Annotated in this window: 54 protein-coding genes, 5 tRNA genes and 1 other RNA gene (1 of these 60 cut by a window edge); 29 read left to right on the plus strand and 31 right to left on the minus strand. The window is 61.0% G+C overall.

What is annotated here, in order from left to right; translation table 11 throughout:
* Positions 1-47: 47 nt before the first annotated feature.
* Positions 48-1508, minus strand: coding sequence for a hypothetical protein (locus tag HMPREF3092_RS01840; RefSeq protein WP_070423652.1), 1461 nt, complete (start codon positions 1506-1508; stop codon positions 48-50).
* Between the two features lie 124 nt (positions 1509-1632).
* Between HMPREF3092_RS01840 and lipB the strand changes: the two genes are divergently transcribed.
* Genes lipB through HMPREF3092_RS01855 form a run of 3 tightly spaced genes read left to right on the plus strand, consistent with a single transcriptional unit; the run spans position 1633 to position 4118 of the window.
* Positions 1633-2268 carry a lipoyl(octanoyl) transferase LipB gene (gene lipB, locus HMPREF3092_RS01845; protein WP_070423653.1) on the plus strand — a complete coding sequence of 212 codons (636 nt, stop codon included), beginning with the start codon at positions 1633-1635 and terminating at the stop codon, positions 2266-2268.
* A 20-nt stretch (positions 2269-2288) separates the two neighbouring features.
* Entirely contained in the window at positions 2289-3332 is a 1044-nt protein-coding gene (gene lipA, locus HMPREF3092_RS01850) for a lipoyl synthase (RefSeq protein ID WP_019174948.1), read from the plus strand.
* A gap of 45 nt (positions 3333-3377) precedes the next feature.
* Positions 3378-4118 (plus strand): DUF4191 domain-containing protein, encoded by a 741-nt coding sequence (locus tag HMPREF3092_RS01855; protein ID WP_062021525.1) that lies wholly within the window; start codon positions 3378-3380, stop codon positions 4116-4118.
* A 170-nt stretch (positions 4119-4288) separates the two neighbouring features.
* On the opposite strand, the gene HMPREF3092_RS01860 is transcribed toward HMPREF3092_RS01855, so the two are convergent.
* Complete coding sequence (locus HMPREF3092_RS01860; protein ID WP_070423755.1) at positions 4289-4723, minus strand: RDD family protein; 435 nt, start codon at positions 4721-4723, stop codon at positions 4289-4291.
* 79 nt (positions 4724-4802) lie between these two features.
* On the opposite strand from HMPREF3092_RS01860, the gene glnA reads away from it, so the two are divergent.
* Complete coding sequence (gene glnA, locus HMPREF3092_RS01865) at positions 4803-6227, plus strand: type I glutamate--ammonia ligase (RefSeq protein WP_070423654.1); 1425 nt, start codon at positions 4803-4805, stop codon at positions 6225-6227.
* Positions 6228-6311: 84 nt separating this feature from the next.
* Here the strand turns inward: glnA and HMPREF3092_RS01870 are convergent, their stop codons facing one another.
* Genes HMPREF3092_RS01870 through HMPREF3092_RS01880 form a run of 3 tightly spaced genes read right to left on the minus strand, consistent with a single transcriptional unit; the run spans position 6312 to position 10845 of the window.
* Positions 6312-9326: a bifunctional [glutamine synthetase] adenylyltransferase/[glutamine synthetase]-adenylyl-L-tyrosine phosphorylase gene (locus tag HMPREF3092_RS01870; RefSeq protein ID WP_070423655.1), complete on the minus strand. Its 3015-nt coding sequence runs from the start codon at positions 9324-9326 to the stop codon at positions 6312-6314.
* Complete coding sequence (locus tag HMPREF3092_RS01875) at positions 9323-10657, minus strand: glutamine synthetase family protein (RefSeq protein WP_070423756.1); 1335 nt, start codon at positions 10655-10657, stop codon at positions 9323-9325. The genes HMPREF3092_RS01870 and HMPREF3092_RS01875 overlap by 4 nt, the downstream gene beginning before the upstream one ends.
* 5 nt (positions 10658-10662) lie before the next feature.
* Positions 10663-10845, minus strand: a complete 183-nt coding sequence (locus tag HMPREF3092_RS01880) for a hypothetical protein (protein ID WP_062021537.1) — start codon at positions 10843-10845, stop codon at positions 10663-10665.
* Between the two features lie 47 nt (positions 10846-10892).
* Between HMPREF3092_RS01880 and map the strand changes: the two genes are divergently transcribed.
* Together map and ppgK are read left to right on the plus strand one after the other, a co-directional pair.
* The gene (gene map, locus HMPREF3092_RS01885; protein ID WP_019174941.1) at positions 10893-11789 is read left to right on the plus strand and encodes a type I methionyl aminopeptidase; all 897 of its coding nucleotides are present in this window, start codon (positions 10893-10895) and stop codon (positions 11787-11789) included.
* The gene (gene ppgK, locus HMPREF3092_RS01890; RefSeq protein ID WP_256174356.1) at positions 11782-12636 is read left to right on the plus strand and encodes a polyphosphate--glucose phosphotransferase; all 855 of its coding nucleotides are present in this window, start codon (positions 11782-11784) and stop codon (positions 12634-12636) included. The genes map and ppgK overlap by 8 nt, the downstream gene beginning before the upstream one ends.
* Positions 12637-12671: 35 nt before the next feature.
* Here ppgK and rnpB read toward each other — a convergent pair.
* An RNA gene (rnpB, locus tag HMPREF3092_RS01895) (RNase P RNA component class A) lies at positions 12672-13031 on the minus strand.
* Positions 13032-13073: 42 nt separating this feature from the next.
* On the opposite strand from rnpB, the gene HMPREF3092_RS01900 reads away from it, so the two are divergent.
* The gene (locus tag HMPREF3092_RS01900; RefSeq protein WP_070423656.1) at positions 13074-13838 is read left to right on the plus strand and encodes a YaaA family protein; all 765 of its coding nucleotides are present in this window, start codon (positions 13074-13076) and stop codon (positions 13836-13838) included.
* Positions 13839-13885: 47 nt separating this feature from the next.
* Here the strand turns inward: HMPREF3092_RS01900 and HMPREF3092_RS01905 are convergent, their stop codons facing one another.
* Positions 13886-14593 carry a CT398-like coiled coil hairpin domain-containing protein gene (locus HMPREF3092_RS01905; protein WP_070423657.1) on the minus strand — a complete coding sequence of 236 codons (708 nt, stop codon included), beginning with the start codon at positions 14591-14593 and terminating at the stop codon, positions 13886-13888.
* Positions 14584-15441, minus strand: a complete 858-nt coding sequence (locus HMPREF3092_RS01910; RefSeq protein WP_070423658.1) for a Nif3-like dinuclear metal center hexameric protein — start codon at positions 15439-15441, stop codon at positions 14584-14586. The genes HMPREF3092_RS01905 and HMPREF3092_RS01910 overlap by 10 nt, the downstream gene beginning before the upstream one ends.
* 83 nt (positions 15442-15524) lie before the next feature.
* Between HMPREF3092_RS01910 and HMPREF3092_RS01915 the strand changes: the two genes are divergently transcribed.
* Positions 15525-17054 carry a fatty acyl-CoA synthetase gene (locus HMPREF3092_RS01915; RefSeq protein ID WP_070423659.1) on the plus strand — a complete coding sequence of 510 codons (1530 nt, stop codon included), beginning with the start codon at positions 15525-15527 and terminating at the stop codon, positions 17052-17054.
* A gap of 124 nt (positions 17055-17178) precedes the next feature.
* Here HMPREF3092_RS01915 and HMPREF3092_RS01920 read toward each other — a convergent pair whose 3' ends face one another.
* From HMPREF3092_RS01920 to HMPREF3092_RS01935, 4 genes are all read right to left on the minus strand, one after another.
* Positions 17179-17955, minus strand: coding sequence for an amino acid ABC transporter ATP-binding protein (locus tag HMPREF3092_RS01920; RefSeq protein WP_239232577.1), 777 nt, complete (start codon positions 17953-17955; stop codon positions 17179-17181).
* Complete coding sequence (locus tag HMPREF3092_RS01925; RefSeq protein ID WP_070423660.1) at positions 17945-18922, minus strand: amino acid ABC transporter permease; 978 nt, start codon at positions 18920-18922, stop codon at positions 17945-17947. The genes HMPREF3092_RS01920 and HMPREF3092_RS01925 overlap by 11 nt, the downstream gene beginning before the upstream one ends.
* Positions 18922-19875, minus strand: a complete 954-nt coding sequence (locus tag HMPREF3092_RS01930) for an ABC transporter substrate-binding protein (RefSeq protein WP_070423661.1) — start codon at positions 19873-19875, stop codon at positions 18922-18924. The genes HMPREF3092_RS01925 and HMPREF3092_RS01930 overlap by 1 nt, the downstream gene beginning before the upstream one ends.
* 51 nt (positions 19876-19926) lie before the next feature.
* A tRNA-Pro gene (locus HMPREF3092_RS01935) sits at positions 19927-20000 on the minus strand.
* Positions 20001-20078: 78 nt separating this feature from the next.
* Here HMPREF3092_RS01935 and HMPREF3092_RS01940 point away from each other — a divergent pair.
* From HMPREF3092_RS01940 to HMPREF3092_RS01950, 3 genes are all read left to right on the plus strand, one after another.
* Positions 20079-20579 (plus strand): TetR/AcrR family transcriptional regulator, encoded by a 501-nt coding sequence (locus HMPREF3092_RS01940; RefSeq protein ID WP_019175338.1) that lies wholly within the window; start codon positions 20079-20081, stop codon positions 20577-20579.
* A 20-nt stretch (positions 20580-20599) separates the two neighbouring features.
* A tRNA-Val gene (locus HMPREF3092_RS01945) sits at positions 20600-20673 on the plus strand.
* 254 nt (positions 20674-20927) lie between these two features.
* Positions 20928-22181, plus strand: coding sequence for an Nramp family divalent metal transporter (locus HMPREF3092_RS01950; protein ID WP_070423662.1), 1254 nt, complete (start codon positions 20928-20930; stop codon positions 22179-22181).
* 54 nt (positions 22182-22235) lie between these two features.
* On the opposite strand, the gene HMPREF3092_RS01955 is transcribed toward HMPREF3092_RS01950, so the two are convergent.
* The 4 genes from HMPREF3092_RS01955 to HMPREF3092_RS01970 all read right to left on the minus strand — a co-directional run bounded on the left by HMPREF3092_RS01955 (position 22236) and on the right by HMPREF3092_RS01970 (position 24531).
* Positions 22236-23147, minus strand: coding sequence for an Fpg/Nei family DNA glycosylase (locus HMPREF3092_RS01955; RefSeq protein ID WP_070423663.1), 912 nt, complete (start codon positions 23145-23147; stop codon positions 22236-22238).
* Positions 23140-23535, minus strand: a complete 396-nt coding sequence (locus HMPREF3092_RS01960) for an HIT family protein (protein WP_070423664.1) — start codon at positions 23533-23535, stop codon at positions 23140-23142. Before HMPREF3092_RS01960 ends, HMPREF3092_RS01955 begins: the two co-directional genes overlap by 8 nt.
* A gap of 67 nt (positions 23536-23602) precedes the next feature.
* Positions 23603-24091: a redoxin domain-containing protein gene (locus HMPREF3092_RS01965; protein WP_070423665.1), complete on the minus strand. Its 489-nt coding sequence runs from the start codon at positions 24089-24091 to the stop codon at positions 23603-23605.
* Positions 24091-24531, minus strand: a complete 441-nt coding sequence (locus HMPREF3092_RS01970; protein ID WP_061942710.1) for a DUF3052 domain-containing protein — start codon at positions 24529-24531, stop codon at positions 24091-24093. Before HMPREF3092_RS01970 ends, HMPREF3092_RS01965 begins: the two co-directional genes overlap by 1 nt.
* A gap of 197 nt (positions 24532-24728) precedes the next feature.
* Between HMPREF3092_RS01970 and aceE the strand changes: the two genes are divergently transcribed.
* From aceE to fabF, 6 genes are all read left to right on the plus strand, one after another.
* Positions 24729-27488, plus strand: a complete 2760-nt coding sequence (gene aceE, locus HMPREF3092_RS01975; protein ID WP_070423666.1) for a pyruvate dehydrogenase (acetyl-transferring), homodimeric type — start codon at positions 24729-24731, stop codon at positions 27486-27488.
* Positions 27489-27601: 113 nt separating this feature from the next.
* On the plus strand, positions 27602-28810 hold the full coding sequence (locus tag HMPREF3092_RS01980) for a PucR family transcriptional regulator (RefSeq protein ID WP_070423759.1): 1209 nt from the start codon (positions 27602-27604) through the stop codon (positions 28808-28810).
* Between the two features lie 53 nt (positions 28811-28863).
* Positions 28864-29775 (plus strand): ACP S-malonyltransferase, encoded by a 912-nt coding sequence (locus tag HMPREF3092_RS01985; RefSeq protein ID WP_070423667.1) that lies wholly within the window; start codon positions 28864-28866, stop codon positions 29773-29775.
* 13 nt (positions 29776-29788) lie between these two features.
* A complete protein-coding gene (locus HMPREF3092_RS01990; protein ID WP_070423668.1) occupies positions 29789-30790 on the plus strand; it encodes a beta-ketoacyl-ACP synthase III in 1002 nt (333 codons plus the stop codon).
* Between the two features lie 117 nt (positions 30791-30907).
* Positions 30908-31159 (plus strand): acyl carrier protein, encoded by a 252-nt coding sequence (locus tag HMPREF3092_RS01995; RefSeq protein WP_019175348.1) that lies wholly within the window; start codon positions 30908-30910, stop codon positions 31157-31159.
* A 67-nt stretch (positions 31160-31226) separates the two neighbouring features.
* Positions 31227-32480: a beta-ketoacyl-ACP synthase II gene (gene fabF, locus HMPREF3092_RS02000; RefSeq protein WP_070423669.1), complete on the plus strand. Its 1254-nt coding sequence runs from the start codon at positions 31227-31229 to the stop codon at positions 32478-32480.
* 116 nt (positions 32481-32596) lie between these two features.
* Here the strand turns inward: fabF and HMPREF3092_RS02005 are convergent.
* Positions 32597-32670: transfer RNA gene (locus HMPREF3092_RS02005), tRNA-Ile, on the minus strand.
* Between the two features lie 136 nt (positions 32671-32806).
* On the opposite strand from HMPREF3092_RS02005, the gene HMPREF3092_RS02010 reads away from it, so the two are divergent.
* Positions 32807-33304, plus strand: a complete 498-nt coding sequence (locus HMPREF3092_RS02010) for a DUF3145 domain-containing protein (RefSeq protein ID WP_019175350.1) — start codon at positions 32807-32809, stop codon at positions 33302-33304.
* A 99-nt stretch (positions 33305-33403) separates the two neighbouring features.
* Here HMPREF3092_RS02010 and HMPREF3092_RS02015 read toward each other — a convergent pair whose 3' ends face one another.
* The 5 genes from HMPREF3092_RS02015 to HMPREF3092_RS02035 all read right to left on the minus strand — a co-directional run bounded on the left by HMPREF3092_RS02015 (position 33404) and on the right by HMPREF3092_RS02035 (position 38566).
* Complete coding sequence (locus HMPREF3092_RS02015; RefSeq protein ID WP_070423670.1) at positions 33404-34648, minus strand: EAL domain-containing protein; 1245 nt, start codon at positions 34646-34648, stop codon at positions 33404-33406.
* Between the two features lie 100 nt (positions 34649-34748).
* Positions 34749-36227 (minus strand): MFS transporter, encoded by a 1479-nt coding sequence (locus HMPREF3092_RS02020; protein ID WP_070423671.1) that lies wholly within the window; start codon positions 36225-36227, stop codon positions 34749-34751.
* A 99-nt stretch (positions 36228-36326) separates the two neighbouring features.
* Entirely contained in the window at positions 36327-37496 is a 1170-nt protein-coding gene (locus HMPREF3092_RS02025) for a glycosyltransferase (RefSeq protein ID WP_070423672.1), read from the minus strand.
* Positions 37493-38392 (minus strand): DMT family protein, encoded by a 900-nt coding sequence (locus HMPREF3092_RS02030; RefSeq protein WP_141737930.1) that lies wholly within the window; start codon positions 38390-38392, stop codon positions 37493-37495. Before HMPREF3092_RS02030 ends, HMPREF3092_RS02025 begins: the two co-directional genes overlap by 4 nt.
* A gap of 101 nt (positions 38393-38493) precedes the next feature.
* Positions 38494-38566: transfer RNA gene (locus HMPREF3092_RS02035), tRNA-Asn, on the minus strand.
* A 345-nt stretch (positions 38567-38911) separates the two neighbouring features.
* On the opposite strand from HMPREF3092_RS02035, the gene HMPREF3092_RS02040 reads away from it, so the two are divergent.
* Entirely contained in the window at positions 38912-40021 is a 1110-nt protein-coding gene (locus tag HMPREF3092_RS02040) for an NlpC/P60 family protein (protein ID WP_083274203.1), read from the plus strand.
* Positions 40022-40139: 118 nt separating this feature from the next.
* Here HMPREF3092_RS02040 and HMPREF3092_RS02045 read toward each other — a convergent pair whose 3' ends face one another.
* Positions 40140-41882: an AMP-binding protein gene (locus tag HMPREF3092_RS02045; protein ID WP_070423673.1), complete on the minus strand. Its 1743-nt coding sequence runs from the start codon at positions 41880-41882 to the stop codon at positions 40140-40142.
* 74 nt (positions 41883-41956) lie between these two features.
* On the opposite strand from HMPREF3092_RS02045, the gene HMPREF3092_RS02050 reads away from it, so the two are divergent.
* From HMPREF3092_RS02050 to HMPREF3092_RS02085, 8 genes are all read left to right on the plus strand, one after another.
* Positions 41957-42775, plus strand: coding sequence for a ribokinase (locus tag HMPREF3092_RS02050; protein ID WP_019175357.1), 819 nt, complete (start codon positions 41957-41959; stop codon positions 42773-42775).
* A 143-nt stretch (positions 42776-42918) separates the two neighbouring features.
* Entirely contained in the window at positions 42919-44172 is a 1254-nt protein-coding gene (locus tag HMPREF3092_RS02055) for an inorganic phosphate transporter (protein WP_019175358.1), read from the plus strand.
* The gene (locus tag HMPREF3092_RS02060) at positions 44169-44501 is read left to right on the plus strand and encodes a peptidase (RefSeq protein ID WP_256174357.1); all 333 of its coding nucleotides are present in this window, start codon (positions 44169-44171) and stop codon (positions 44499-44501) included. The genes HMPREF3092_RS02055 and HMPREF3092_RS02060 overlap by 4 nt, the downstream gene beginning before the upstream one ends.
* A 51-nt stretch (positions 44502-44552) precedes the next feature.
* Positions 44553-45365 (plus strand): DsbA family protein, encoded by an 813-nt coding sequence (locus HMPREF3092_RS02065; protein ID WP_070423675.1) that lies wholly within the window; start codon positions 44553-44555, stop codon positions 45363-45365.
* Positions 45362-46174, plus strand: coding sequence for a cytochrome c biogenesis CcdA family protein (locus tag HMPREF3092_RS02070; protein ID WP_070423676.1), 813 nt, complete (start codon positions 45362-45364; stop codon positions 46172-46174). The genes HMPREF3092_RS02065 and HMPREF3092_RS02070 overlap by 4 nt, the downstream gene beginning before the upstream one ends.
* A 77-nt stretch (positions 46175-46251) precedes the next feature.
* Positions 46252-46324, plus strand: a tRNA-Ala gene (locus HMPREF3092_RS02075).
* 300 nt (positions 46325-46624) lie between these two features.
* Positions 46625-47644 (plus strand): alcohol dehydrogenase AdhP, encoded by a 1020-nt coding sequence (adhP, locus tag HMPREF3092_RS02080; protein WP_061942615.1) that lies wholly within the window; start codon positions 46625-46627, stop codon positions 47642-47644.
* Positions 47645-47896: 252 nt separating this feature from the next.
* Positions 47897-48115, plus strand: coding sequence for a hypothetical protein (locus HMPREF3092_RS02085; RefSeq protein ID WP_141737931.1), 219 nt, complete (start codon positions 47897-47899; stop codon positions 48113-48115).
* Between the two features lie 102 nt (positions 48116-48217).
* On the opposite strand, the gene HMPREF3092_RS02090 is transcribed toward HMPREF3092_RS02085, so the two are convergent.
* The 4 genes from HMPREF3092_RS02090 to HMPREF3092_RS02105 are packed head-to-tail and all read right to left on the minus strand — an operon-like array spanning position 48218 to position 51816.
* Positions 48218-49138: a metal ABC transporter permease gene (locus tag HMPREF3092_RS02090; RefSeq protein ID WP_070423678.1), complete on the minus strand. Its 921-nt coding sequence runs from the start codon at positions 49136-49138 to the stop codon at positions 48218-48220.
* A complete protein-coding gene (locus HMPREF3092_RS02095; RefSeq protein ID WP_070423679.1) occupies positions 49135-50091 on the minus strand; it encodes a metal ABC transporter permease in 957 nt (318 codons plus the stop codon). The genes HMPREF3092_RS02090 and HMPREF3092_RS02095 overlap by 4 nt, the downstream gene beginning before the upstream one ends.
* Positions 50078-50866, minus strand: a complete 789-nt coding sequence (locus HMPREF3092_RS02100; RefSeq protein WP_062021614.1) for a metal ABC transporter ATP-binding protein — start codon at positions 50864-50866, stop codon at positions 50078-50080. The genes HMPREF3092_RS02095 and HMPREF3092_RS02100 overlap by 14 nt, the downstream gene beginning before the upstream one ends.
* An 11-nt stretch (positions 50867-50877) precedes the next feature.
* The gene (locus HMPREF3092_RS02105) at positions 50878-51816 is read right to left on the minus strand and encodes a metal ABC transporter substrate-binding protein (protein ID WP_070423760.1); all 939 of its coding nucleotides are present in this window, start codon (positions 51814-51816) and stop codon (positions 50878-50880) included.
* 188 nt (positions 51817-52004) lie between these two features.
* On the opposite strand from HMPREF3092_RS02105, the gene HMPREF3092_RS02110 reads away from it, so the two are divergent.
* Positions 52005-52865: an alpha/beta fold hydrolase gene (locus tag HMPREF3092_RS02110; RefSeq protein ID WP_070423680.1), complete on the plus strand. Its 861-nt coding sequence runs from the start codon at positions 52005-52007 to the stop codon at positions 52863-52865.
* Positions 52866-52894: 29 nt separating this feature from the next.
* Entirely contained in the window at positions 52895-53179 is a 285-nt protein-coding gene (locus HMPREF3092_RS02115) for an antibiotic biosynthesis monooxygenase family protein (RefSeq protein ID WP_062021621.1), read from the plus strand.
* Positions 53180-53345: 166 nt separating this feature from the next.
* Here the strand turns inward: HMPREF3092_RS02115 and HMPREF3092_RS02120 are convergent, their stop codons facing one another.
* The 4 genes in view from HMPREF3092_RS02120 to HMPREF3092_RS02135 are tightly spaced (each overlapping or abutting the next) and all read right to left on the minus strand, a layout consistent with a single transcriptional unit that may run on beyond the window.
* Positions 53346-53738: a cation:proton antiporter gene (locus HMPREF3092_RS02120; protein WP_061942603.1), complete on the minus strand. Its 393-nt coding sequence runs from the start codon at positions 53736-53738 to the stop codon at positions 53346-53348.
* A complete protein-coding gene (locus HMPREF3092_RS02125; RefSeq protein WP_019175380.1) occupies positions 53738-53998 on the minus strand; it encodes a monovalent cation/H+ antiporter complex subunit F in 261 nt (86 codons plus the stop codon). Before HMPREF3092_RS02125 ends, HMPREF3092_RS02120 begins: the two co-directional genes overlap by 1 nt.
* Entirely contained in the window at positions 53995-54360 is a 366-nt protein-coding gene (locus tag HMPREF3092_RS02130; RefSeq protein ID WP_256174358.1) for a Na+/H+ antiporter subunit E, read from the minus strand. Before HMPREF3092_RS02130 ends, HMPREF3092_RS02125 begins: the two co-directional genes overlap by 4 nt.
* A protein-coding gene (locus HMPREF3092_RS02135; protein ID WP_019175382.1) for a proton-conducting transporter transmembrane domain-containing protein crosses the window boundary here: on the minus strand, positions 54357-55261 show its 3' portion. The gene runs 622 nt beyond the window's last position; the window shows 905 of its 1527 coding nt (coding positions 623-1527); the start codon falls outside the window, past its right edge; it ends in the stop codon at positions 54357-54359. Before HMPREF3092_RS02135 ends, HMPREF3092_RS02130 begins: the two co-directional genes overlap by 4 nt.

Genomic DNA, 55261 nt, shown 5'->3' on the forward strand with positions numbered 1-55261 from the left:
TCCGCGGGCGCTTCTGCTTGGCGGGCACCTGACTGGCGGCTTAAGACTCAGTTTTCGTGAAGTTCCTCCGTGCGGCTGACCTTCCATTTGCCTTCGTGCTTTTCCAAACTCACCCGGATCCGCGCTTCGGGAACAGGCACTCCGCCGATCTCGGCAGCGACGACAGCCCGGACAGTCGCGGTCTCTGTAGTGCTGTCCTCAACTTCGCACTCTGTGACGTCCATCGTGACGTTCATGGGCTGAGCGGGTTTGTCTTCTGATTCCGCATCGGCTTTCGCAGCGTTTGATCCTGGCACTGTAAGGCCTGCGAGGTCGGCTGGCTTGCCGCCGGCGAACGCAGCTGCCCGCGCCTGTGTCAGGTCTTTGAAGCCCTCACAGGGCCCACTGCTGTCTGGAGCAGCATCCGAGGTGTCTTCCGGCTCGCCGCTTTGCTCTGCCGGCACGGAGGGCTCATCCTCCGCTTTAGGGCTGCGCGGCTCTTCGCCATGCTTCCCCTGGTCAACCGCCGCTGTCGGCTCGGTCTGGTCCGGCTGCGCACCACCGATGATGAGCGCAATGCCGGCAGCCACTGTCGCCAGCGCTGCAGCACCGATAACACCGGCACGCACACCTCTGCGGATCTTTCCACCCGGTGCAGCCGCGGTGGGTTCTTTTCTTTTCGGCCCGGATCGCTTCGCTGTCTTCTCCGGTTTCCGGGCTCCACGACGAGGTGCCTGTGATCCTCGATTCTTGCGCGCGCGTTCTGTGTCCCCTCGGAGGGCTGCTATCGCGGTGTCGCCAATCCCCTGTTCAGCTTTCTCCTCAGCGCCTGTCTTCGGGCCCGTCTGCTCCGGGACGTTATTCACAGCCGCTGTGACCGGGCGCAGTCCAGCGGTCGGTGGATCATTGACTGGAACTCCAGGTTCGCCCGGATAAAAGGGCAGCCGCTCTGCCCCTCGGTATCTGCACACTGCCTCAAGAAGATCTCCTCTGGGAAGATCACCTGTTTCGCCGTCCAGCAACAGCGCATCAATGAGATCGACAAGTTCCGTGGGCAGGTTGTTGTCGCGATTCTTCAAAGGCACAGCAGTTTCAGTGAAAGTCACGCCCTGCGCGGCAGCGTACAGAAGTTCGCCCAGCTCCCGAGCTTCTGATTCCTCCCCTGGAACCTCGATGCCCGGCAATGCGCAGACGGAACCGTCATCGGCAAGCGCCAGGCTTGCCCGCGAAATCGGGATCGAGCCATCGGTCCCGCCTGTGGCCTCAATCGTGCCGCGCAGAAGACACACGAGCTCTTCCGCTCCCAGAGGTGCCAGACCGAGAAGCGCGTCCTCGAGCATGCCGCCTCGACATCTGGGAATGAGCAGCCCCGCAACCGGCTCCATGTCAGGGCCCAGAACCGAAACCGGCCTCCCGGCACCAGCGGCCGTGTCTGCTGCACACACGAACCATTTGACCTCGTGGGCGTTGAACACGCGCCACAGTCCGGGACGGACCTCGGCATCGTAGATCCATTCGCACACCTGCATATCAGCCTCCTTAGGCAGAAATTCGACCACGTCGGCAGACGGACCGAAACCCCCAAACCGCAATCTGTGGATAACTGTTGCGGTGCTTTTGCCGCTTGGGCCCTCGTCGGCATATGGTCATGGAATGGCTTGGGACATCAAACATCTGGGTTTTGCACCCGAATTCGTTGACTACAGAGAAGCGCTGGAAGTCCAAAGGCGGACGCACGCTGATGTTGTCGACGGCAAGAAGAACTCCACTTTCCTCGTGCTGGAACACTCCCCCGTCTACACAGCGGGCAAACGCACTGAAGACCACGAACGCCCCCGCGACGGCACGGAAGTCATCGACATCGACCGAGGCGGAAAGATCACCTGGCACGGTCCGGGGCAGCTGGTCATCTACCCCATCTACCGCCTGAATGACCAAAAAGAGGTCCGCCTTTTCGTCGACCAGATCGAAAAAGCGGGAATCGAACTGCTCGCCGAGTACGGAATCACCGCGCAGCAGGTTGAGGGCCGATCCGGTGTGTGGATCACCGAGGGCCCGGGACCGGACAGGAAGATCCTCGCGATCGGCATCCGCATTCACAACGGCGTGTCGATGCACGGCCTGGCTTTGAACTGCTCGAACGAGCTCGCCGGCTTTGAAAACATCGTCCCCTGCGGCATTCCTGACGCCGCGACCACTAGCATTTCCATCGAAACCGGCACCCAAACAACTCCGGAACAGGCTGCCCAGCGCCTGCTGGAGCTGCTGGACAAGCACATCACCGCCTGATCCCCACGAAAGGCCAGGACATGACAATCGCCCCGGAAGGACGCAAGCTGCTGCGAGTGGAAGCTCGCAATTCGCAGACTCCCATTGAAGACAAGCCGAAGTGGATCAAAGCGAAAGCTAAGATCGGCCCCGAGTTCTCGGAACTGAAATCGCTTGTCCGCACGGCCGGCCTCAACACCGTGTGTGAGGAAGCGGGTTGCCCCAACATCTTTGAATGCTGGGAGGACCGCGAGGCCACGTTCCTCATCGGCGGTGAGCAGTGCACCCGCCGCTGCGACTTCTGCCAGATCGACACCGGCAAACCCGCTGACTTCGACGCTGATGAACCCCGTCGCGTCGCTGAGTCCGTGAAGACCATGGGTCTGCGCTATTCGACCATCACGGGTGTTGCTCGCGATGACCTTGATGACGGCGGCGCGTGGCTGTACGCGGAAACGGTCCGCCTCATCCACGAAATCGACCACGGTGACGGTCACGGCACTGGTGTCGAGCTGCTCATCCCCGACTTCAACTCTGACGATGACCAGCTGGCCGAGGTCTTTTCGTCACGTCCCGAAGTGCTGGCACACAACATTGAGACGGTGCCGCGCATCTTCAAGCGCATCCGCCCCGGTTTCCGCTACGAGCGCTCGCTGTCGGTCATCACGAAGGCCCGCGAGGCCGGCCTGGTCACAAAGTCCAACCTCATCTTGGGCATGGGCGAAACGAACGACGAAGTGGTCGAAGCGATGAAGGATCTCCACGAAGCCGGCTGCGACCTGCTGACGATCACGCAGTACCTGCGCCCCAGCGCCCTGCACCACCCCATCGACCGGTGGGTCAAACCGCAGGACTTCGTTGAGCTGCGCGACATCGGCGAAGAAATCGGCTTTGCCGGAGTCATGTCCGGTCCGCTGGTCCGTTCGTCCTACCGTGCCGGTCGTCTGTGGGCTCAGGCCATGCGCCGTCGCGGTCAGGAAATCCCCGCTCACCTGGCTCACCTTGACAACGAAGCTCCCGCCCGTCAGGAAGCTCAAGCGGTGGTGGATACTTTCGGCCCGGGCGACGAGGTAAAATTCTCCTGACCCATCATTGGTTGATCATTTTTCGCAAGCAAACAGAAAAGCAGAATGTCTCAGACTGAAGAACCACGCCGCCGCGGACTTTTCCGCCGGCGTCCCAAGGACCCTTCGAAGCCCGGTCGCATCGGCCAGATGCGTCAGGTCTTCAAACTTGCCCGCAAACACTTCCCCGCTGTTCCGTGGCTTATGCTCGCCGCGATCCTGGGCTTGGGCGGCATCGGCTTCCTCGTGGGCTTCTTCCTGCTGCCGCCGGTGTGGCTGTGGACCATCATCGGCCTGTTGGGCGGTCTGACGCTGGCGATCTTCATTCTCGGCCGCTACGCCGAGACCGCGGCTTTCGCCGAAATGAAGGACCAGCCCGGCGCTTACGGCGCGGTGCTCAACACGGTCCGCCGCAGCTGGCTTGCCGACGACCAGCCGGTCGCCGGTGACCCGCGCACCAAAGACCTGGTGTTCCGCGCCACCGGCCGAGGTGGAGTCGTGCTGGTTTCGGAAGGTCCGGCTGGCCGTGTGTCGAAGCTGCTGGCCAAGGAGCAGAAGCGCCACGAGCGCATTCTGCCTTCCGTTCCCGTGCACGTCATCCAGGGCGGTGAGGGCAAGAACCAGGTTCCCATGAACCGACTGGTCTCGACCGTGTACAAACTGCCGAAGAAGCTGACGAAGGCCGAAGTGCTTCAGGTGCGCAAGCGTTTGGCGGCTCTGGGCACTATGTCGACGAACCAGCCGATACCCAAGGGCATCGATCCCAACCGCGCACGTCCCAACCGCCGCGCACTGCGGGGACGCTGATCTCAAAAACAACAAGCGCCGACCACGTTGGTCGGCGCTTCTTGTGTGCTGAAGAAATCCACACCGGCTGCCGTCGGCTTCCCAGTGGTTGCACGTTCGGCTGAACGATCATCGCTCGGCAGGCAAGGCAGTTTGTGCGACATGCCCGAGCGAGTGGTCGGCTATGTCAGTCAGATCCGCACAACGGCGGTGTCGGCCGCGAGGTCGTGCAGGCCGCGGTTGTCGGGGTTGTACAGAAGACCGGGGATGATGAGCAGCTGCAGTGCGATTCGAACGAGCAGCCGCAGGGGGTTGGGGCGGCGTCCGTGGCGATTGATGATGCGCACTCCACAGATCCGCTGGCCGATGGTGTAGCCCAGCAGCGACTGCAGCAGCAGGGATTCGATGACGAAGATCAGGTGGGGCGCGAACATGAAATCAGGCGCCAGCCAGCGAGCAATCAGGGCGCACAGTGCCCAGTCGATGAAGAGGCTTCCGACCCTGCGGATCAAAGACGCTGTTGATCCCGGACCGGTTTCGGGAAGGCCTAGGCGCTGCCCCGCGTAGGTTCCCTCTTCGAGTTTCGGCCCCTGGAGCCACGAACCTAAACTGTCTCTGTCGAACACGGAAACGAGTGTAGCCGCTAAGATGAAAACACCGGCGGCCAGTACCGCACCGTCGCGACGACTCAATACAGGAGAAAAGTTGTTTTCCACCGCAAGCGAGCTCGTTTCGTATATTCGCGACAACGAGATCGATTTCGTCGACATCCGATTCTGCGATCTTCCCGGAGTAGTTCAGCACTTCAATCTTCCCGGCAAGGCCTACACGGAAGAAGTGATTGAAGAGGGCCTGCTCTTCGACGGTTCGTCCATCCGCGGCTTCCAGTCGATTCACGAATCCGACATGAAGCTCATCCCGGACGTGACGAGCGCTTACATCGATCCGTTCCGCAAGGCAAAAACCCTCGTGGTCATCCACTCGATTGTGGATCCGTTCACGAACGAACCGTACTCGCGTGACCCCCGCCAGGTAGCGGCAAAGGCCGAAGCGTACCTGAAGTCGACCGGCATCGCTGACACCGCCTTCATAGGCGCCGAAGCCGAGTTCTACCTCTTCGACTCAATCCGCTACGACAATTCAGCCCGCACCAGCTTCTACGAGATCGACTCCCTGGAAGCCGCGTGGAACACCGGTGCTGCTGAAGACGGCCACAACCTCGGCTACAAGACGCCCTACACCAGCGGCTACTTCCCCGTTCCCCCGCGCGATAAGTTCGCAGACATCCGCGACGAAATGTCGCTGACGCTGGAGCAGATCGGCTTCGAAATGGAGCGTGCTCACCACGAAACCGCGACGGCTGGCCAGCAGGAGATCAACTACAAGTTCGACACCCTGCAGAAGGCCGGCGACCAGCTGCTGGACTTCAAGTACGTCATCAAGAACGTTGCTGCGGCCAACAACAAGACCGCCACGTTCATGCCGCGCCCGCTTCTGGGCGATGCCGGTGCCGGTATGCACTGCCACCAGTCGCTGTGGAAGGACGGCAAGCCGCTGTTCTACGACGAAACCGGATACGCGGGCCTGTCGGACCTTGCGCGCTGGTACATCGGCGGCCTCATTGAACACGCCGGTTCTGTTCTTGCGTTCACCAACCCGACCATGAACTCCTACCGTCGTCTGGTTCGCGGTTTCGAGGCGCCGATCAACCTGGTCTACTCGGCTCGCAACCGTTCGGCTGCCATCCGCATTCCGATCACCGGTACGTCGCCGAAGGCCAAGCGCCTGGAGTTCCGCGCACCCGACCCATCGGGCAACCCGTACCTGTCCTTCTCCGCTCAGCTCATGGCCGGCCTCGACGGAATCAAGAACCGCATCGAACCGCCGGAGCCGATCGACAAGGACCTCTACGAGCTTCCGCCGGAAGAAACCGAGAACATCAAGATGGTTCCGAACTCGCTCGAAGGCGCCCTCGAAGCTCTCGCGGAAGACCACGAGTTCCTCATGGAAGGCGATGTCTTCACCCAGGACCTCATCGAAACCTGGATCAACTACAAGTACGAAAACGAAATCGACGTTGCACGTCTGCGTCCGACGCCGACGGACTTCGAACTGTACTTTGATCTCTGATCGTCGCCTGTGAAGTGAATGGCCCGGCATCTGCTGGGCCATTCGCGTTTTGTCAGTCGGAGCTGGTCCAGCTGAGCGTGTACCTTAGTCGGTGGGGTCGTCTCCGTAGAAGATGACTTCCATTGTCGAACGCGCCCAGCGGGTGACCCGCAGATAGTCATCGACCAGCAGCTGCGCGCTTCCCTGCGGATAGCCCATGAGCCTGGCCGCGGCTTCGAGTTCGCGGATATCGCTGGGCAGACTGTCGCTGGGCTTGCCCCTGTAGAGCGTGATGGCGTTGCGGACTTCGGTGGCCATGAGCCAGGCGGTGCGCAGCACCTCGTGATCGGACGCTGATACAAGCCCCTCATCACGTGCAGCGGCCAGGGCGGGCAGCGTCGAGGTTGTGCGCAGCCCGGGGTATTCGGCGGCGTGCTGCAGCTGCAGCAGCTGCACAGTCCACTCGACATCGCTCAGCCCGCCGGTTCCCAATTTCACGTGCTGACGGCGATCAGCACCGCGCGGGAGTCGTTCGTCTTCCATCCGCGCTTTGAGCCGACGCACCTGCATGATGGAGCGCACCGGAAGAATCTGCGGATAGCGCAGAGGGTTGATCATGTCGACGTAGTCGCTCATGAGGTCGTTGTCACCGGCTATCGGGCGGGCACGCAGGAGCGCTTGTGCTTCCCACGGTTCGCTCCACGCTTCGTAATAGCGCCGATAGGACTCAAGCGTTCGGACATAGGGTCCGCTGCGGCCTTCAGGACGCAGATCGGCATCGAGTTCAATGGCCGGGTCCTGCTGTGCGCTTTTCAGCGCCGAGGTCACTTCGAGAGCGACGCGACGGGCGTGTTTTGCCAAAGCTTCGCGGTCGTCATCGCCCATGGTGTGTGCGGGACGGTAGACAAAGCACACGTCGGCGTCAGAGAACACCCCGATCTCGCGGCCGCCCAGGCGTCCCATCGCGATGATCGCAAAATCGTAGTCATAGATTCTGTGCTCAGTGTCCAGGTCACGCCGCACTGACAGAAGTGCTGCGTCAATGGCTGTGCTCATCACGTCAGACAGGGCCTGTGGGACAGCGCTGCGGGGAATGACCTCGAGAATGTCGGCGAGGATGATCCTGAGCTTTTCGCGTCCGTAGACGGCGCGCACGCCTTCCACTCCCCTGCCTCGGCCGACCAGTTCAGACATTTCCTGGCGCAGCGAGTCCAGCGGGGTCGGATGCAGCATGTCCTGATCAGCAAGCCAGCGCACTGACCCGTGGTAGTGCATGATGTGCGATGCCGCGTACTGCGACAGTGACAGCACCCGGGCAAGCGCTTCTGCGCCCTGCCCGGAGTCACGCAGCAGCTTGAGGTACCACGTTGATGAGCTCAGCTTTTCCGACAACCTGCGGTAGGCAAGCAGACCGGCATCGGGATCAACACCCTCCGATAGCCAGCCGAGCATGGCCGGCAGCACTTGTCGATGCACGCGCGAAGCACGGCTGACGCCGGCTGAAAGGTCGTGGATATGCCGCATGGCTGAATGCGGGTCGACGAAGCCGAAGGCGCGCAGGCGGCTTTCCGCGGCTTTTGCCGGCAGCGAGGTCACTGCGCCGGTCCCGACGGCCGCGTCGAGGATCGGACGGTAGAAAACCTGTTCGTGAAGAGCGCGTACGCGCCGGGAATAGTCGTCGCGTTCGCGTTTGAGCCGCACTTCTGTCCGGTCGCCGGTCGGGTAGACCATGCGCGCCAGTTCGCGGAGTGCTTCTGGTTTGTCAGGCAGAACTGCAGCACGGCGCATGCGCGGAATCTGCAGGCGGTGTTCGACAACCCGCAGGAATGAGTAGGCCTCTTCCATCAGCGCGGCATCGTCCCCAGACAAATAGCCGCCCCGTTCAAGGCTGCGCAGGGCTTCGAGGGTGTTCGGTTCGCGGATGTCGTGGTCTTCCGTTCCGTGCACCAGCTGAAGCAGCTGGGCCGAGAATTCGACATCACGTAGCCCGCCCGGCCCCAGTTTCAGCTGCCGGTCGGCTTCATCGCGGTCGATGAGATCGACAACTCTGCGTCGCATAGCCCGTACTTCCGGGATGAAGTCGTCCCGGTGGGCGGCGGTCCACACCTGGGGCAGACACGCCTCGGACCACTGCTGTCCGAGTTCTTCGGATCCGGCGACGGGACGGGCTTTGAAAAGAGCCTGGAACTCCCAGTTTTCTGCGATGTCGCTGTAATAGCCTGCAAACTCGTCGACAGTGCGCACAAGCGCTCCCGCTTTGCCCTCCGGCCGAAGAGCTGCGTCGACTTCCCACAGGGCGGGTTCTGCTCCAGCAGCCGAAATGAGGTCGATGATCTGCAGGGCCGCTGCCGAGGCGCAGCTGCGGGCGCGTTCTGCCTGTTCGCCGTCCGCTGTGGTTTCCGGGCTGAAGGCGAAGACCACGTCAACATCGGATACGTAGTTGAGTTCGCGGGCACCGCATTTGCCCATGGCGATAACAGCAAGTTCAGCGCACCCGTCGGGTATTGAATCCCCCGCGGCGAGGTCGTGTGCCGCCATGAGGGCACCCTCAGCCATTTCCGTCAGGGTCCGGCTGACAGTGTCGAAGTCTGCGGTCGGTTCGTGACTGCCGAGGTCTGCGGCTGTCAGCTGGATGAGTTCGTCCCGGTACGCTCGGCGCAGGGCGATTCGGCCGTCTTCGATTGAGAGCAGCTGACCGTCGGCGTCGTACACCGAACGGGCAATGCGCTTACGCACCTTTCTCCTGCGCTTTGAACGCAAGAAGTCATCGTCTTCGGCCAGCAGCCGCAGCGACTCAGGCCACCGCACAATGTGGTCAATGCAGGCCTCAGAACTCCCGGCCAACCGAACAAGTCGGTCGAGCAGATGCTGAGAATCCTGCACGAGCCCACCGAGGTCGACCTCGGCTGCCGCTGCCGCCTCAGCGACGCGGACCAAACCGAGGGAAACGGAACCGGGGTCACCGGTGAACCGGGCGAATTCCCTAATCGCCGATTCGTGCCCTTCCAAACCGGTCAGTTCGCAGAACTGGCCAAGGAAGCGCTCAAAGCGGGAGTCGAATTTACCGCGCTGCGTGCGTGTCGGGTCCTTCCGCCTGCTCAGATCTAACCTGCGAATCATGTTTGGGTGTAGAGCCCATCGAGTTCATAGGCAGTCACCTGCGCGCGGTAGTCTCTCCATTCCCGCGCTTTGTCACGCAGGTAGAAGTCGAATACCTCTTCGCCCAGAGTGTCAGCGACGAGCTCGCTGTTCTCCATGCAGCGAAGAGCTTCCGACAGGCTCGCAGGCAGCGGTTCAATGCCCATGGCGCTGCGCTCGCGTCGACTGAGATCCCACACGTCGTCTTCGACTTCCGGAGGCAACTCCATGCCCTCCTCAATGCCTTTCAGTCCCGCGGCCAGCAGCACCGAGTAGGCCAGGTAGGGATTGGCGCAGGAGTCCATACCGCGGTACTCGATCCGAGCAGACGATTCCTTGCCGGACTTGTACTGCGGCACCCGTACAAGTGCAGTGCCCGTGCGACCCCAGCTGATGTAGGACGGGGCTTCGTGCCCGGTCCACAGGCGCTTGTAGGAGTTGACGTACTGGTTGGTGACCGCGGCGATCTCAGGGGCGTGGTACAGCAGGCCTGCCGCGAACTGCCGGCCGGTGGTCGACAGCTGGTATTCGGCGCCGGCCTCAAAGAACGCGTTGTCTTCACCTTCGAACAGCGACAGGTGCGTGTGCATCCCGTTGCCCGGGTGCTCGGCCAGGGGCTTGGGCATGAACGTGGCGTGCACGCCCTGGGAGATCGCGACTTCTTTCACAACCGCCTTAAAGGTCATGACGTTGTCGGCCATAGTCATCGCGTCGGCATAGCGCAGATCGATTTCGTTCTGCCCGGGGCCGGCTTCGTGATGCGAGAACTCGACGGAAATGCCCATGGATTCCAACATCTGCACTGCACTGCGGCGGAAGTCGTTCGCGGTGCCGCCGTTGACGTGATCGAAGTATCCGGCGTCGTCGACCGGCACAGGGGGTTTGCCGTCCAGTTCGGCCGAACGGAACAGGTAGAACTCCATTTCCGGGTGCACGATAAAGGTGAAGCCGCGCTCGCGCGCCTTCGCCAGGGTGCGCGCCAGAATATTGCGCGGATAAGAAGCGGCAGGTTCACCATCGGGAGTCAGCACATCGCAGAACATCCGACCGGTCGGCTCGACCTCACCTCGCCATGGCAGGAGCGAATACGTCGACGAGTCTGGGCGCAGAACCATGTCGTCTTCGATGACCCTCGAAAAGCCTTCGAGCGCCGAACCGTCGAAGCCGATGCCCTCGGTGAATGCTCCGTCAAGTTCGTCGGGAACAATCGCAACGGACTTCAAGCGGCCCATGATGTCGGGAAACCACAGACGCACAAACCGCACGTCACGGTCATCGACATCGCGCAGAACCGCTTCCTGCTGTTTGGTCAGTCCCATCAGCGCCAGTCCTCGTCGTCTTCTTCCCATTCGCGATTGCGCTCGCTGGCTGTTGCGAGTGCCGCCTGAGCTTCGGCTTCGCTGTCATAGGGGCCCAGCCGGTTCTCAAAGGAGCTCTTCCGTCCCTTTTCAACTTTGCCGGTCTTGGTGTTGAACCAGTATTTCTCTTCTTCGTACGACATAGCGCACCTCCCTGTGCTCAACTCTAGCTGTCTACAATGATGTCATCATGACGAATTCTGCTCCGCTTGGAACTCTCACAAAGGGAACCGTGGCGCCCATGCGCTCCGTTCCAGCCCACATCGAACGTCCCGAATACGTCGGCAAGGCCGAACCGAACGAAGGTCGCGGCAGCAATTTCTACACGCCTGAAGAAATCGAGCTGGTCCGCGAATCGGGCCGCATCGCTGCAAACGCCATGGCCGAGGGCGGCAAGCTCGTTGAGCCCGGCCGAACGACGGACGAAATCGACGTTGTCGTCCACGAATATCTGCTGGACCACGGCGCCTATCCGTCGACTCTTGACTACCGGGGCTTCACCAAGTCGGTGTGCACATCGATCAACGAGGTCGTCTGCCACGGCATCCCCGACTCCACTGTGATTCAGGACGGTGACATTGTGAACCTTGATGTCACCGCCTACAAGAACGGCATGCATGGCGACACGAACTTCACGTTCGTGGCCGGCAACGTCGACGAAGAGTCCCGCCTGTTGGTCGAACGGACCCACGAATCGCTCATGCGCGGCATCAAGGCCGTCAAGCCGGGCCGTTCGATCAACATCATCGGCCGGGTCATCGAAAAGTACGCGAAGCGCTTCGGCTACGGAGTTGTTCGCGACTACACGGGTCACGGGGTCGGGCGCGAATTCCACTCCGGTCTCATCATCCCCCACTATGACGCCGCTCCGAACTACGCGGACGAAATCCAGCCGGGCATGATCTTCACAATCGAGCCGATGCTCAATCTGGGCACCATCAACTGGGAACAGTGGGATGACGGTTGGACGATTGTGACTGCCGACCGTCGCCGCTCCGCTCAGTTCGAGCACACTCTCGTGGTGACAGAAGACGGCGCGGACATCCTTACGCTTCCCGATGTCGAACTCGTGGCCGGCCGTGACTGATCGCGGCGAGCTGCGCGGTTCGGCAGGAGCACACTCGTGTGCTTTGGGCATTGACATCGGCGGCTCGTCTATCAAGGCCGGGCTGGTCGACCTCGAACGCGGCCGGATCATGGGCGAGCGTGTCGTTGTGCCGACGCCGCATCCCGCCACTCCCGAAACTCTTACGAATGCAGTCCGAGGTGCGGCAGCCGAGGTGCTGGCACAGCAGCCGGGCGGCACCTCGTCACCAGAATCCGGGTACGAGGCGCCGCTGACTCTCCCTGTTCCCGCTGGGGTCGCATTCCCCGGGGTGGTCAAGAACGGCGTTGTCACCTTCGCGTTCAATCTTGACGATTCATGGCTTGGAGCGAATATTGAGCAGACCATTGGGGCAGCGCTTGGCCGTCCGTGTGTTTTTCTCAATGACGCTGATGCCGCCGGCATTGCCGAAATGACCTTCGGCGCTGGTCGCGACTGGCACGACAGGACTGTTCTCATGCTCACCCTGGGAACCGGCATCGGTTCGGCGCTGTTTACCCGCGGCAGGCTCGTGCCGTTCACCGAGCTCGGCCACGTTGAGATAGGCGGCGAAGACGCAGAGCTCAGCGCATCCGCAAGCGCAAAGGTGCGGTTGGGCATGGACTACCCTACGTGGGCTGCGAAGCTCAGCCGGTACTGCAGGGAAATGGAAAAGCTCATCAACCCCGACGCGTTCATCTTCGGCGGGGGCATTTCGCAGGATCATGCCGACTGGCTTCACCTGCTCGACCTTCAGACGCCCGCTGTCCCGGCGGCAATGTTCAATGACTCAGGGATCATCGGCGCGGCGGTCCACGGTGCTGACGTTGCCGAAAGCATCGGTCGCTGAACATTACAGCGCTGAGTCCCGGCGCCAGCTTGTGTAGGGACAGGCCACCGATAAGCCGGGTTCTGTTCCCAGGCGGAAGCCTGGGCGACGGTCATCTGTCTAGGACCTGCATTGCTGCAGGCCTCAAGCAATCCACCCGACGGCACGACGAGCAGCCGTATAGCCGTCTGCACGATCTTGCTCCCGGTGGGGTTTACCCAGCGGCCCGCGTCACCGCGGGCCCTGGTGGTCTCTTACACCACCTTTTCACCCTTACCAGCACGCTGGCGGTTTAGCTTTCTGCGGCACTTTCCCGCGGGTTTCCCCGGGTGGCTGTTAGCCACCACCGCGCTCTGCGGAGCCCGGACTTTCCTCGGCCGGGCACGAGGCCCGAACGCGACCGTCTGGTGGCCTGTCCTCGGCCAAGTGTATATGTGCGGGCTTTTAGAATGAGCATCATGTTCATTCTTCTGCCGCCGTCCGAAGGCAAAACACCGGCGCAAGACGGAGCGCCTGTCGACCTGTCGTCTCTGTCCTTACCGGAACTCAATGAAACGAGGCGTGAGGTGCTTGCCGAGCTGCAGAAAGTCAGCGCCGCGCCGGACGCCCTTGATCAGTTGGGTGTAGGTGAGCGCATTGCCGGCGAGGTGGCGCGCAACATTGATCTCGACACGGAACCGACGGCGCTGGCCCTGACGGTCTATACGGGTGTCCTGTTTGAGGCACTCGATGTTTCCGCTGTGCTGCAGGCCCCACGCGAACGGGTCGAGCGGGTGTTCATTGCCTCAGCGCTTTTCGGCATGGTCGGCGCACTTGATTGCATTCCCGCCTACCGGCTGTCGATGAAGACATCGCTGGGCGATATTGGGCCGCTTGCAAAGCGCTGGAAAGAAGCACTGCGGGAACCGTTGGCCGAGCACTTCGGAGATGCGCCGGTGCTCGACTGCCGGTCGGGTGACTACCGCAGGCCGTGGCCGGGCATTCCTGAAAACACCGTGGCTGTCAATGTCGTCAAAGAGGTCGCCGGCAAGCGCACAACCGTGTCCCACTGGGCTAAGCACACGCGCGGCCTGGTTGCGTCCCACCTGCTGCAGCGCAGTGAACCAATGCCGTCTTCACCGGAAGCCATTGCTGACGCTGTTGCCGAACAGTTCGAGGTCGAATACGTCCCGTCCCGCGGCAAACAGTCAGCAGTGCTGACGATCGTCTTGCCGGACGCCTGAGGTTCTGCCCGACGCCTGAAGCTGCGTGACGATAAGGATCCACGCTTTCAGGCCTGAACGATGAGCCCTTCGCAGTCCTCGCACTGAAACGCCCAGGTGCGTTCGGCGTTGCGCACCGCATCAGCCTGCACTCCGGACAAAGCTGCACCACAGGCTCCACAGGCTCCTGCCGCTAGAACTCCGATACCGGATGAGCGGATGATCGACGCTGCTTCAGCCGGAAGCTCGGCGAGTTTGGCCGTGGCCTGCTCTACCAGCTGCGCGTGCTCGCCGTCCAAGCGAGCCGCTTCTTCCTGCCTGCGCTGACCTTCGGCTTTTCCTTCCGCAGCGACCTCTTCGGCACGTGCGCGCAGCTTCTGCAGCTGGGATTCCGCAGATTCGGCGCCGTCAAGAGCCTGCAGTTCTCTGTCTTCCGCTTGGCCGACAGCAGTGCGCACAGACTCGATGTCGGCCTGCAGCGCCACAAGGTCGCGGCTTGTCAGACCGACTCCGGCGTTGAGCTTGGCTTCCATGCTTTCGGCTTTGGACCGCCCATCGGCAGCTTGCGCAGCGGCAGCGCGCGCTTCTTTCTGATGCCCCTCGATTTCGCCGCGCAGATTTTTGGCTTTCGCGGCAAGCGCTTTGTGTTCACCCGCCAGTTCCTGCAGGCGCGCCACGCGCTCTTCTTGTTTTGCCTCGGTGCGATTGCGACGAATCTGCGCGCTCAGTGATGCGTAGTCGAGCGCGGCCGCGTGCTGCTGTGTGCTCAGTTCCACTGCCACTCCTCGGAGTCGGGAAGAACGACTGCTGTCCACGGGTCAGAGCAGACACCAGACACAGTCACTTCAACACTGTGTCCCCCTGCCCGCAGGACTTCGTCGAGCTGTTCAGCCGCGTGCGGGATCCACGCCGATTCGGCCGAGTAGTGCGAAATGTCGATGAGGTGCTCAAGCGAGCCTCCCCGGGAACCCGTATCAAGGGCTTCCGATGCGGGGTGATGGCGAAGGTCCGAGGTGATGTACAGCTGGGCTCCCGCCTTGCGTGCCGCGCCGAACATGGAGTCTCCCGCTCCTCCGAGAACGGCAACACGGGTGACTTCCGCACCGGGGTCACCTCCGATGGCGATGCCCCGGACAGACAGGTCAACTCCCTGTGCCAGGCGGACGGCAATGTCCTCAACTGTCGTCGGTTCCACGGTGCCGATCCGGCCCAGGCCGACCCCCGCCTCGGCATCGGGGTTCTGCACAAGGGGTTCGACTTCCCGCAGCTGCAGGATCTCCGCGAGGACATCGGACACCCCGCCAAGAGCTGAATCGGCGTTCGTATGGGCATTGAACTGTGCGATGCCAGACCGGATCAGCGTATGTACGGCACCGCCCTTCAGCGTGTCGGCAGCGACTGATGTCACGCCGCGCAGCAGCAGCGGGTGGTGGGTGAAGAGGAAGTCCGCACCGAGCTCAACGGCTTCTGCGATGACTTCATCCGATGGGTCCAGCGCGCAGTGCACGTGCGTCACGGGAGCTTCTGGGTCTCCTACCGCCAAACCAACGGAGTCCCAGTCTTCCGCGAGGTTGTTCGGCCAGAGCTGTTCACAGACGTTCATTACATCGCGCACATTCGTCATGCCTTCAAACTAGCGCATTGAGCCGGCGAAAAAGACACCCCAAGAAAACTGAATGATCGTTTGAACTATGCCACGATTCATCTATGACACAACTCACAGAAGAGAATCGCTCCGTCATCGGAGACATCGTCAAGCGCAGCGCCGCGCGCTCCCCCAAGGACACCGCCATCGTCTTCCAGGACCGCACCTGGACGTACAGTCAGCTCGACCAGGCAGTGACAAACATCGCCCGCCTGTTCATCGCACAGGGCCTTGAAAAGGGCGACCGCGTTGCCGCCTACAGCAAGAACTCCGACATCTTCGCCATCGTCTTCTTGGCCTGTGCACGCGCCGGACTCATCCACGTGCCCGTCAACTACCAGCTGACGAAGGACGAACTCGACTACATCCTGTCGGACTCGGACCCCAAGCTGATCCTGGCCGAAGAAGCCCTCATGCCGTTCATCGAGGAAACCGAAGCCGGACAAAAGTGTGAGCGCATGCTCATGGAAAGCCTCGTGGAACCGGCACTGAAAGTCGACGGCCCGGCTCGCGATGGCGAGTTCTCCCCTGTCGACACCGACCGCGTGCAGCTGCTCTACACCTCGGGAACCACGTCGTCGCCCAAGGGTGCTGTCATGACGCACCGCAGCCTCATGCACCAGTACCTGTCGGTTCTGACATCCCTGGACATCACCAGCTCTGACCGTTTCGTCCACGCTCTGCCGCTGTACCACTCGGCTCAGATGCACGTGCTGCTGATTCCCGCCCTCATACGCGGCGCATACAGCATCATCGTGCCCACACCTGTTCCGCAGCAGCTGCTCGAGCTCATCGAAAAGGAGCGCATCACCGCGTTCTTCGCCGCCCCGACCGTGTGGGTTGCGCTGACCAACAACCCGGACTTCACCACGCGCGACCTTTCGTCGCTCAAGAAGGCCTACTACGGCGCATCCATCATGCCCGGCCCTATTATTGAGCGCCTGCAGAAGCAGCTGCCGGAGCTCGGCCTGTACAACTGCTTCGGCCAGTCCGAAATGGGTCCGCTGTGCACCGTTCTGCGTCCTGAAGAGCACGCCGACCGCCCGGCCTCAGCAGGCCGCCCAGCGCTGTTCGTTGAGACCCGAATTGTCGACCTCGACGGCAACGACGTCGAAGTCGGCCAGCGCGGCGAAATCCTCTACCGCTCACCCCAGCTGGCCGAAGGCTACTGGAACAAGCCGGAAAAGACCGCCGAGGCCTTCGTGGGCGGATGGTTCCACTCCGGTGACCTCGTTGTGGCTGACGAAGAGGGCTACATCACGGTTGTCGACCGCGTGAAGGACGTCATCAACACCGGTGGTGTTCTCGTGGCCAGCCGCGAAGTCGAAGACGCCGTTTTCTCGATGGACGGCGTGGAAGAAGTCTCCGTTGTCGGCATGCCGGATGAAAAGTGGATCGAGGCGATCACCGCCTACGTCGTCCTCACCGACGCCGGCCGCGAAAGCCTGACGGAAGAAGCCGTGATCGAGTACGTCAAGGGCAAGCTCGCAGGCTTCAAGGTTCCCAAGGCCGTGCACTTCGTGGACGCTCTGCCGAAGAACTCGGCGGGCAAGATCCTCAAGCGCTCACTGCGCGAAGGCGCGCACTCGTGACCTGAGGCTCAAACCCAAGCGGGGATGTCCTGAAAGGGCATCCCCGCTTCTGTTTGGGAGGGGTATTCGGTAATCGCCAATGCGTGCGTGCACAACGGTCAGCCGTGAGTACGGCCGAGAGCGACTATGCGTGGCGCACACGCTCAATAAATGCTTGAACACGTTCGCTGGCAGCCTTGTCGAGCAGGTCTTCCGGTGATCCCTTTTCCACGACGACGCCTTCATCGAAAAACGCGAGCGTATCGCCAACTTCACGGGCGAAGCCGAGTTCATGCGTAACGACGACCATCGTCATTCCCTCAAGCGCAAGTCGCTGCATGGTTGACAAAACCTCGTCAACAAGCTCCGGGTCCAAAGCACTCGTGGGTTCGTCGAACAGCATAAGCACGGGATCCATAGCGAGGCTGCGAGCGATCGCCACTCGCTGCTGTTGACCACCGGAAAGCTGGTGCGGCTTTTTGTGCCGGTGCTGTGCCAGTCCGACACGTTCGAGTTCTTCTACCGCCCGTTTTGCGGCTTTTGCTTTGGACAGGCCCTTGACGTGGCGCATGCTGAGCATGACGTTCTCTTCGGCGTCGAGGTGGCCGTAGAGATTGAAACGCTGGAACACCATGCCGATGTGCTGCCGGAACTGCGCGTAGCGCTTATCCGACCATCGAAGATAGTCTTCACCCCGCCGACTGAAGCCGACCTGTTCCCCCATCACCCGCAGGCTGCCCGAGTCCACAGACTCGAGTCCGTTGAGAGTGCGGAGGAACGTCGACTTTCCAGAACCCGACGGACCGATGATGCAGGCAACCTCGCCAGAGCGAACCTGGAAGTCAACACCCCGCAGGACCTCATGATCCCCAAAGGACTTCTGGACGCTGTCGGCTTGCACAATGAGTTCTTCAGCTGGCACGGCCGGCTCCTTCCGCTGCAGGCTTTTCAGCCCCTGGCTTTGACGCGCTGGCAGAGGGCTGACTGCTGATTTGCCCGACAAGCTTCTGAGCCCACGTGGCTCCTCGGGTGCTGCGCACGCGATCTTTGCCGAAGCGCTTCTCCAACAGGCTCTGCAGGAAGGTGGCAATGGCAGTCATGATCATGTACCAGATGCTGACAACAATGAGCAGTTCGATAATGAGGTTGTTCTGCTTGTAGATGATTGCCGCGTTCGTCATGAGGTCATGGCCAGCGACGATCATGACCAGCGATGTGGTCTTGAGCATCGAGATGAATTCGTTGGCTGTCGGAGGAATGATGATCCGCAGCGCCTGCGGCAGAACCACCAGGCGCATGGTCTGCCGGCGGGTCAGGCCACCGGCAAGAGCTGCTTCAGTCTGTCCGACGTCGACCGCTTGAATGCCGGCCCGCACTGTCTCAGCGAAATATGCGGCCATGTTAAGGCCGAGGCCGAGAATCGCAGCTTCTGTCGGTCCGATGAGCGCATTGGTCTCCCAGAAAACACCGATCATGGTAAAGGGAATCTTCACAATGAGGTACGGGAGCAGAAACGCAAGGTTGAACCAGAACACCAGCTGCACCAGAACCGGTGTGCCGCGGAAAATCCATAGATACACTTCGGAAATGGCCCGCAGCACAGGATTGTGGGACAGCTTCATAATGGCAAGCACAACGCCCAGAACTAGGCCGACGAGGGTGGCGATAACAGAAATCCACAGAGTGTTGCCGATTCCGCTCAGGATTGTCGAATAGAAGAAGTAATGGGCAACTTCTGACCAGAGGATTCTTTCGTTGAATACGAATAGCGACAGGACCCACGCAACGAAGAGAATCGCGAGGCCGCCCACGGCGATCCTGCCCCATGGAATGGGAGCAATGATTTTGCGCTGTGTGCCATCAGCGTCAACAAATGGTTCCGTGCGCATCAGTCGTCACCGCCGATCGTGTGCTCTCCCAGGTTGACCGTGACTTTGTCCACCGCCATGAGTTCAACGTCCCATGCTTTCAGAATCTCTCCGTAGGTCCCGTCTTCGACCAGAGCGCTAAGGGCACCGTAGACGGGATCTACAAGGTCGGTGCGCGAATTGTCGATTCCGATGCCCCACACGGCCTCATCGCCTTCGATGGGCACAACAGCCATTTTGTTCTTTTCATCGGCGGCCCGGTAAGCGGCGACGGGAAAGTCGGTTACCGTGGCGGTGGCCCGCCGACTTTGGACTGCGAGGTTGGCGTTGTTGTCGTCTTCGAAGCTGAGAATCTTGTAGGGCGGTTTTCCGCTGTCCTCACAGTTCTTAGAAAACTCCTTCGCCCTCTCGAACGACGACCCGTTGGCTACCAGAGCAATCGTTTTGCCGCAGAGGTCATCAGGCTTCTCAATCCCCTCGGGGTTGCCCTCATAGACAAGGAAGGCGTTCCCTGCTTGCACGTAGTCGACGAATGTCGTGGTCTTGCGCCGTTCCTCGTTGTCGGTTGTCGAACTGATCATCACGTCGTAGCGCTTTGAAATCAGACCGGGAATCAGCGATGCGAACTCTTGGTTTTCGATCGACATGGAAACGCCGAGCTTCTTTGATATTGCATGTGCCATCGCCGGGTCGACGCCGATGATTTCAGAATTGTCGCTAGTCCACAGTTCCATGGGCGGGTAGCCGACTGATGTTGCCCATTTCAGCCCGCGTTCACGAACACCGTCTGGAAGCATGGCCTTCAGTTCGGCGTCTTCTTCAATGCCGTCCAAGACGTCTTTGGCCTTTTCCTCTGCTGGCACGGGCGTATCCGTCACTTTGCCCTGTGCTTCTTCAAGTTCAGTCAGGGGACGAGCTCCGCACGCACTGAGTGTCATGACAGCGGCGGCAGCGAGTACTGCGGTCCACTTCATTGTGGTTGCCTTCCTCTAATGAAAAAGTCCTCGGATGAATCCGAGGACCTGTCGGGATAGCGGGATTTGAACCCACGACCTCCTCGTCCCGAACGAGGCGCGCTACCAAACTGCGCCATATCCCGTGATTGGCAACGGGGACAACTATAGCCCACCGCGGGCTGATTGCGAAATCGCGTCTTCGACCTGCCATGATGGACCCCATGAGCCTGTCTGTTCACCGCATTGCCGATGCCGCGGTCGCCATTCTCACTGACTACGGCATGGGTGACCTATCTATGCGCAGGCTTGCTCGCGACCTCGGAGTCGGCCCTTCCGCCCTATACTGGCACGTGAAGAACAAACAGGAGATCTTCGTCCTTGTTGCCCGGCGCATCGCCGGTGAAATTGATGAGTCCCTCGGAGACGGCACAGACCTTGCCCCGACCGAAATCCTGCTGCACATGCACGATGTTCTTCTGCGCTACCGCGATGGCGCCGACATCTTTTCTCTCGCCTACGCCCATTCGGGTGATTCTGTTCTGCCCACCGCTGTCCGAACCCAGATCGCTGACGAGGCGGAGCGCCACTCTTCTGTTGTTCTCACCTGTGGGACGGTCGCCTTTGAGCAGAACCGCTCGCTGTTCGATTCGACCGCAGGACCGGCTGACAGCCGGGCGGCTCTTGCTGCCGCCCTGACCCGAATTGGCAGGAACGCCGACTGACTGTATCCTTATCCAGGTCAGGGCCTATAGCTCAGTTGGCTAGAGCATCTCGTTTACACCGAGAGGGTCGGGGGTTCGAGTCCCTCTGGGCCCACCGCTACAAGAAAGTCGGGACCCGCGAATTCGTGCGGGTCCCGGTTTTCTTTGTGCCCGCTTCAGCTGCTAGCGGGTCATTTGTGGGTCATTTCTGACCAGAACCGGCGTTCTTGATTGGAGCACGGCCAGAAGCCATGCCGTGTCGTTCAGGCAATACACAGGAAAACATCCCAGCGTCGGCTGCTTAAATCACTACCGTTGTGTTCACGGTCACTCTTTCGGGGAGCCTCCCCGGGCCGAGAGGAGTACCCTGTGAACCCCTCTTCAACAAATACAGTCAAAAAGAAGCGCACGGGAGCGCTGTTCGGCCCCGGTCTTATGATCGCGGCTTCGTTCATCGGTCCCGGCACAATCACCACAGCAATCGTCACCGGCGCAGACTTCGGCTTCACACTCGCGTGGTCGGTCATCTTCTCGATCATCGCCACCCTTGTTCTGCAGGAGATGTCGGTCAGACTCGGCCTCGGCGCAGGACTCGGGCTCGGCGAAGCTATGCGGCGTGCATTAGAGAACCCCGTCTTGAGAACGCTGATGATCGTGCTCGTCGTCGCTGCAATCGGAATCGGCGGGGCTGCCTACGCCGGCGGTGACACAACAGGCACATCGTTGGCTGTTTCAGCGGTTGCGCCAGTAGACCTCAGGATCATTGTCGGTGCAATCATCATCGCGATCTTCGCCCTGCTCATCACCGGCAGCTACAAGATCATCGAGCGGGTTCTCATGGTGATGGTGGTCATCCTTGCCGTCCTGTTCGTCATCACCGTCTTCGTCGTTCAACCTCCGATCGGCGACATCCTCAGGGGAATCTTCGTCCCCTCGATGCCTCCAGGGTCCGCACTGACGGCAATTGCACTCATCGGAACCACCGTGGTTCCCTACAATGTCTTCCTCCACGCCAGCCTCGTACAGGAAAACTGGGCGAATGTTCCACAGGAGACAGCGCTGAAAGAAGCCCGCATTGACACCGTCGCTTCGATTTCCTTCGGCGGGCTCATCACTTTGGCAGTCATGGCGACCTCCTTTGGCGCGCTGTTCATGCACGGTATGAGCGCAGAAACGGCTGAGGACCTCGCGGTATCGCTCGAGCCGCTGCTGGGAGAAGCTTCCACATGGGTATTCGCACTCGGCCTGTTTGCGGCCGGCTTCACGTCCGCCCTCGCCGGTCCGCTCGGGGCGGCTTATGCCATTACGGGGATGCTCGGCAAGAGCACAGATATGAAAAGCCCGCTGTTCCGCGCAGTGTGGATCGCGGTGCTCGCCGTCGGCGCAGTCATCGCTCTGACCGGCTTTGAGCCGATTCAGCTCATCGTCATTGCGCAGGCGGCCAACGGCCTGCTCCTGCCAATTATCGCCATCTTCCTGCTGGTGACAATGAACAGCAAGAAAGTCGTCGGCGAACATGCAAACGGTGTATGGGCCAATATCTTCGGCGGTGCAGTGACTCTGATTGTCATAGGGATCGGCAGCTACCAGCTGGCTGACGTTCTGGGGCTGCTGCCCGGCTGATCGAATCTCTGTCACAGGCGAGGTTGGGTGCGGTACGGGCCGCGTCCAGCCTCGTCACTTCTGGCACTCGGGGCACCAGTAGAGTTTGCGCCCCTCCATCTCTGTCATCGCAACGGGAGTTCTGCACACACGACACGGCAGCCCTGTGCGGCCATAGACAAAATGGCGGAATTCACTGTCATCAACTGCGCGCTGCCGACCAGCGCCTCGCAGTCTCGTGCGGGTGAGCATGACACCCGTTTCAACACCGACGGGCAGCAGGCGAACCCAGTCACGCCACAGCGAAGCAACTTCGTCATCAGTCAGCTCGGTTCCGGGTTTGAACGGGCTGAGCCCAGCCCGGAACAGCATCTCAGCCCTGTACACGTTGCCGATCCCGGCAACAACAGACTGGTCCATGAGCAGACTGCCGATCGGACGGCGTCTGCGCACATTCTGCGCAAACCTGCGGCCTCCTCGAGCGTTCCCGTCGACCAGCGGGTCCGGTCCGAGAGAAGCCAGCTGGGCCTCCACGTCGTGAGGAGCGAGAACCTCGCAAACCATCGGGCCGCGCAGATCAGCGCACACGCCCTCGGTCAGCAGGCGCAGACGCACCTGGCCGACCGGCTCCGGCGGCCACACAGCGTCGAGCTCCTCCGCCCTTTCGACCTCACCGGCACGCACCCGCCGAGGTGCCCCCAGCGATCCTGCATACTCCCCTGTCTGCCCGGCACGGTCAGAGGCGCCGGCAGCGTACAGAAAATCCCAGGCACCGTAGATCCCCAGGTGGACCCGCACAGTACGCTCACCCTCGAAAGGCAGGAACAGGTGCTTGCCAACGGCATAGCATTCCCCCAGCTCACTGCCGCTGATGAGCGCGGCACCGTCGGAAAAGCGTCCCTGGGGTGAAGACGCAGTCACCGCACGCCCGCCGAAATCAGCGTTGAATCGGCGGGCAATGCGGTGAATCGAATGGCCCTCAGGCAAGCGCGGCCTTGATCTTCTCGGCAGCTTCCGCGATGTCTTCGGCCTCGGTCGAACCGTGCTTGTTGTCCAGGCGGAAGTCGTCGATCGAGTTCGTGGGCCACACGTGAATGTGCACGTGCGGAACTTCAAAGCCCTGGATCATCACGCCGACGCGCTCACAGGAGAACGCCTTCTTCTGCGCCTTGCCGATCTTCTGGGCAACCGCCATGAGGTGGGAGGTGAGCTCTTCCGGCATGTCGAGCCAGTGGTCAATCTCTTCGCGCGGGATGACGAGCACGTGTCCGTCAGTCATCGGCGTGATGTCCATAAAGGCAGCACAGCGGTCGTCTTCGTAGACGAACGTGCCGGGAATGTCACCGTCGAGGATTTTCGTGAAGATGGACGCCATAACCCCTCCTTGGGAAGAACGACAGGTTCGTCACCACCCTAACCGCTCAGGCGGCAGCGAAGCAGGCTCAGAAGCTCTCAGCAGGATTGAGGAAGCGACTGAAGTCGCGCTTGCTGCCAGTCAAAGAGTGCTCCGTATCGACCACAACACCCTCGCCATCCAGAAGAAAGGTCAGTCGGCGTGCAAAGCCGCGCTGCTCATCGAAAGCCCCAAAGGCCCTCGCGGCTGCACCGTGGGGCCAGAAGTCAGACAGAAGAACAAAGGGCAGCCCGAGGTCCTGCGCCCACGCAGCCAGCGTGTACTTGGGATCGCAGGAAACAGCGACGACCTCTGTGCCGCCGGAAAGCAGACCCTCATACATTCCGGCAAGCTCACGCATTTCGGAACCGCACACGGGCGAGAAGGCAAAGGGAAAGAACACCGCGAGAACGCGATCAGCGTCGGCTCGGCGCCTGCACTCGTCCAGGGAAAGCTCCTCACCGAAATGGGAGGCCAGAGAAAACGAAGGTGCCGCCGCACCCACCTGGGGTCCGACGGCACCGGTTTCCACAGTCATCAGTCGAAGTTCTTTTTGCTCATCAAGCACACGGCCGACCAGTCAGCCGCCGCACGGACCGTTTTCGTCACGTGCATACCGGCCACGGGAGCGGCATCGTTGATGTCGACGGGATCAATGTGTCCCGGACGACCGGCCTTCGGGGTCAGAAGCCACACAACACCGCCGTCCTTCAGTGTTGTCTGCGCGTCGACGATGCCGTCTGTCAGGTCATCGTCATCGCTGCGCCACCACATGACGATGACGTCGAAAACATCGTCAACGTCGCCGTCAATCATCTCTTCGCCGGTAACTGCGGCGATGTCATCGCGCAGCTGGAAATCAACGTCATCGTCGTAGCCGATTTCCTGAACATACTGTCCGCTCGACAGAGACAGAGGGTTAGCAACCTGTGCTGCCTGAGCGGAATCGAGCGTCCTTCCTGAGGGAGTTGTACTCATGGCTTTATTCTCACCAGAAACGCCGCGTTTCGCCAATCACAGGGCCGACACCCCGACAAAAAGCGCGAAATTGGCCATTTTGCACAATCTGCGTCCATAAGGGTGGAGCATTTCACATCAAGTTCGGCACCACCCGGGCTCGATGTGCAATAGCCTAGACACATATCCGAAGTCCCTTAAACGCGAGAGGAATTGCTTTGGACAACAAGAACAAGGGCCCCATCCTCAATGGTCTCCCCGCGAATGTCCCGGACATCGACCCACAGGAGACGCAGGACTGGATCGACTCCCTTGATGCGCTGGTCGAAGAGGGCGGCACTGCCCGTGCCCGCTACATCATGCTCAACCTCATCCAGCGTGCGCGCCAGCAGCGAATCGGCGTCCCCAGCCTGACAGCCACTGACTACGTCAACACCATCGGCGCTGAAGACGAACCGTGGTTCCCCGGTGACGAAGAAGTCGAACGTCGCTACCGCAGGTGGATCCGTTGGAACGCTGCTGTACAGGTTCAGCGCGCACAGCGCGAGGGCATCGGAGTCGGCGGCCACATTTCGACCTACGCCTCAGCCGCAACTCTCTACGAAGTCGGCCTCAACCACTTCTTCCGCGGCAAGGACCACCCCGGCGGCGGCGACCACATCTTCTACCAGGGTCACGCTTCCCCCGGCATGTACGCACGCGCCTTCCTCGAAGGCCGCCTCAATGCCGAGCAGATGGACGGCTTCCGCCAGCAGTCCTCCCACTACGTCAACGGCAAGCCCTTCGGTCTGCCCTCCTACCCGCACCCGCGGCAGATGCCGGACTTCTGGGAGCACCCCACGGTCTCCATGGGCATCGGCCCCCAGGCCGCCATTTCGCAGGCGCAGTTCGACCGCTACCTGCACAACCGCGGCATCAAGGACACCAGCCAGCAGCACACCTGGGCTTTCCTCGGCGACGGCGAAATGGACGAGCCCGAAGCACGCGGCATGCTCCAGTACGCCGCCTACGAAGAGCTCGACAACCTGACCTTCGTCATCAACTGCAACCTGCAGCGCCTCGACGGCCCGGTCCGCGGCAACGGCAAGATCATCCAGGAACTCGAATCCTGGTTCCGAGGTGCCGGTTGGAACGTCATCAAGGTCATCTGGGGCCGCGAGTGGGACCCGCTGCTGGCCAAGGACCGCGACGGCGCCCTGGTCAACCTGATGAACGCCACCCCGGACGGCGACTACCAGACCTACAAGGGCGAGTCCGGTGGATTTGTCCGCGACAACTTCTTCGGTCGCGACCCCCGCACGAAGGCCATGGTCGAGGACTACACCGACCAGCAGATCTGGAACCTCAAGCGCGGCGGCCACGACTACCGCAAGGTGTACGCGGCGTACAAGGCAGCGCTTGAGCACACCGGCCAGCCGACCGTCATCCTCGTCAAGACCGTTAAGGGCTACTCGCTCGGACCTCACTTCGAGGCCCGCAACGCGACCCACCAGATGAAGACGATGGCGCTCGAAGACCTCAAGGCCGCTCGCGACCACTTCTCCATCCCGATCTCCGACAAGCAACTCGAAGAGAACCCGGAACTTCCGCCGTACTACCATCCCGGTGAGGACGCACCGGAGATCAAGTACCTCCTCGACCGCCGTCGCGAACTCGGCGGCTTCACACCCGAACGCCGCTCGAAGTACGTCGACATCAAACTGCCTGACGACAAGGTCTTCGAACCTGGCATGCGCGGCTCCGGCAAGCAGGAAATCGCCTCGACCATGGCGTTTGTCCGCATCCTCAAGGACCTCATGCGCGACAAGGAGTTCGGCAAGCGCGTCGTGCCGATCATTCCTGACGAAGCCCGCACCTTCGGCATGGACTCCTTCTTCCCCACGAAGAAGATCTACAACCCGCACGGCCAGAACTACATTTCGGTCGACCGTGACCTCTTCCTGTCCTACAAGGAAGCGACCGACGGCCAGCTGCTGCACATGGGCATCAACGAATCCGGTTCGACAACCGCTCTGACGGCCGCGGGCACCAGCTACGCCACGCACGGCGAACCGATGATTCCGTTCTACATCTTCTACTCGATGTTCGGATTCCAGCGTTCGGGCGACCAGTTCTGGGCGGCCAGCGACCAGATGGCACGCGGATTCATCCTCGGCGCAACAGCAGGTCGCACCACCCTGACCGGTGAGGGTCTGCAGCACGGCGATGGACACTCGCACGTCCTGTCGTCGACCTTCCCGTCAATCGTGTCCTACGACCCGGCCTACGCCTACGAGATCGCGACCATCGTCCGCGATGGTCTGCACCGGATGTACGACCCCGAAGACCCGCGCCAGGATCCGAACGTCATGTACTACATCACGATGTACAACGAACCGATGGTCCAGCCGAAGGCACCGGAAAACCTCGACACCGAGGGCATCATCAAGGGTCTGTACAAGCTCAAGGACGGCAACAAGACCGAAGGCCCGAAGGTTCAGCTCATGGCCTCCGGCGTTGGTGTGCCGTGGATCCTCGAGGCCCAGGAGATCCTGGAGAAGGACTGGGGAGTCAGCGCGGACGTGTGGTCTGTCACCTCGTGGCAGGAGCTGCGCCGTGACGGCCTGGAAGCCGACGACGCTCGTCTGCTCGATCCGAAGGCTGAACACCGGGTCCCCTTCGTCACGCAGAAGCTGCTGGGCTCGGAAGGTCCGGTCATCGCCACGAGCGACTTCACCAGGACCGTTCCGGACATGATCCGCCAGTACGTGCCGAACCACTTCACGAGCCTCGGAGCTGACGGCTACGCGATCTCCGACACGCGTCCGGCAGCCCGCCGTTACTTCCTCATCGACGCTCACTCGGTTGTCGTTCAGGCCCTCATCAGCCTGGCAGACACCGGCGAGATCGACATGTCGAAGGCTGCGGAGGCCGCTAAGAAGTATGGACTCGACGACCCGCGCAAGGGTGTATCGGGCACCACCGGCGGCGACGCCTGATGAGCACAGCCGCGCGGCAGTGATTCCGCCGCAGAAGGGGCCGGGGCCACTCCCCGGCCCCTTTTGTGTATCAAATACAAGACTTTTGTCGTTTTGGCGCTATTGTTGTGCTCATGCCCGACCATGAAGCACCTGGCGCGAAGACCGCTGATCGCGCTGACACGATTCGCCGCCTCGAGGCCGGTCAGCGCACGCTGTCGAACCTGACGCTGAAGCGCATTGAGGGACGCCTGCGCTGGTTCTCCCAGCTGTCCTCAGCTGACAAAGGCTGGGTCGTAGTACTTGCGAACTCGGGAATTTCGTCATTCATCGAGTGGTATCGCAATCCCACCCGGCACCTGCGGGTCATCAACGACATCTTCAAATCCGCACCGAAGGAACTCGTCCGGTCGGTTTCGCTGCAGCAGACTCTGCAGCTGCTGCGCGTAGTCGTCGAAGTGGTCGAAGAGCGGGTGAGCGATCTTGCGCGCGCTGGCGAACAGGCCGAACTGCGCGAGGCGGTGCTCATCTATTCGCGCGAAATCGCCTTTGCCGCCGCCGATGTGTATGCACGCGCCGCCGAGGCGCGGGGCAGCTGGGACGCTCGACTCGAAGCGATGGTCATCGACGCTCTCGTTCGCGGCGATTCCGTTGACGAACTGGCCAGCCGCACCGCCGCCTACGGCTGGAACTCTGAGGGCTCCATTCGCGTCATCATGGGACGCGCGCCGCGCCGCAAAGACCGCGCCTCGATTGAAGAAGTGCGCGCAACGGCTAAGAAATGGGCCGAAGACGCGCTGGTCGGCGTCCATTCCGACCGTCTGCTCATTGTGCTTGGCGGTGTGGCTGACATCGAAGCTGCCGCTGAGGACCTATCGCCGTTCTTCGGACCGTCGGACATCGTCATCGGCCCGGAGGTCAGTTCGTTCGCCGAAGCGGGTACGAGCGCATCTGCGGCCGTGTGGGGTCTGCGCACAGCACGCGCCCGGCCCGACACTCCCCGTCCCGTCTTTGCCGATGATCTTCTTCCCGAACGCGCCATGGCAGGTGACCGCAGCGCCGTGCGCGCCCTTGTGACTTCCTACTACGAACCCCTGGCAACAGGGTCCGGCCAGCTTCTGGCAACCGCCGCCGCCTATCTCGAATACGGCGGTGCACTGGAAACAACCGCACGGGCCCTGGATGTTCACCCGAACACCGTCCGCTATCGACTCAAGAAGCTCACAGAAGCTCTTGGGATAGATCCGACCGAAGCGCGGTCGGGCTTCGTCATACGGATCGCTTTGGTGTATGGCCACCTGCACAGCGCAGGGCAGTTGTACGCCCACGACAATTCACGCTGAGGTTTCAGCCAAATACACTATCGTCATTGCCCAGTCGAGAAAGTTGGAGAGCTTTGCTAGTTGTTGCCTGCCCGGGTCAGGGCGCCCAGAAGTCCGGATTCCTCACGCCTTTTATGGAGATCGACGGCTTTAAGCAGACGATCGCCAGCGCTTCCGAAGCGGTCGGCCTTGACCTCATTGCCCACGGCACCACATCGGATGACGAAACCATCAAGGACACCGCTATTGCGCAGCCGCTCCTTGTTGCATCCGCAATCGCCTCGGCACGCGAAGTCCTCGGCGACACCGCACCCAGCTTCTACGCGGGACACTCGGTGGGTGAAATCGGCGCCGCCGCACTCGCGGGCATTCTCACCGATTCTGACGCCATGAACTTCGTCGGCGTCCGCTCCCGGGGCATGGCCCAGGCTTCCAAGGCCGTGCCCACGGGTATGGCTGCAGTCATCGGCGGAGTCCAGGATGACGTCCTCGCGGCAATTGAGGCTGCGGGCCTTCAGCCGGCCAACGTCAACGGCGGCGGACAGATCGTCGCCGCCGGCGCCCTTGAGAACATCGACAAGCTCAAGGACAACCCTCCGGAGCGCACCCGCGTCATCCCACTGCAGGTGGCCGGTGCATTCCACACCGACTTCATGGCATCGGCACAGCCTGAACTGCAGGAACTGGCCGATTCGCTCGACCCAAACGACCCGACCGTGTCGATCCTGTCGAACCGCGACGGCCGTCCGGTCGAAAACGGCCGCGAGTACGTCCAGTCCCTGGTTTCGCAGGTCACCTCGCCCGTCCGATGGGACCTGTGCCAGCAGACTCTCGTGGAGTCCGGGGTCACCGGTCTGCTCGAACTCCTACCCGGTGGAACGCTGACCGGAATTGCCCGACGCGGCATGAAGGGCATTGAGACCTTCGCTTTGACATCGGCCGATCAGCTTGACAAAGCACGCGCTTTCGTCGCCGCCCACGCCTAAGAAAGGGATCAACGTGGCAACTCTCAAGACCGCGACCCCGCAGGGATATTCCCGTATCGCCGGCATCGGAGCCGGTCGATCGAACGTCGTCGTACACAACAACGACATCGTCGGCCCCATCGATTCGTCTGACGAATGGATTCAGCAGCGCACCGGCATCGTCACGCGCCGCCGCGCCGACAAAGATACGAGCCTCATCGACATGTCCCTGCAGGCGTCCAAGGAGGCAATCGCGAACGCCGGGCTTACGCCCGAAGACATCGGCGCGATCATCATCGCGACCGTAACCTTCCCCTACCCGACGCCGTCGGCGGCAGCAAAACTCGCTGCTGAACTGGGCACCGGCCCGATCCCCGCCTGGGATATTTCAGCCGCGTGCGCAGGATACTGCTACGGCATCGCCCAGGCCGACGCTGTCGTGCGCTCGGGCATGGCCGACAACGTCCTCGTGGTCGGCGCTGAGAAGCTCTCCGACTGGATCGACCCGACAGACCGGTCGATTTCCTTCATCCTCGGAGACGGTGCGGGAGCTGCCGTCGTGCAGTCTTCCGACACGCCCGGCATTTCACAGTCGGTTATCGGATCAAACCCGCAGAAGTGGGACACCATCAAAATGCACGCATCGTTCTTCGAATACCGGGACGACCGCGAAGTTGGATTCCCCACACTGCGCCAAGACGGACCGTCTGTTTTCCGCTGGGCCGTCTACGACATGGTCGAGATCGCCAAGGAGGCGCTCGATGCCGCTGGCGTTCAGGCTTCCGACCTCGCCGCATTCGTGCCACACCAAGCGAACATGCGGATCATCGACAACCTGGCAAAGCAGCTCGGCGTTCCCGACTCCGTCGTGATCGGCCGAGACATTGCAGAGAACGGCAACACATCATCGGCGTCCATTCCGCTGGCAACCCACCGCCTGCTGAAGGAAAACCCGGAGCTGTCCGGCGGCCTGTCCCTGCAGATAGGTTTCGGCGCCGGCCTGGTGTACGGAGCCCAGGTAGTGCAGCTCCCCTGATTGACTTGGAGACCGCTGAGTCACGGGACACAGCGCGCCTCCTGGCGTAATATCGATTCGGGCATTCGTCGAATCAATGTCACACGACTGCAAGCAGTCAAAGAGAAAGAGGAAACTATGGCTAACACCGAAGCAGAAGTCCTTGCAGGACTCGCAGAAATCGTCAACGAAGAAACCGGCCTCGCCGTCGACGCTGTTGAACCGCAGAAGTCGTTCACCGATGACCTCGACATCGACTCGATCTCGATGATGACCATCGTCGTCAACGCTGAGAAGAAGTTCGACGTCAAGATCCCGGACGACGACGTCAAGGACCTCGAAACCGTCCAGAACGCTGTTGACTACATTGTGAAGGCTCAGCAGGCCTGATCTCCCTAAGCCGCCGGGCTCGCACGAGCTCGGCGGCTTACCCCCCAAGATTCGACGAGGTAACCACATGACTTCCACAGTTGTCGTCACCGGCATCGGCGCTGTCACCCCTCTGGGCGGCACCGCCGAAGAAACCTGGGAATCAGCTCTCGCCGGCACATCCGGTGTCAAAGCACTCGACAACGACTGGCAGGAAAAATACGACATCCCTGTCAACTTTGCGGCTGCCGTCGATCCGGCAGTTGTCGAAGACAATCTCACACGAGTTCAGGCCAAGCGCCTTGATCCCTCCAGCCAGTTCGCACTGATCTCCGCCAAAGAGGCTATGGCTGATGCCGGCTTCAGCGAAGAGGGCGCCGAGGTCGATGCCGATCGACTCGCCGTTTCGTGGGCCACGGGCATCGGAGGCGTCTGGAGCCTGCTCAACGGCTGGGACACTCTGCGCGAAGAGGGCTCCCGCCGCGTTATGCCGCTGACCGTCCCCATGCTCATGCCCAACGGCCCCGCCGCTGCCATCGGCATGGAGTACCACGCCCACGCAGGCGTGCAGACGGTTGTCTCCGCGTGCGCTTCGTCCACTGAAAGCATTGGCCACGCCTTTGACGTGCTCAGGTCCGGCCGCGCTGACGTCGTGATTGCAGGCGGTTCAGAAAGCGCCATTCACCCGTTCACGATGTCGGCCTTCTCATCGATGCGCGCCCTTTCGCGCCGTACCGATTCGCCTGAAACCGCATCGCGTCCCTATGACGTCGACCGTGACGGATTTGTCATGGGCGAAGGCGCTGGCGCTCTCGTGCTGGAAACCAAGGAGCACGCAGAAGCGCGCGGCGCGAAGATCTATGCGGAGCTCGGCGGCTGGGGCGTCACGAACGACGCGCACCATATCACCGCCAACGAACCCGAAGGCAAGTACGCCCTGCGGGCCATGCGCCAGGCGCTCGAATGCGCCGAGCTCAAGCCTGAGGACATCAAGCACATCAATGCCCACGCAACCTCGACGCCGGTCGGCGATGTGCCGGAATCCCTGGCCATCAATGCACTGCTGGGCGAGCACACACACGATGCTCTGGTGACCGGCACGAAGTCCATGACCGGCCACCTGCTCGGCGGTGCGGGCGCTGTTGAAGCGATCTTCACCGTCCTGGCTCTGCAGAACCGCGTGGCCCCGCCGACGATCAACATTGAGAACGTCGATCCGAAGATCGATCTCAACATCGTCCGCGATAAGCCAGCAGAACTGCCCGACGGCCCGATCGCCGCATTGTCGAACTCGTTCGGCTTCGGCGGTCACAACGCCGTCGTTCTTTTCAAGAGCGTCTGATCTTCAGCACAGCTGACTGTTTCGGGGTGGGTATCGCTGCGATACCCACCCCGAAGTGTTTTTGCCACAGGACCTAAGCCGACGCGCAGTCAGCGGCTCTGATGGCTGAATGAGAGTCCCCCCGGCCGGACTTGAACCGGCGACCAAGGGATTATGAGTCCCCTGCTCTAACCAGCTGAGCTACAGGGGGTCAGAACATCGACAGCATAGCAGTGCGCACACCGGGACGGTATTTCTCTTCTTAGCGTTTTGCACTATCATGGCTAGGAACCTCTTGGCGTTTCGATTCGTGGGGAAGACGTTTTCGGAACGATCAAGGAGGCAAATTGAATAACACTCAGGGCGTACTGTTCGTCCACTCTGCACCGCGTGCGCTGTGCCCTCACATTGAATGGGCCGCAGGTGGTGCTATTGGTGCCCAAGCAAAGTTTGACTGGTCACCGCAGCCGGCAGCTCCCGGTCTGCTGCGGGCAGAAGTCTGCTGGGCAGCCCCGGCTGGGTCAGGCGCTAAGATCGCGTCAGCTCTCAAAGGCTGGGCCAATGTTCGCTACGAAGTCACCGAGGAAGCGTCCCCGGGATTCGACGGCGCACGGTGGAGCCACACACCGGACCTCGGCATTTTCCATGCGCTGACCGACGTTCACGGCAACATTGTCGTCGGCGAGGACATCATCCGCGCTGTCATGGCACGCTCCGCCGGAGACTCCGAGCGCATGCAGGCCGAAATGTCCCTCGCCCTGGGCCAGGCCTGGGATGACGAGCTCGAAGCTTTCCGTCGCGCCGGGGAAGGCGCACCGATTCGCTGGCTTTCCCGCGCCGTCTGAATTAAACGTTCCACCGAGCACCACACCGCCCGGTTCCATTGGCTTTGCCTCTTGGCCAACGGAACCGGGCGGTCTTTGCAACCCGAGTGTTCTTGGTCTTCAGCGCTTCTGCAGGCGAATGCGGGAAAGAACTGACCGCGCGGCATCGACGCTGGTGTAGCGCTCGGTCGTAATGAACAGGTCGAATTCGCGGCGACCGTCCGAGCCCAGCTCGTTGCGGCGGTGCGCACTGACCATGCTCGACCAGTCCGGCCCGACAACGATGACCGCGTATTCGTCGCGCAGCGCATCGGAATGGTCAACCGGTCCAGACCGGACACTCGGCATCGGCGATTCTTCGAAACCACCCGATAGGACCGCAGCAAGCCCCGCAGTCCTGCCAACAGACCGATACACCTGTTCGACCTTGTCGGGCAGCTTCTCTTCTTCGCCGAACACACCGACGACGAGCGCTGAAGATCCCGCCGAGGACGCCCGCTGCAGCAGCTGCACCATGTGCTCGATCATGAAGTCGTAGTCGACGACCAGCGGATCAGTCTGCAGCCCCAGCGCGATTGAATAGGGCGTACCCTGAATCTGTTTGTTGCGGGTGTAGTGCCCAGACAGCGCATCTTCGGGAGGGATGGTCACCGGGTTCGGCTTTTCCGTAGGCTCGGCGTACAGTTCCCCCGTGGCGAACCGCGCACCAAGCGCATTCACCATGATGAGGTCGTCCTCGGAATCAACACCCTCGGCAACAACGACCGCCCCGGTGCGTTCAACGTGGGCTCGCAAGAGCATATTGAGCTTAGCCAGGTGTTCTTTGTCTTCTATTTTGAGCACGTCCGGGTGGAGAGCCACCACCGCGGGATTGACCAGCGGCAGATAAGCCGTTGTAGCAAGGTCGAGCCCGACGCCCGATATCCCCATCGACCAGCCCAGCTGGCGGGCCGAGCGCACTGAACGCAGCACTGACCCCGGCTGAGCGGCGATGCTCAACGGGTCGAGCTGCAGGATGATCCGAGCGTCGCGATCCGTCCGATCTTCAAGAGTGACGAGCGATTCCGGTTCAGCGTTCACAAACAGTCGCGTGTGGGAGTCAAGACCCGCGGCTTCGGCATCCCGAAGAGTCTGTTCGCGAATGGACGAATCGATGTCCCCCACCATGTGCGAATCGCGGACGGCCCGTCGCAGATCGTGGGTGCTGATCGGCGCTCCGTCGGTGTCTGCACAGTGCCTGACGCGGTACCCAGCGTCCATACCGGTAATGACATCAACGACTGGAGAAAACAGCGAACGCACTCCCCCTGAGCGCACAAGCTCTTCGAGGTCCGGACCTCCGATGGCGTTGGCATCGTGTGTCACTGGCGCTACTCCCCTTTTCCTTTTGCGGGCGCTGCCAGTGTCTCACACACAGGCTGCCGCGGTCAGAAAACCGTCACGTGCGCGGAACTTCGCACAGGGTTCAGCTGGAAGATACGGTCTGGCGGCCCGGAGGCTGACTGCCGCCCCGGCGGACCGAGACGATCACATCCCAGACGGCCACCGCGGCGGCCGCACTCATGATGACGCCGATGACGGTGAAAGCAGTGATGAACGCAGCGTCCCAGCCTGCAGTCGCTTGGACCGCGAACAGGGTTCCGGTGATGGCGGCGATGCCCACTGCCGTACCGACCCTCTGCCCAGTCTGGAGCACCCCGCCGGCGGCTCCGGAATCCCGGACCGGCACCTCGAGCAGGGTGAGCGTCTGGTTGGGACTGACGATGATGCCCTGTGCCGTGCCCAGAACAGACAGCGGGAGCATAAGCCACCAGATGCTCACGAGCCCCGCCTGAGCAAGCAGAACAACACCGATCGAGCCGGCAACGCACACAATGGCGATCACCATGCCCCAGAGAACCAGGTGTCGACCGTAGGCGAAGACCTTGCGGCCGGCCCAGGCAGAGGTCCCGATGGTTCCGAGTGCTCCCGGAAGTCCAATAAGACCAGCCTGCAGCGCGGTGAAATCGTGACCGCCCTGCAGGAACACCGCAGACACAACCCAGATGCTGGTCGTGCCCATGAAATACAGGCCGATGAGCAGTGAGCCGTTGGCAAAGCTAGGGATCCGGAAGAGGCTGAGATCAACCATCGGTTCGCGCCCGCGAGCCTTATAGTGCTTCTCCCAGGCAACCCAAACGCCGATGAGTGCAATGCCCACAAACACGAGCGAGAACACCCAGGCACCGAGTGCACGCTCCATGAAGGGCAGCATGATCAGCAGGATCGCCAGCGCGAAGAGAACTGTTCCGACCGGGTCCATGTCGGCGCGGGACTTTCCACGACCGTCAGTCTCGGCTGTGTCAGCAGCACTCGTCCACGCGCTCGCCGGGAACAGGCGAAACGCTGCAAAAGCCCCGATGAGCGCGAAGGGAACGTTGATGAGGAAGGACGCACGCCAGCCCCAGCCGTCACCGAAAGCAGCCGTGAAGACCCCGCCGAGCACAGGACCGATCGCCACCGAAATGCCGACCGTCGAACCGAAGTAGCCGAATGCGCGGCCGCGTTCAGGGCCGGAGAAATACTGTTGGATGATGCCGACGGTCTGCGGATTCAGCAGCCCGGATCCAAAGCCCATGAGGACGCGGGCAATGTTGAGCACGATGTCGTTCGGCGCCAATCCGGCAAGCAGCGACGCTGCGCCGAACAGGATCGAACCGATGACGAACAGACGACCGCGCCCATACACGTCTCCAGCACGCCCGGCTGCAACCAGAAGCACGCCGAAAGACAGCGTGTAGCCGGACAGAACCCACTGAAGAGCCGATGACGGCGCGTCGAGATCCCGGCCTATGCCCGGCAGGACGACGTTGACGATCGACACGCTCAGCAGCGACATGAACACCGGAATCAGCACGACCAACAGAATCTGCCTCTGCTGCTGTGTCAGCTTTCCGGAACTCACGCTGTGCGCCGCCTTTCTTCAAACGGCAGCAGAATCTGCTGCCTTCGGTAGTCAGATGGAAACCGGTTCCCGAGGTGGAACTCAGTTTTTCGAGTTTCTTCAGCTCTGAAGAAGACCCGAGTAGATCTCTTCAAAGGTATCGAGAGTTGCTGAGATATCGTGGCGAGCCGCAATCTTCTGCGCGGCCAAGCTCATAGCCTTGCGCTCATCAGCAGGGGCCGTGGCGATTTCAGTGAACGCCTGCGCATATCCGTCGATGTCCCGCGGTGCGATGAGTCGGCCATTGACTCCGTCCTCGCACAGGTGCGGGAGGGCCACCGCATCTGCAAGAACTACGGGAACACCCGTAGCCAGAGCCTCGAGAGTCGCGATCGACTGCAGTTCAGCGGTTGAGGGCATGCAGAAGATGTCTGCTCGCTGGTAGGCGGCCACGAGTTCAGCATCGCTGACCTTTCCGCGCAGAACCACGCGATCAGCAATTCCAAGCTTGTCTGCAAGGTCTGCCAGTGCTTTTTCCTGTTCGCCCGCGCCGATGATCTCAGCCCGCAGGTCCAGTGCCGGATCGGTCTTGGCAATTGCCTCGATGATGTCCTCGATGTGCTTCTCAGCCGACAGACGACCAACAAAGAGGATTGTGGGCGAGGTGCCGGCCCTGTCATCTGCTGGATCGGCAGGGTGGAAGTGGGACAGGTCGATGCCGCAGGACACTGCTCGGATCGGCTTGTCAAAGCCGTGTTGGTGGAGCAGGTCCGCGGCCAATTGGGTGGGAACCGTGATGTAGTCAGCAGACTGGTATTTCTTCTTCAAGTCCCACCATGCGGCCTTCTCGGCCGCAGCGACGATCGCCCCGGGCGCACTGACGTATGGCGCGACGTTCTGGGGCATGAAGTGGTTGGTGCCCACAATGGGGATGTGACGGCGACGCGCCGTCGTAAAAGCACGCCGTCCGATGACGAAATGTGCCTGGGTATGGATGATGTCGGGCTGAATCTGGTCGATCAGCCGGTCGAATGCCGGCGCGACGTCCCAGGGCATGCAGATCATCCACGTGGGATGCAGCGGCCAGCGCACAGATTTGATGTAGTGGACCTCAACGCCGCAGTCGTCCGCTCGGTGGTAGGCCATGCCCGAGGGTGAAGGGCAGATGACGTGGACTCTGTGCCCGCGTCCAGCCAGACCTTGGGCGAGCTGCTGGGCGAATGTTGCAGCGCCGTTGACTTCCGGGGCGTAGGTTTCGGCAGGAATGACGATTGTAAGGGGACGGTTCATGCTCGCTGTGAGGTTGGGGACTGGGCGCTCTCGTCACGCTCTCGGCGTTCAAGCACATCGGGGTGAAAGCGAGCGAGGACGATAACTCCCAAGCACGCTACCAGTCCGGCCGCAACCATAATCACAGGAACCCACAACGGTGCGGCAGCGGCCTCCTCGAGTACGACAACACCGAGGATCACCGCGACGATCGGGTCGATCACCGTCAGGCCTGCAATGACGATTTCCGGCGGTCCCGAAGCGTAGCCAGCCTGCACAAACCACGAACCTATTCCACCGCACGCGGCAACACACAAGAGGTTGCTCCAGGTCACCGCTGGCAGTCCCCCTGCAAGGAACTGAGACGCGCAGACATGCGTATTGGTTGCCACACACGCAAAGAGAATGGCCGCGCTGATCACGTTGAACAGCTGATGCGGTCGGCGTTGAACAAGGCGGCCCACAACGGTGATTGTGAGAAGTGCCGCCGAGACCCACACCATCGGGAGGGCCTCAGCACCGAATCTGACGCGAGACACGGCAAAGAGCGAAGAAACTCCTACAAAACCGGCGACACCGGCGACACAGAGAAGAACGGCTGTGTAGACGCGCCGCTTGAACACCAAACCTCGAGCGAATCGGGCGATGAGGACGGAAACGGCCAGTGAGATGGCACCGACGGGCTGAACAACCATGACGGGGGCAAGAGCAAGGGACAGGACACCGGCGGTGACGGCGATGACCATGATCGCGGTACCCAGCAGCCACCTGCCGGATTTGAACAGTCGGAAGAATGAGCGAATGCCGAAGCGCTCAGAGTCGTGCGATGTCGTTACACCGGAATGCTGCACAGCCGCACCTGCGGCAAGTCCTACCGCAGATACCAGTGCAAACCCCAAGGCTGCCCAAATGATCACTCCAGCACTGTACAGCGTTCGAGTGCAGAACCGCTGAGAGAACTGGTGGGGAGGGAAACCGAAGACGGAAAAGCCCCGATCCTGAGATCGGGGCTGAAGCGCTCCTCCGGCTGGGCTCGAACCAGCGACCCTTCGATTAACAGTCGAATGCTCTGCCAACTGAGCTACGGAGGATTAGTGCTCTCCTCGAGCACGAGTCATAACTTTAGAACAGCCTGCGCACAGATGCAAATCCGTCCCACAGCAGCCAGCGAGGTCCACCTCGGGAGCGGTCAAGAGTTCGCCCTGCAGAGCAGAGTTCGCAGGAAATCCAGCACAACCACATGAGGAGAAAACCACCCGCCACCGGCAAAAACTCGCACTGCACAGAACATTTTCAAGCCGACGCGCCGGTCATTTCATAAATTCCCTGTGACAATGTTGCAGTTTTGTCATATTATGGCTTCTTGAAACTCAACAGCCTAGGCTTCGACCTTCTTCCTCCTTCGAGTCGGGCCGTTAGTTTTTATACGGGGAAACATGTCTCTTTTGAATAAAGTGACGGTCGCCGCAACAGCGACTGTCATGCTATTCGGCACGGGCATCGCATCCGGTTCCGCGGTCAGCGCTGCCCCCGCTACTTCCCAGGGAGACACTGGCGAGACCAGCAGCCTGGGTGGTACGCAGATTTCAACCGAATCTGAAGAAGCCGGACCGGCGCAGATGGCCGCCGCTGCCGCTGAGCACGCACAGCTGCTCGGCAATGCGACCGGTGAAGTCAAGTGCGTCATCAAGGACAACGGCTGCTACCAGGCGTTCGCGCAGGGTGCGCTGTTCTTCTCACCTGTGACGGGCGCCGAACCGGTCGTTGACAAGATGTGGCAGCAGTACCGTGCCAACGGCTTTGAAAACGGCGCGTGGGGCTACCCGCTCGACGCACCCGTCACCAACGAAGACGGTTCCGTCACCCAGCGCTTCCAGGGCGGCGTTAAGGAGGTTGCGGCTCCCGCACCGGAGCCTGCACCGCAGCCGGAATCTGAAACGCAGCCGGCACCGGGCGGCAACACCGACAACGGCCAGGAACAGAGCCCTGAGCCCTCGCCCGAAGCTTCACAGGAGCCTTCGGAAGCACCATCGACGCAGGCACCTGAGCCCGCACCGTCGACGCAGGCACCGCAGCCGGCGCCCAAACCCTCACCGAAGCCGGAATCGAAGAAGCCTGCTCCGAAACCAAAACCGAAGCCGAAGCCTAAGAAGAAGGATTCGAAGCCCAAGAAGTCGAAGAAGGTTTCTGAAGACCAGCTGCGCAAGAACATCATCAAAGAAGCGCGCAAGGGAATCGGAACCCGCTACGTGTGGGGCGGCACAAGCCCCACGAAGGGCTGGGACTGCTCCGGCTTCACTCAGTACGTGTACAAGAAGAACGGAATCAACATTCCGCGCGTGTCCGGCGCACAGCGCAGCGCCGGCAAGGTGGTCAAGGCATCTGAGGCCAAACCCGGCGACATCATCTGGGTACCCGGTCACGTCGGCATCGTGTCCGACAAGAAGGGCAAGATGATCGATGCGGGTTCACGCCGCACCGGCACATCCGAGCGCAGCTACGCCTGGATGGTCAAGCGCGGAGCGAAGTTCATCCGCTACATCTGATAAGCGCAGGTCAGCTCAGCTGACACCGCGTTGAAAGACACAGAAAGAGCCGCAGACTTAACTGTCTGCGGCTCTTTCTATCTGCCTGCGCTTCCGCAGTGGCGTGTTCCGCCGGCGCTCAGCCTGCGGAGACGATCTCCGCTCCTTCTGCGCGCAGCTCGACCTTGCGGATCTTGCCCGAAACCGTCATGGGGAAAGACTCACGGACTTCGACATAGCGTGGAATCTTGTAGTGAGCCAGTTTGCCCTGAGCGAATTCGCGTACATCTTCCGCTGTCAGCGTTTCCACTCCTTCGCGGAGGATGACCCAGGCCATGAGCTCTTCGCCGTACTTGGGGTCGGGCACACCGACCACCTGCACATCGCGAATTGACGGGTGCGTGTAGAGGAACTCTTCGATTTCGCGCGGGTAGACGTTTTCGCCGCCGCGAATCACCATGTCTTTGATTCGTCCCGAAATGTCGAGGTACCCCGCCTCGTTCATGATCCCGAGGTCCCCGGTGTGCATCCAGCCATCGGCATCGAGCACCTCGGCGGTTTTGTCGGGCTGATTCCAGTAGCCCTTCATGACGCAGTAGCCGCGTGTGCACACTTCGCCCTTCTGCCCCCGGGGCAGGGTCTCCCCCGTCACGGGGTCGACGACCTTGACTTCCGTGTGCGGCATGACCGTCCCGACGGTTTCCGTGCGGGCTTCGAGTGAATCATCAACTCGGGTCATGGTCGACACGGGCGCGGTCTCCGTCATTCCGTAGCAGATGGCGACTTCGGACATGTGCATCCGCTCGATAACGGCCCGCATGACTTCTACGGGGCACGTGGATCCCGCCATGACTCCCGTGCGCAGCGTCGAAAGGTCGTAGTCGTCGAAGTTCGACAGTTCAAGTTCGGCGATGAACATCGTCGGCACGCCGTACAGCGATGTCGCTTTCGTCTTCTCCACCGCACTCAGGGCAGCACTCGGGTCAAATCCTGCGCTTGGAATCACAGCCGTGCTTCCGTGGCTGAATGCAGCGAGAATGCCGATGACCATGCCGAAGCAGTGGAAGAACGGCACGGGAAGGACGACCGTGTCCTCTTCTGTGTAGGCTAAGGTCTCGCCGATGAGGTAGCCGTTGTTGAGGATGTTGTGGTGGGTGAGCGTCACACCTTTCGGGAAGCCGGTTGTTCCCGAGGTGTACTGCAGGTTGATCGGTTCATCACAGCTGAGTGTGTCTGTGATCTGGCGAATGCGGGTGCGCACTTTGGCACCTTCGTCCGCCAGAAGCCTCTCCCCGGCTTCGAGGAGAGCGGAGAACTTTTCTTCCGGCGCGATCTCGTGTTGTTTCATCGGCGTCGCGGTTGTTTCGTGCGATGTGTCGACGTAGACCACTGACAGGTTCTCAAGTTTTGCGGCGACCGCTCTGCTCACTTCGACGAAGTCGATGTGAGGAGGTGCCGACACCTGGCTGATGAGCATCGTGGCACCGGAGTGCTCGAGGATGAACTCAAGTTCGTGTTCCCGATAGGCCGGGTTGATGTTGACGATGATGACGCCCAGTTTGGCCGCCGCGTACATCGTCAGCACCCATTCGGGAATGTTCTGGGCGAAGATCCCGAGGCGGTCGCCCTTCTTCAAGCCGCGTTCCATAAGGGCGGCGGCCAGGCGATCGGCGTCGCGCTCAAGTTCGGCGTAGGTCCACGTGCGGCCGGTGGGTAGGTCGAGAAGCGCTTGCGCGTCGGGCGTCTGCGCTGCCTGTGTGGCGAAATTGCCGGCAATCGTGTCTCCGAGAAGCCCTGCTGAAGCGGGGCCGGATGAATATGACAGGGTCACGACTCTGTGCTCCTTGCTGTTGTTTTTCACACGCCTGTGTGCGATGCGCATCACTTTGCCACAAACAAGGCACTGTTTCTACAAACACCCGCGGCCACCCGGATGTTCGCACCTATCATGGGGGTATGGGCAAAGTCATAGTCCTCGGCTCGATCAACATCGACACGGTCATCCGCGCACCCCGCTACCCCAGACTGGGTGAAACACTCATGGCGAACAGCGTGCGCACCATGCCCGGCGGAAAAGGAGCCAATCAGGCTGTTGCCGCACACCGGGCGGGCGCTGAAACGCTCCTCTTGTCCTGTGTTGGTTCGGATGCCCAGGGCGCGTTCTACCGCAAACACCTTCAAGCGTCCGGCCTGAGTACGGAGTTTGTGCGTACGACTTCCGGGCCCACCGGGTCCGCGACGATCGTCGTCGAAGATTCCGGCAACAACGCGATTCTGTTTGATCCGGGCGCGAACGCCGCGGTCGGCGAACCGGAGATTGAGGTCATTCTTGAGCATGCACAGCCCGGGGATGTCCTGACGATCGTCTTGGAAATCCAAGACCAGGTGGCTTTGCGCGCCCTTGCAGCCGCTCAAGAACGCGGCGTGACAACCCTGCTCAACCCCTCCCCCTGGACGCAGGCAGCCCAGAGCCTCGCCGATTCAGCTGACATCGTGATCGTCAACGAACAGGAATCAGCGCGACTCAACCGCGTTGACGAAAGGGTGTGCATCACCTTCGGCGCACAGGGCGCTCTGTGGCGCGGCATTCACGCACCCGCGCGCCGAATAGAGGCCGTCGACACAACGGGCGCGGGCGATACGTTCGCGGGGACACTGGCCGCAGCCGTTGCCCGGGGACTCTCGACCGAAGAGGCTTTGCAGGCCGCAACAGAAGCCGCAACCGACATCTGCGAACGCGATGGCGCGCAGGACTGGCAAACACTGAGCAACTAAAACTTTGCCCGGCGTTCATTTAGCGTTAACGTAAACCTTGTCATCCTTCGGTTCCACACCGACCCACATCCGCCTGAGCACGCTCTGCGGTCACGGGTCCTTCACCGCGCGGAGCCGATCTCGCACATAAGCGGAAGAAGACAGTGGATTTCGTCGTACTCATCGTCGTGCTCGTCATCGCCTTGGCGCTGTTCTTCGATTTCACCAACGGCTTTCACGACACGGCCAACGCAATGGCGACCCCGATTGCAACAGGGGCCCTCAAACCGAAAACAGCCGTGGGACTCGCAGCGATCCTCAACCTCATCGGTGCGCTCCTGTCGACGGAAGTCTCCAAGACAGTCTCGGGCGGCATCATCAACGAGGACCGGATAGGCGGGGATCTGTTCCCCTCCCTCATCTTCGCCGGACTGATCGGCGCCATCTGCTGGAACATGCTCACGTGGCTCTTGGGCCTGCCCTCAAGTTCGTCGCACGCTCTTTTCGGCGGACTGATCGGCGCGACGGTGGTCGGCATCGGGTTTACAGCCGTCAACGTCGGCGGCGTCCTGTCCAAGATCGTTCTGCCGGCCATCCTCTCGCCGCTGACAGCCGGCATCATCGCCTTCGTCGCGACCAAGGTCGCATACGGCGTTACCCGCCGCTACGACAAAAAACCCTCGGGCCGTGACGGGTTCCGGTGGGGTCAGATCCTCACTTCAAGCCTCGTTGCACTCGCCCACGGAACGAACGACGCACAGAAGACGATGGGCGTGATCACCCTCGTCCTTATCGCGGTCGGCTGGCAGTCGTCTGCCGATCACGATCCGCAGATGTGGGTTGTCCTCGCCTGCGCCTTCACAATTGCCCTGGGTACGTACATGGGCGGCTGGCGAATCATCCACACGCTCGGCAAGGGCCTCACCCAGGTACGCCCCGCTCAGGGGTTCGCGGCTGAGTCCTCGACAGCAGCGACGATTCTCGCGTCCTCCGCCCTCGGCTTCGCACTGTCGACGACCCAGGTCGCGTCAGGTTCTGTCATCGGTTCGGGCATGGGCAGGCGCGGCTCAACCGTGAAATGGTCCATGGCCGGAAAGATCGTGCTCGGCTGGCTGGTCACTCTGCCGGCCGCGGGCCTCATCGGTGCTCTGGCCGCGTTTTTCGTTGTTCTTTTGGGCAACGTCGGTCTTGTCATTGACTTCTTCGCAGCCACTGCAATTGTTCTCGGCCTCTACCTGTACTCGAAGCGCGACAGCGGCAAATCGGCCGAAGTTCTGTCACACGATGTCGCCGATGCCGGCCTCGCGGTTGACGTTGAAACCGACCTCCCACCCACGCCACGGCAGGCACGTGCTCAGGAGCGCCGCCGCATTGAACGGATCAGCCTCGATGGTGACAGCGGAAAGGAAGAATCGTGATCACAATTGACTGGGGCGCATTCCTCCTGGTGTTCGTTTCCGCTTTGGCGGCAGCCGTGTTCCTCGTGGGCTTTTATGCCCTCGGGCTGCGCCTGTTGGTGGCCGGCGGCAAGCCTCCGGTGGTGCACCCGGCAGAGTTTCCCGACGCCATAACCGTGATGTCACCCAAGCAGATCCGCAAGGCGGAAAAGAAAGCAGCCAAAGCAGCCAAAAAGGTGCCACTGTCGCCTGGTGCACAGAAGCTCGTGCTGCTGTGCGCCTACTGCTGCTTTGCCCTGTGCGCAGCCGTCATCGTCTTCGGTGTTCTGCTGCTGTTGGTGTTCCGCTGATACTCCCGCTCCTCCAGGATTTGTGACGGTTGGGCCGATAGGGTGAGAAGCATGGCCGAAAACTCACCTCACAGCACCAAGCAGGGGCGCAGTCGCACCGCCTACATCATCATCGCCATTATCGCGGTGGCTGCCTTCATCGCGGTTGTCGCACTCGCACAGTTCACGTCCGGCGGCACGCCCTCCGGTGACGAGCAGGCACAGCGCAGTGCCCCCTCCGCCTCGTCCGCCGATGGGGACAATGCGCAAGAAGAAGGCGATTCATCGGAAGGTGCGGAAGCCGCAGCCGCCGAGGAAGGCGAATGGGTTCGCCGGGACGCAGACGACTCCGCCGCTGTTGGCGATGTTGACGCTCCCGTCGTCATCACCGAATGGACCGACCCGCGCTGCCCGTTCTGTGCGCACTTCCACAACAACATCCTTCCGGACCTGCAGAAGAAATACGCTGACACCGGCAAGGTGCGCTTCGAATTCATCACCGTGGCGTTCTTCGGCGAACAGTCCGCGGCCGCCGGAGCGGCTATGGAAGCTGCCGGCAAACAGGGCAAGTACAGCGAGTACTCGGATGCGCTCTATGCGGCCGCACCCGACAAGGGCCACCCTGATCTTCCGGAAGACAAACTGGTGGAGTTCGCCGAAACCGCTGGCGTCGGCGATATCGAGAAGTTCCGCAAAGACATGAACGACCAGGCGCTCATCGACAAGGTCAATGACGAAACTGCGAAGGCTCAGCAGTACTACGGAATCCAGGCAGTGCCCTTCTTCGCGTCGTCCGATGGCGAAAGCGCTCTGCGGGGTGCCCAGCCGGTAGAGAACTTCGAAGAGTTCGTCGACGAACAGCTGGAGAAGGCCGAAGCTCAATGAGCCTGGGGCTTCTTGGAGCTTTTGCCGGCGGAGTTCTCACACTCTTGAGCCCGTGCTCTGCCATGCTCCTGCCGGCATTCTTTTCCTACGCTTTCACGTCACCAAAAGAGCTGCTGGGAAGGACCTTCATCTTCTACCTGGGGCTGGTGACCACGCTCGTCCCGCTGGGAATTCTCGCCGGTTCAGTCGGCGCCTTCGTCACGGTCCACCGCGAAGCTGTCGTGGCGGTGGCCGCCATTGTGGTGGCCATCATGGGTGTTCTCACAGCTCTCAACGTGAATCTCCCGTTCATGCCCTCAGGCGTGCAGAGTGCGGGGCGTTCATCCGCATCGGTCTATCTTCTCGGTGCTGTGTACGGGGTGGCGGGTGTATGTGCGGGGCCTATTCTCGGAGCTGTTCTGACGGTCGCCGCGGCAAGCGCATCCGCGCTGTGGGGTGGCCTGATCCTTGTGTTCTTCGCTGCGGGCATGGCTCTGCCTCTTGTACTGCTGTCAGCCCTGTGGACGCGTCTGCCCGCTGTCCAGAAAATGGTCCGCCCGCGACCGGTTTCTTTCGGCCCGGTGACAACCACGTGGACAAACCTAATCGGCGGTCTGCTCATGGTGGCACTTGCCGCGCTGCTGTTCTTCACGAGCGGCACGGCCAAGCTGACTGGCTTCCTCGGTGCAGGAACGCAGGCGCGCATTGAAGGGTGGGTTCTGCAGAATTCATCAGCCGGCATCGAGTTCGTCATTCTCGGTGCCATTGCCGTGATCACTGCAGTAATCGCCGTCGTTGTTCTCAAACGCCGCGGTCCGCGCAATGACTGACTTCAGTGGCCGGGCAGTCGATTTTGCATTGGGCCGATGCATGGTCTAAGCTAGTACCTGTTGCCCAGACGGGTTCTGGGGGATTGGCGCAGTTGGTAGCGCGTCTCCATGGCATGGAGAAGGTCAGGGGTTCGAATCCCCTATCCTCCACTCGAGAAGCTTTGAGACAGCACTCGTAAAAAAGCCTCCGGTTGTTCCGGAGGCTTTTTCATTTCCCCTTCTGCCACTCTGCACTGACTGTGAGCCACTGCCCTGCATACCGGCTTCCTGGGCTCACCCTCACGCGCTGCATACCACTCTCCTGCATTTCACTGCCATGGCAACATCCTGGTTCTTCCCGCAGACCCCTGGTCATATGCGCGTTCATCTATAAGACTGGTGACTGCGGCTACATCCGCCTAATCCGCAACCAACAACGACGTTCATCATCGGATGAGTTAGGAAATTTCCATGTCAACCATGAAAGCAGCGGTTGCCGAAGAGTTCGGTCACAACCTCAATGTCTCTGATTCCAATCTGCCAGAACCCGGCGAACACCAGGCGCTGGTGAAGCTCATCGCCACCGGTGTCTGCCACACAGACCTGCACGCCATGGAGGGCGACTGGCCGGTCAAGCCCAGCCCGCCCTTCATTCCCGGCCACGAGGGTGTCGGCATCGTCGAGAAGCTCGGCCCCGGCGAGCACACAGTGAAGGTCGGCGACATGGTCGGCAATGCCTGGCTGTGGAGCGCGTGCGGGCACTGCGAACACTGCCGCCAGGGATGGGAAACGCTGTGCGAGCAGCAGGAAAACGGCGGCTATTCCGTCAACGGCTCCTTCGGTGAGTACATGCTCGTCGACACCCGCTACGCCCCGGTCATTCCCGAAGGATCTGATCCTCAAGAGGTCGCACCCGTGCTCTGTGCCGGTGTGACCGTGTACAAGGGCCTGAAGATGACCGACACTCGCCCCGGACAGTGGGTTGTCATCTCCGGCATCGGCGGACTGGGACACATCGCTGTCCAGTACGCTGTCGCAATGGGACTGCGCGTGGTCGCCGTTGACATTGCCGAAGACAAGCTGGCTCTGGCTCAGAAGCACGGCGCTGAAATCATCGTCAATGCTCTGACAGAAGACCCCGCTCAGGCCATTCAGGACAAGATCGGCGGAGCCCACGGTGTGCTTGTCACCGCCGTCCACGAGCAGGCGTTCAGTCAGGCGATCGGCATGTCCCGCCGCGGCGGAACCATTGTGTTCAACGGTCTGCCGCCGGGCGAATTCTCCGTGTCGATCTTCAACGTCGTCCTTGCTGGTCTGACCATCCGCGGTTCGATCGTCGGCACGCGTCAGGACATGGTCGAAGCTCTCGACTTCTATGCCGCCGGCAAGATCAAGCCGACGTTCTCCACGCGCCGTCTTGAGGAGATCAACGATGTCTTCCAGGAAATGCGCGACGGCAAGATCGAAGGCCGCGTGGTCATCGAATACTGATCACTCCCCTGCCGCCGTAAACGGCAGCCGAGATTCACGAGGCGGAGCTTAAGCTCCGCCTCGTGCTCTGTTGGCGGGGGCTGCCGACTGAGTGCAAAGTCCAGTCGCACGGCATGAAATCCAAGAGATTTCACAGGCGCATCGAAGCCAAGACGGTAGAATTGGCGTACGTCAACGACGAAGTTGGCATCCGCGACAGCCGATCGAATGATTCCGAGGTTCGCGGCAGACCAAGCAAAAGAAGGAGACATCATGACTAAAGCCAATATCGGCTTCTGGCTATCGTTGGCAGCCTTCATCGTTCTGTTCGGCGCATTCATTGCATCGGGGACCATTTCAGGAATGGAACGCGATGCGAATATCTACGGCGGGCCGTCCGAGCTGATCTTTCCCATCTCCGGAATCGGAGCACTCATTGCCGCCGGAGTCGCCATAATGTGTGCGGTGAAAGGCCGCTTCTTCAAAAACTGAGGATAACAACAGCCAACCCTCACGAGGCGGAACTCACGTTCCGCCTCGTGTTCTGTTTAGGGACTGCTGCAGAAAAGGAGACCGGAAAACTCGACTCTCTGCTCAACGCCCGGAAAGCTTAGAGCCAGCACTCATGGAAACCGCGGCTCGTCCGGAGCTTCGTACCTTTGTCCTTGCTCTCGAACGGATCTTCACAAACGCCACGGCGCTGACAAGCAGCACACCGCTGACAGCCGCCATGAGCGGAGCTGTGGGCAGGTCGAGCACATAGGCCGTCCAGAAGCCCGCCACCGCGCTGATGACAGCAATGACGAGGCTCAGTGCGATGACGACCGGCAGACGATTGCCGAACAGGACCGCAACCGCCGGCGGCACCACAACGAGCGCGACGACGAGAATAGCGCCCGCGGCATTGAACGCCACCACGACAGTTACGGCCACGAGAGCCATGAGCGTGTAGTCAACCGTTCTAACAGGCAGACCCATGGTGCGAGCCAGAACCGGATCGAAAGTCGCCAGGGACAGCACCCTGTAGGTGCAGGCGATGAAAATCGCCGTGACAGCGAAGACACCAAGAAGCATGAGCGCCGTCTGCGGACCGAGGTTCACTCCCCTGACAAGCACGTGTTCACTCGGCAGAGCCATAAGGTTCAAATCACCCGTCAGCACGGTGTCCTCGCAGATGTGCACCGACTTCAGGCTCGTGGACAGAAGAATCACTCCACCGGCGAAAAGAGCGGGAAAAATGAGCCCCTGATCGGCGCCTCGTGCTATCAGTCCGGTCCGGCGCAGCCATTCAGAGCCGAGCACCACGATCATGCCCATGGCCGAAGCGGCTGCAATCATCCACGGCGAATGGGTTGTGCCCGACACAATCGCCCCGATGACAACACCGGGAAGAACAGCGTGAGACATCGCGTCAACGAGCATTGACTGGCGCCGCAGCACCAAGAACACCCCGGGCAGAGCACATGTCACCGCGGTGGCAACAGCCAAAAACACGGTCGCCGCTGCAATGCTCATCTGCCATTACCTCCCACAACAGCCAACCGGGCTGCATTCCGCCGGGCACGCATGGCCCTGCCGATAACCGAGCGCCGCGGGGCAAAAAGAACCGACACGAGGAAAACTGTGAAGAGCACCAACACCACAATCGGGCCTGTCGGCACTCGCCCGAAGCTGACAGCGGCATAGGACCCGACGGCGCCGGCAGCGCCGCCGATAGAACCTGCGAGCATCACCATAGATCTGAGGCTTCCCGTCCACTGGCGAGCAGATGCTGCCGGCATAATCGCAAACGCCACCATGAGGATGAGCCCCACTGACTTCACGCCGATGACGACGGCAACTGTTGTCGCCACCCCCAGTATTGGCCCGAGCACGGCTGACCGATAGCCCAGGGTGTGGGCAAAGACCGGATCGAAGGTGAACAGCCCAAAAGCACGCCAGCCGATGATGACCGTCAGCAGCGCCGCACCGCCGCACACCGCGATCACAAGCAGGTCTTCGTGCGTTGTGGTTGCGGCATTGCCGAAGATATACGTTTCAATTCCCCCACGGCCCGGCAGCGACGACAGCGACGCCGAGCGCAGCAGCACGATACCGCTGCCGTAGAACAAAGCGAGAACTCCGGCCATGGCTGCATCTGAGCCCAGGCGGGTGCCGCTGATCCAATTCACGGCAAACGCCGCAAGAGACGAGGAAATCACCGCGCCGATCGTCAGAGTCACCATCGACCTGCCTAACACGCCAAGTACGGCAACCGCGATGACAAAGGCCGCAGCAACGCCGAAGACCGCCGAGTGCCCGATGACATCGGCAATGAGAGCCTGCCGGCGGAGATACAGAAAACAGCCCATCGCACCCGAGAAGGACCCCACGAGAACAGTTCCGATGAGCATGGTACGGAACGTGTAGTTCAGCAGAAGCTCACTCGGTGCGACGAAACCCGCGGCCAGCAGATCAGCGGTCTCCACTGGGACCTCCCTCCGCTGTGATGATGGTCCCGAAACCGTAGACCGAGCTGAATTCCCGACTTACGAGCACCTCGTCAACAGGCCCGCTGAGCACACAGTGGCCCTTGTTCAAAACGGCGGCGCGAGTGCAGAAATCGCGGACTGTCGTCAGGTCGTGGTGGACAACAACGACTGTCTTGCCGGATGCGCGCAGCTGGCGAATGACCTCGAGGACGACTTTTTCGCTCGACGCGTCGATGCCCGCCAGAGGTTCGTCGAGGAGAAACAGGCCGGGGTCCTGTGCGAGGATGCGGGCCATAAAGGTTCGCTGCTTCTGCCCGCCGGACAGTTCAGAGATCTGCTGTCCTTCGAGATCCGCAATCCCCATGGTGTTCAGAGCTTCATCAACCCGCTGACGCCGGCTGGCGTTGATGCGGCCGAACAGCCCGACTTCGCCGTACAGGCCCATCGTGACGACATCGCGCACTGTTGCCGGGAAATCCCAGTCGATATCCGCAGATTGGGGCATGTAGCCCACGTGCCTGCGCATCTGCGAAAGCGACCCACCGAAGAACTGCACCGTACCCGCCAGGGGTTTGAGCAGTCCCAGTGCTGCTTTCAGAAAAGTCGACTTGCCTGCACCGTTGGGGCCCATGATGGCAAGCACTTCCCCAACGGGAGCCGCGAGATCAACGCCGTCAAGTGCGAGCTTGTCGTGATACGCGGCTGTCAGTCCGCGCGCTTCCAACGCTGGGGCTCCCGCAATGGGTTCAGCTTCCCGAGCTCTGTTTGTCATCGATGCTCCGTTCAGCTCAGGGCTTCTGCAATTGCATTTGCGTTGTGTTCAAAAACACCGAGATACGTGTCAAGCGGGGCGGATTCGCCCAGTGAGTCTGCGTAGAGCTCCTTATCGGAGATCTCGACCTCCCACCCCTTCGCTTTGACCGCCTGCTTGAGGTGTTTGATCGCCTCTGGGCTCTTCAGGTTGTCCTGGAAGATGACCGGCACCTTGTGGTCGGCAATCGTCTTTGCAAGTTCATCAATCTCAGCAGCCGACATTTCGGATTCGGATGACACGAAGTCTGTTGCGTAGATTTCCATGTCGTAGGTCTTGCCCAGGTAGTTGAACGCGTCGTGTCCGGTCACAAGGACGCGATTCTCTTTGGGAATCCGCTCGAGCTTTTCTTTCGCATCCGCCGCAACTGCATCGATTTTCTTGTTGTACTCTTCCGCGTTAGTCGTGTACTGATCCGCGTTTTCGGGGTCGATCTCACCGATCTTCTCTGCCGAGGCCTGCACAACCTGCTTCCACAGGTCGGGTGAGTTCCACACGTGCGGGTCATGGCCTTCGATTGTGCCGTCCTCTTCCCACGGCAGCAGCTCAGATTCGTCAAGCTGTCCAGCCGCGGCAAGCTGCTTGTCGCCGAGCTTGTCCAGCTGATCCATCATCTGGTGCTCCATGTCGCGGCTGGTCCACAGCACGACGTCGGCTGAATCGAGCTTCTCGGTGTCGCGAGTGGTCAGAGGCTGAGTGTGCGGGTCTCCCCCGGGCTTGACGAGCACGGTGACATCGGCGTCGGGGGCGATGTTCCTTGCCGCGTCCCCCAAGTAGCCGGTGGTGGCAACAATGCTGAGCTGCCCCTCTTCACCGTTGCCCGTCGTGGAGGGGGCACAACCTACCGCACTCATTGCCAGTACCGCACCTGCGATGCCCGCCATTGCGCGCTTGAACCCGAGTCGCTTCATTTTCTGCCTTTCGTTGCCGCGAATCACGCATATATTAAGTTCGCTTAACACAAATTAGGATGACCTAATGCCACGAACAAATAAGTGTCCGTTTATGCAGATCCGACCTGAGTCGAGCGCTCCCAAAACTCACGAGGCGGAACTCACGTTCCGCCTCGTGTTCTGTTTACGGAGACTACAGTTGGCATATGGCACTCGAACACACACAGGTCGCCCTCCAACTGCCCTCGGGGCGGGAACAAGCACACATCTGGACCACCGGAACACCGTCACAGCGCCAGCCGCTGCTGTTCATTCACGGTTTTCGAGGCGATCACCACGGCCTGCAGTTCATTGCCGAAAACATCAAAGGCCGACAGTCGTTCATTCCCGACCTGCCTGGCTTCGGTCAGACCCCTCCCCTGCCTGGCAAACAGACGCTTGAGACCTACACGTCATTTGTTCGCGGTCTTGCCGACTGGATTGAAAACCAGACAGGGAAGCAGCCTGTTCTGGTGGGCCATTCCTTTGGTTCGATCGTGGCGGCACACACTGCAGCTGAAGCACGAGCGCCCAGACCCCTCGTGCTCATCAACCCAATCGTCAGCCTGCCCGACCGAGGACCGGGCAGGCTGCTCACTGTGACAGTCGACAACTACTACCGCATTGCCGAAGCCGCTCCTGAAAAGATCGGCAATTTCCTGCTGAAGAACCGACCGACAGTGCGACTCATGAGCGAAGCCATGGCCACCAGCCGCGACCGCGACACCCGTCGTTTCATTCACGACCAGCACCAGCAGCACTTCAGCAGCTTCAGCGACCGCAAATCACTGGCAGATGCCTACCGGGTATCAACTCACCACACGGTCCGCGAGGTGGAAACGCAGCTAACTATGCCCGTATTGGTCATCAGCGGCAGGGCGGACGCCATCGCTGCGCCCAGGACCACCCGCGCGTTCGTCAAACGCCTGCCGAACGTCGAACACCATGAGTTCCCTCGTGTGGGCCACCTGGTGCACTATGAAAGACCGGCCGAGACCGCCCGGTTGATAGAAAACTGGCTAGACTGAGGGCACACGCGCAGACATCAGGAGGAACCATGTCGGTAGTGAAGATCAACGTTCTGTCAGTGCCCGAAGCACAGGGCGAAGAACTCGAAGCCCGCTTCGCTAAGCGAGCCCACAGTGTCGACCAGGCCCCGGGCTTCGAAGGCTTCCAAATGCTCCGCCCCACAGCGGGAACCGAGTCCTACTACATCGTGACCCAGTGGGACTCCGAAGAGTCCTTCCAGGCGTGGGCTGCCCAGCGCACCCACCGCGGACCCAATGAGTCCCTTTCCAAACAGGAAGGCCTGCTGGAGTTCGAAATCGTCGAATTCGACTGAAGACTCGACTGACACTCCCTAAGCTCTAACAGACCAAAGCCGGCGTCCTTACGAGAACGCCGGCTTTGTCATGTGTGCGGGCTGTTCTGCGTTCGCTGTTTCTGTCGTGTGTGCTGACAGGCGTCGGGTAGACGATTCCCGATGGCGCAGAGCTCAGCAGCCGGGATCAGTCGTAGGGCTTGAACTCATCGACGTCTGCGGCATCCCGCAGACGACCGGGTTCGGCCAGACGGTTGACCACAGTTTTGCGGCTGACAGGCGAACCGGACACGTAAACGGCACGCGACAGCACGTTCGAGGCGACACTCGATACGACGATCAGGGACAGGAAGCCCAGGATGGCCATGATCAGGTGCAGAATCTTAAAGCCCTCAGTGCTGAGCGTGAAGACATAAGCCGAGGCGAGGATCATCGGCATGGCCAGGCCGGTGCCCGGCGAGAACACATTGATCCGACTGAGAGCATCGCGCGCACGGAACATGGCAATAACGGTGCCCAGCAGGATGAGGCTTCCCCCAATCCCGAAGATGCCCACGAGAACGACGGCGAGGGTTTGCATCAGCGGTGCCCCCTGGTGAGAATTCGCGAAAGCGCAATTGTCGACAGAATGCCCAGCAGCGACGCCAGGAAGATCACATCTAACAGAATAGAGAGGTTCACGAGCATCGCGATGAACACCAGAATGCCGACCGCGCAGAAGTAGACGAGGTCACCGATGATCGCCCGCGAACCGCTTTCCTTAGCGGTGAGAACACGGATGAGACCCAAAACGATCGTGCAGGCGAGAATGCCGATGCAGATCCAGATGATGACAGTCACTGCTGATCGCTCCTTCGCGGAGGAACTTCGCCGCGCAGGGCTTTGAGCAGCCTGTCCTCCATGTCGTAAAGGCCGTCGAGCACTTCCTGTTCGGAGTCCCCGAACAGCGAGTGGACGAACAGCGTCGGCGGCGTCTTCGACGTGCCGGATGCCGTTGCGACCACGAGGGTGCCCGGCGTGATCGTGATCGACTGGGCCATTGACGTGATTTCAAAATCGGTGACGCAGCGCAGCGGCAGCTGAACGATCATCGGGTTGCCGTAGGGTTTGCGCGGCAGGTTTGACAGAACACCCCACGTACCCAGGAGGATCTCCTTGAAGATCCACAGGGCGTAGGCAATCAGGCGCAGAGGCTTCATCATCGTCCCAGCACCGCCTCGACGTAGGGAGCGTAGTCAAGCATGGATTCGGCTGCGGCGTTTGTGACTTCGGCAAGAGCGCCGGCGCCGAAGAACAGGGCAACGGACACGACGATGAGCGACGCGCCCGGAGCCAGAAGTTTGGCGGGGATCCGCACGTCAGCGGGCAGGTCTGTCAAGGCCGCGCGACCGGTGCTCGAAGAGTCTGGACGGTAGCTGCTCATAGCGCCACCCCAGAAGGTGTTGCGCCACATGCGCTGCAGGGCCAGCACCGTAATGCAGGCGCCAAGCACGATAACCCCAATGAAGGTGAAGCCGAGCGGTCCGGGGTTCTCTGCCGCTGAGCGCACGATGCCGAGCTTGCCCCACAGGCCAGATGTCGGCGGCAGGCCGACAAGAGAAAGCAGACCCAGTACGTAGAACACCGCAGTCCAGCGATCGCGGAAAGCCAGGCCAGACAGGCGGCGGAAAGCGCCTGTACCGTAGGTCTGTTCAATTGCTCCGGTCAGCAGCAGCAGACCGGCCATCGTGATGATGTGGTGGACCATGTAGAACATACCGGCCGAAAGCGATGCAACTGTCAGCAGAGAAGCACCGATGAGGATGTGGCCGACACCGTCGGTCATCATGAACGCAAGCACATTGCGCATGCGGTTGATGCCCCATGCCGACAGGGTCGCGGTCAGAATCGTGACAACGGCGACGATCGCAAGAGGGATCTGCCACGAGTTCGTCGAACCGTAGGCCACGGTGTACACGCGGTATATGCCGTAGAGGCCGACCTTTGTGTGCAGAGCCGAGAACAGGGCCATCATGCCAGCAGACGTGTCCGGGTAGGACCGAACGAGCCATCCGTGGACGGGAACAAAGCCCGCTTTGATGCCGAGAGCAGTCACGACAATTG

Source organism: Brevibacterium sp. HMSC24B04, from assembly GCF_001806835.1.
Lineage (GTDB): Bacteria > Actinomycetota > Actinomycetes > Actinomycetales > Brevibacteriaceae > Brevibacterium > Brevibacterium ravenspurgense.

What these genes read in the sequence shown, in the direction of transcription:
- HMPREF3092_RS01840 (WP_070423652.1), bottom strand. Translation starts at nt 1,508, where the DNA reads ATGCAGGTGTGCGAATGGATCTACGATGCCGAGGTCCGTCCCGGACTG.
- lipB (WP_070423653.1), top strand. Translation starts at nt 1,633, where the DNA reads ATGGCTTGGGACATCAAACATCTGGGTTTTGCACCCGAATTCGTTGAC.
- lipA (WP_019174948.1), top strand. Translation starts at nt 2,289, where the DNA reads ATGACAATCGCCCCGGAAGGACGCAAGCTGCTGCGAGTGGAAGCTCGC.
- HMPREF3092_RS01855 (WP_062021525.1), top strand. Translation starts at nt 3,378, where the DNA reads ATGTCTCAGACTGAAGAACCACGCCGCCGCGGACTTTTCCGCCGGCGT.
- HMPREF3092_RS01870 (WP_070423655.1), bottom strand. Translation starts at nt 9,326, where the DNA reads ATGATTCGCAGGTTAGATCTGAGCAGGCGGAAGGACCCGACACGCACG.
- HMPREF3092_RS01880 (WP_062021537.1), bottom strand. Translation starts at nt 10,845, where the DNA reads ATGTCGTACGAAGAAGAGAAATACTGGTTCAACACCAAGACCGGCAAA.
- map (WP_019174941.1), top strand. Translation starts at nt 10,893, where the DNA reads ATGACGAATTCTGCTCCGCTTGGAACTCTCACAAAGGGAACCGTGGCG.
- HMPREF3092_RS01900 (WP_070423656.1), top strand. Translation starts at nt 13,074, where the DNA reads ATGTTCATTCTTCTGCCGCCGTCCGAAGGCAAAACACCGGCGCAAGAC.
- HMPREF3092_RS01910 (WP_070423658.1), bottom strand. Translation starts at nt 15,441, where the DNA reads ATGACGAATGTGCGCGATGTAATGAACGTCTGTGAACAGCTCTGGCCG.
- HMPREF3092_RS01915 (WP_070423659.1), top strand. Translation starts at nt 15,525, where the DNA reads ATGACACAACTCACAGAAGAGAATCGCTCCGTCATCGGAGACATCGTC.
- HMPREF3092_RS01925 (WP_070423660.1), bottom strand. Translation starts at nt 18,922, where the DNA reads ATGCGCACGGAACCATTTGTTGACGCTGATGGCACACAGCGCAAAATC.
- HMPREF3092_RS01930 (WP_070423661.1), bottom strand. Translation starts at nt 19,875, where the DNA reads ATGAAGTGGACCGCAGTACTCGCTGCCGCCGCTGTCATGACACTCAGT.
- HMPREF3092_RS01940 (WP_019175338.1), top strand. Translation starts at nt 20,079, where the DNA reads ATGAGCCTGTCTGTTCACCGCATTGCCGATGCCGCGGTCGCCATTCTC.
- HMPREF3092_RS01960 (WP_070423664.1), bottom strand. Translation starts at nt 23,535, where the DNA reads ATGGCGTCCATCTTCACGAAAATCCTCGACGGTGACATTCCCGGCACG.
- HMPREF3092_RS01965 (WP_070423665.1), bottom strand. Translation starts at nt 24,091, where the DNA reads ATGACTGTGGAAACCGGTGCCGTCGGACCCCAGGTGGGTGCGGCGGCA.
- HMPREF3092_RS01970 (WP_061942710.1), bottom strand. Translation starts at nt 24,531, where the DNA reads ATGAGTACAACTCCCTCAGGAAGGACGCTCGATTCCGCTCAGGCAGCA.
- HMPREF3092_RS01980 (WP_070423759.1), top strand. Translation starts at nt 27,602, where the DNA reads ATGCCCGACCATGAAGCACCTGGCGCGAAGACCGCTGATCGCGCTGAC.
- HMPREF3092_RS01995 (WP_019175348.1), top strand. Translation starts at nt 30,908, where the DNA reads ATGGCTAACACCGAAGCAGAAGTCCTTGCAGGACTCGCAGAAATCGTC.
- fabF (WP_070423669.1), top strand. Translation starts at nt 31,227, where the DNA reads ATGACTTCCACAGTTGTCGTCACCGGCATCGGCGCTGTCACCCCTCTG.
- HMPREF3092_RS02025 (WP_070423672.1), bottom strand. Translation starts at nt 37,496, where the DNA reads ATGAACCGTCCCCTTACAATCGTCATTCCTGCCGAAACCTACGCCCCG.
- HMPREF3092_RS02040 (WP_083274203.1), top strand. Translation starts at nt 38,912, where the DNA reads ATGTCTCTTTTGAATAAAGTGACGGTCGCCGCAACAGCGACTGTCATG.
- HMPREF3092_RS02045 (WP_070423673.1), bottom strand. Translation starts at nt 41,882, where the DNA reads ATGCGCATCGCACACAGGCGTGTGAAAAACAACAGCAAGGAGCACAGA.
- HMPREF3092_RS02050 (WP_019175357.1), top strand. Translation starts at nt 41,957, where the DNA reads ATGGGCAAAGTCATAGTCCTCGGCTCGATCAACATCGACACGGTCATC.
- HMPREF3092_RS02065 (WP_070423675.1), top strand. Translation starts at nt 44,553, where the DNA reads ATGGCCGAAAACTCACCTCACAGCACCAAGCAGGGGCGCAGTCGCACC.
- HMPREF3092_RS02070 (WP_070423676.1), top strand. Translation starts at nt 45,362, where the DNA reads ATGAGCCTGGGGCTTCTTGGAGCTTTTGCCGGCGGAGTTCTCACACTC.
- adhP (WP_061942615.1), top strand. Translation starts at nt 46,625, where the DNA reads ATGTCAACCATGAAAGCAGCGGTTGCCGAAGAGTTCGGTCACAACCTC.
- HMPREF3092_RS02085 (WP_141737931.1), top strand. Translation starts at nt 47,897, where the DNA reads ATGACTAAAGCCAATATCGGCTTCTGGCTATCGTTGGCAGCCTTCATC.
- HMPREF3092_RS02090 (WP_070423678.1), bottom strand. Translation starts at nt 49,138, where the DNA reads ATGAGCATTGCAGCGGCGACCGTGTTTTTGGCTGTTGCCACCGCGGTG.
- HMPREF3092_RS02100 (WP_062021614.1), bottom strand. Translation starts at nt 50,866, where the DNA reads ATGACAAACAGAGCTCGGGAAGCTGAACCCATTGCGGGAGCCCCAGCG.
- HMPREF3092_RS02105 (WP_070423760.1), bottom strand. Translation starts at nt 51,816, where the DNA reads ATGAAGCGACTCGGGTTCAAGCGCGCAATGGCGGGCATCGCAGGTGCG.
- HMPREF3092_RS02110 (WP_070423680.1), top strand. Translation starts at nt 52,005, where the DNA reads ATGGCACTCGAACACACACAGGTCGCCCTCCAACTGCCCTCGGGGCGG.
- HMPREF3092_RS02115 (WP_062021621.1), top strand. Translation starts at nt 52,895, where the DNA reads ATGTCGGTAGTGAAGATCAACGTTCTGTCAGTGCCCGAAGCACAGGGC.
- HMPREF3092_RS02120 (WP_061942603.1), bottom strand. Translation starts at nt 53,738, where the DNA reads ATGCAAACCCTCGCCGTCGTTCTCGTGGGCATCTTCGGGATTGGGGGA.
- HMPREF3092_RS02130 (WP_256174358.1), bottom strand. Translation starts at nt 54,360, where the DNA reads ATGATGAAGCCTCTGCGCCTGATTGCCTACGCCCTGTGGATCTTCAAG.